Source organism: Halomonas sp. A40-4 (assembly GCF_015767635.1).
GTDB lineage: Bacteria > Pseudomonadota > Gammaproteobacteria > Pseudomonadales > Halomonadaceae > Vreelandella > Vreelandella janggokensis.
This window is the reverse complement of sequence record NZ_CP065230.1, coordinates 1093319-1150989: the sequence shown is the minus strand read 5'-3', so window position 1 is coordinate 1150989 and position 57671 is coordinate 1093319. Positions and strand designations below refer to the sequence as shown.

The window sequence follows — 57671 nt, the reverse complement described above, 5'->3', positions numbered from 1 at the left end:
ATACACGATGGGCGCTTTCTGACCGGTTGCAAGAACCACTATCAAATTCACAACAAGAAGCACAAACCATAAATGATTTCTACCTATAAAATATAATGACAACCAAACCAAAGGCATAAAATAATAGAAAACATTAGAGAATACCCCAAAGTTTTTCATGTCAGTAGTTACTGCTTGACGCGCGTAGGTCACTGAAGATGAGTCTGTTAACATCGCTTTCAATGGATTAGCTGGCATTAGATATATGTAGATGGCAGCCACCATGATCATAGCCAATGCAAGTACTGAATAGAACAACCTCGCTGGAACAGGGCTGTTCATATTTACCGCTCCTAAATACTGGTAATATAGCGTTGACCTTATGAAGCTTGTCGCTAAACTCGCCAAAAATATGGCTGCATACCCCAGTCTTATCAGTACACCAACGGCACCAAACTCAGCAATACTATTATAAGTTGGGTCGCCCAACATCAGTAAATAGCCAAGGTAGATATAGCTAAAATACGAGAATAAAAGAACAAATTGTGGAGAAGGGAAAATTCCGCACCCGGTTAAACGCCAAACAAGCGATAACGATATAATGATCAAGAATGTTTCTATGAATATCAACATTATTTACTAGCGACGCAAGCCGCCTCCTATAAGGGCTTGTACCCCATCAGGCATGATAGAGTTTGCGATAAGAATCGAGCAAAATTGATTCTTGATTTTGCCAGCAATAATTGAACTGAGCAGCATCAATCGCTTTTTTAAATTGCTGCTTGTCTACAGCCATCATTTTTTCAACAGCCAACTGAAAAGCTGAAGCTGAGTTTTGCTCAGCAACTATGCCAATATGCTCAGCCTCAACCAATCTTTTCATTTCTGGTAGATTAGAAGTCAATACTGGAAGGCCTGCCATAAGATACTCAAATATTTTATTAGGCAAACAATAACGATAGCTTAAGCATGAATCTTCTATAAATGATATTCCATAATCTGCCGATGCTGTATAGCCAAGTAAATTTTTAGACGGCACCGGTGGATGATAGTAAACTCTATCACATCGCTGGGCAGCTTCTTCTACCATATCTGCAAGAACACCGCTGCCCATAACCACCAAAACTGCTCCCTTGATTTTTAATTTCTCGAATGAATCAAGAATGATATCTATGCCGCGACCCCGGCTAAGGGCGCCCTGGTAAAGAAAAATTTTAACATCCGATTGCAGCCCAAAAAAATTGTGGAAGTATTCTGTGCGTTCAATTTTTACCCGAGCTGGACAATTCATCACTGTAGAGAGAATTCGCGGTTTATAAAGTTTACGGTATTTCTCTGCTATTCCGTCACTTACCACAATAATACAGTCAACATAGCGTGTAAGAATTTTCTCGAATAAAAACTTAATTGCTATTGATACCTTGCCTTCATTTGGGACATCATTAGGAGCATACTCATGAGAATCGTATACAAGCTTGACTTTCTTACCTCTAGCTATTTTTAACAGGACCCCTGCAAGCAAAGTATTTAAGTCATGACAGTGTACAATATCATGATTATCACAGGCAGCCATTGCTGCACGGATAAACGTAAAGTGAGATAAAAGCGAAGACACTCCCGGGAGAAACCTTCGTTTGGATTGATACTTCAAAACAACATGTGATTTAAGGGAGTGATCAACTTGGCTGTTTACACTGACCATTGACACTTTGTAACCCGCAGCAGTCAAGGAGCCGATTTCTTTTTTAACGCGTGAATCGTAATCAAGTGATGATTTAAGCAACATCAAAATTTTCATGTTTAACATTTCTCGATTTATAAAGTGCTAACAGGTTCATAAATAAAGTTGCCACAAGGTCCATTGCAGCAAATCCAATCATCATATTAATAAGATTTTCCTGCAGCATATAAGCAACGATAATTTTTCCTGTAAGTGTCATTATCGCTAAAATAAGTGACATATGCTGGAGCCGCAAGACCACGTGCGCACCACTGGTGAGCGCAAACACAAGGAGTAGATACACATAAAATGCAAGCGAAGACGCAATGTCACCAGACATTTGCCACTGCTCTCCGAATGCAAACATGAACAAGTATTCCCCAAACATATTAAGCATCAAGGCTGGGAGGAGCCCGATAAACCCTGCTATTGACCACACCCTAAGCATATCTGATGAGATTGACTGATTTCGTGCAACCATAGTGGCAAACCGCTGAGCATATACGACAGACACCGCTCCGCCAATCAAGGCCACAGGAAACATTAATACCCGGTGTGCTAACGCCACATAACCCGCCTCGTTACTCGTGAACAAATACGACGAGGCATAGAGCGGGAACATGGTTGAGACAGTCCCAAGGAGAGCTTCAGGCGTGGAGTACAATGGAAAGTCGCAATATTTCAACAGTACAACTTTGCTCAGCCGCACTCGAGAAAATAGGGAAAATGTTTTTCGGGCCCTTCTTATGGCAGGCCATACTAGCCAAACTAGGCTCACACACTGACCAATCATGGTTGCTACGACCAGAGTTCTGACACCAAGATCTGGAGCCCAGAGTATAACAAAGACAATATTTAGGATCGCAGTGCTTGATGACTGCATTATTTTGGCCCAAGCGATTAATTTATAACTTTTGCACCGATTCGACCATGTTGTTACAACTTGTATCATGCAAGTCAAAAGCATAGATGCAGGCACAAGCAAGTATATCGTTTTTTCAACGATCTCAAATAGATAAAGACCGACTATCACTATCAACGCAAGCGATGAGGTCAACAATCCTGTAACGACCGCAGATTTTACTAACTTTAGGGCATCTCGCACACTTGCAGGCAGTAGTACACTTTGGTCATATCGAAAGGACGAAACAATCGCCAAAGTAGTCGATACTGCAACAAATAAAGCCCAATCACCGAAAGAAGATTCAGGATAATACCTTGTCAAAAAAGGCATCATTAGCACTACGATGAGCTGAGAGCCTAATGAGCTAGTGAAGAGTGTTGCAATGCTCTTAAAAATTTGCATTCAATATTCTTTATTTTGAAATGGCTCAGAGACCCTATATGTTTGGGTAAGCTGGTGCTGCTTACGCTTTTAACGATTTCACTATTTTTTCTTGCTCTTCCTCAATCATATAGGGATGCATAGGTAAACTTATCACTTGCTCTGCTGCTTCATCACCGACTGGCAAATTTGCAGTTTGGTCCTCAACTGCTGGCTGTTTGTTTAGCGGTATAGGGTAATGAACGGTAGTAGGAATACCCACCTGTTTTAGTTTTGCTTGCACCTCTTCACGATTTTCCATGCGAATCGTGTACTGAGCCCAAGCTGACATATTGTGACTTTCCACATAAGGCGCAGTCTCTATATCAGCTTCATTTAGCATTTGCGTATAACATTTAGCCACGCGGTCTCGAAGTTGAATTTCTTCATCCAGCAGATCTAACTTCGGCAGCAATATTGCGGCTTGTAGCGTGTCAAGACGGCTATTAACTCCTACTCGGATATGGTGGTAGCGCCGGTCCTGTCCATGACGAGCGATTTGGCGGAGTATAATTCCCAATTCTTCATCATTGGTAAAGATCGCGCCTCCGTCGCCATAGCACCCCAACGGTTTAGAAGGGAAGAAACTCGTACACCCGATGGTACTCAAGTTGCACGATTTCTTGCCTTTGTAACTTGCACCGAAGCTTTGCGCTCCGTCCTCAATGACTGGGATGCCATGTTTTTCAGCAATGGCATTAATCGCATCAAAATCCGCACTCTGGCCATATAGCGATACCGGAATGATCGCTTTGGTACGAGTGGTAATGGCGGCTTCAAGCTTTACCGGGTCCATATTGTAAGTGCGGGGGTCTATATCAATGTACACTGGCTTTGCGCCCAGCAGGGCTGGTGTTTCAGCAGTCGCAATGTAGCTGAACCCAGGCACAATTACTTCATCACCGTGCCCTATTCCCAGTGCCATTTGGGCGATCTGAAGTGCATCAGTGCCATTGGCTACAGTTATGCAGTACTTTGCCCCCGTAAAATCAGCAAGTTTTTCCTCCAGCTCGGCCACTTCCGGCCCCAGAATGTACTTGCCATGCGCCAGCACTTTCTGGATGTTAGCGTCGATCTTGTCTTTGATTCGGGCTTGTTGGGCGGCCAGGTCGATAAACTGCATGCGTGATTAACCTTCAAATATAGTTTTTGCCAGGGCTATCTACTGCTCAAGCTTTGGAGAGCTGCCCGCTTTTTAGCTGATACGTGGTACCCGTGTGAACGCAAACCGTTTCGCCCTCCCCTTTAACAGGCAAATCCAGCTGCTCACCAAACTCACTCATCCAGCCAATCTGTTTGGCTGGTACGCCTACTACCAGTGCATAGTCGGGTACATCTTTATTCACGACTGCCCCTGCGCCAATGAAGGCATAGCGGCCGATGGTTACGCCACATACGATGGTGCAATTGGCACCAAGGCTGGCCCCTCTGCAGACGATGGTATCAAGGTACTCGTCCTTGCGCTCAATCAGCGAGCGGGGGTTGTAGACGTTGGTGAACACCATGCTGGGGCCACAGAATACGCCCTCTTCCAGGTGGACGTTGTCATACACCGAGACGTTGTTCTGGATTTTGCAATTATCACCAATGGTGACTTTGTTACCCACAAACACGCCTTGGCCCATGGAGACGTTTTGACCTATCTTGGCGCCGCCGCATACATGCACAAAGTGCCACACGCGGGATCCTTCACCAATTTGGGCGCCCTCGTCGACAATCGCACTGGGATGGATTTTTACAGACATTTTGAATCCTGCTCCATTTTTATTTTATGAGCTTATTTAAAAACGGGTGGCCTTCATTATGCTCTGGCTTCTCCGGCATGGCGTTACGGATAACATTGACGGTTTCTACACAATGGCGTGAGTCTTCTATTCCGTAGCCCCTTCCTGCCAGAATTTCCTGATAGCTGATGGTATGTAGATCCGTAAAGCCACCAGAGAACTCAATCTGATCACCTTCACAGGTAATAGAACGGTAGGTAGGCTGTTTGCCTTTTACACTTTCAGGCAAATCATCTGCATCAATTGAGAGGAACCAGGGCACGCGGGCTTTTTCGTATTCCAGGTAACCAGCGGCCTTATAGTCATTGGCGTAGTGAAGCACGTTCTTCTGCAGCTTGCCGAAGATGAAGTGCAGCATATCGAAGAAGTGAACACCGATATTGGTGGCGACACCAAATGACTTGCGCGGATCGCCCTTCCAGCTTTCCATGTACCATTTACCGCGAGAGGTGATGTAAGTTAATTCCACCTCATACTTTTCCTGGCGGTTTTCATTGGCGACTCTTTCTTTCAGGTCCAGAATGGCCTGGTGGTGGCGCAACTGCAGGATGTTATACACCCGCTTGCCCGTTTCCTGTTCGATCCGTGCCAGTTCGTCTAGCAGCTCCGGTGTCGGCACCAGTGGCTTTTCACAAATCACGTCACAACCCAGGCGCAGGCCTGCTGCGATGTGGGCGTGGTGGAGGTAATTGGGTGAACAAACAGCCACGTAATCCAGTGCAGTTTCAGGATTGCGTTTGAGCTGCCAGGCATGCTCTTGGAAGCGTTCGAATTCGGTAAAGAACTCACTGGCCGGAGAAATGCTATCGATGATGCCCACGGAGTCATTGGTGTCGTATGCAATGCTCAAGTGGTTGTCGGTTTCTTTAATAGCTTTCATGTGGCGCGGGGCGATATAGCCCGCTGCGCCGATGAGTGCAAAGTTCTTCATGTTTCGACTCCGGTTCAAATCAGGCTTTAATCACGTTGGCGGCGGACTCACGGTATTTGCCGCGACTGTCTACGATGAGTTTGGCGTTTTGTTTGATTAGCTCGTAGTCAAAGCGGTCGTGGTCGGTGGCTAGTACCACCGCGTCGAACGTAGCTAGATTCTCAGCCGTAAGCGGTTCGCTCGAAAGATTGAAGCTATGCTCCCGCATTCTGGGGAATTTGGGTACATGAGGGTCTGAGTAGGCAACTTCTGCCCCCTTGGCTTCGATCAGCTCCATGATTTCCACGGAGGGCGACTCACGCATATCGTCTACGTTTTTCTTATAGGCAATGCCCAGTACGAGCACGCGGCTATTTTTAAGTGCTTTACCGGCATCGTTCAAGCCATCCATAAGCTTGCCAATAACATATTCAGGCATGGCGCGATTGACCTCACCAGATAACTCGATAAAGCGGGTATGCAAACCGTATTCGCGGGCCTTCCAGGTAAGGTAGAAGGGATCAATAGGAATACAGTGCCCGCCGAGGCCAGGGCCAGGGTAGTAGGCGGTAAAGCCGAAAGGTTTGGTTTTGGCAGCATCCACTACTTCAAAAATATCAATGCCCATACGGTCGGCTACAACTTTCATTTCGTTGACCAGACCGATATTGACGGCGCGATGGATATTTTCCAACAGCTTGGTCATCTCCGCCGCGCGGGTAGAGCTTACCTTAACCACTTGATCAATGGCCGGTTCGTATAGCGCTTGGCCTACTTCTAGACACGCTGAGGTATGACCGCCAACGATCTTAGGGATGGTGCGCGTCTCAAAATTCGGATTACCGGGGTCTTCACGTTCAGGAGAATATATCAGGAAGATATCCTCACCGACTTTCAACCCGCCTTCTTCCACCCTGGGCAGCAGCTCTTCTTCAGTTGTGCCTGGGTAAGTGGTGCTTTCCAGTGATACCACCTGCCCTTTACGCAAATGCGGCTTGAGCGCGTCCATCGTGTTGATGACGTAGCTCATGTTCGGCTCACGGTATTTGTTCAACGGTGTGGGAACGCAGAGGATCAACGCGTCGCATTCACTGGCACGACTAAAGTCGGTAGTGGCCTCGAACCCTCTGCCATGCGCCTTGGCGATACTCTCTGATGGTATATGTTCTATGTAGCTTTTGCCTGCATTGAGCTGCCCAACTTTTTCGCTATCGATATCTATACCAATGACTTTGTAGCCAATATCGTTATAGCGCAGCATGAGAGGCAGGCCTACATAGCCGAGACCCGCAATGCCGATAATAGCGTCTTTGCTTTCTAACTTGCTGATCAATGACTCTTGTGGACTTAACATTAGACTCATACTCTTAACCCATTTATTTAACTTAGAAGCATCTATACTTTATAAAGAAAATTAACCACCTAAATCAACACTGGCATATTCCTTATTTCACTTCATTTCTTAAACTTTCTCGTACTTTTGCTGAAAACTCAGCAAAAAATGCTGCAATGATACCCCCAATACCACCCAGCACTATGCCTAACAAAACAATAAGCTTACCACCGAGTGCTCCAGATTGCCGGTCACCTTGAGCTGCGTACTCGATTACTTCGCCGTCATTTAAGCTTTCACGTTCATTTTCCAGCTCAAACAAGCGGTCAGAGTAGTTAGCTGCTATTTCAACTGAAGCATCAGAGTCTGTGTTTTCAACTCGTTCCAACATTTTTGAAATACGTTCAATACTGCGCTGCAGCTGAGATTCCTGCCTTTCCAGTGCTGTTTGCTGACGTTCTGCTGCACTTGTCAATAGCGCTTCATGCAGATTCACCACTTGATCACGGTTCTCTTCGGTTGCCGCACTGCTCAAGGTTATGAGAGTAGTGTTATCTGGGCTGTTAATTTCCAGACCAAAGGGCAGTACATCAACATTGTTTTGTTCTTTATAGCGACGTTGGTAATTGGGCCAATCTAGGCTTTCCAACTGTTGAATGACCGATGCTGAACTGGTGATTGCCTCACCTGGCTCTACTTCTGCCTGCTGGTAAATAGAGGTGTATTGGTAAGAAGGGTCTCCACGGGTTAGCAATGCAAAAGCTATTGCTAGTAACACGATCAGGCCACTTGTCCCGAAAAACCACCACCGGCGATGAATTAAAATTTTGGCTAAATCTACCAATGAAATCTCGTCATCTTGGTAGGTGCTGCGTGGGGGTTGCTCCATGCTCACTCTGTCTAACCTCTCATTTTTAATTGATTAGGCACGCTACCGCCCAGGGCTTTCAACGGACGCATTCCCATGCCCTACTATTATGACGTTTGCTTTGCAGTGCGGCGGTGAAACGATTCAAGCCGCCAAGCTGCATCGCTGTGAAAATTAATCAGCATCATACATTTTATTAATGGCCGGCTCTACGTGAACAAGCGCTGGGATGTGTGCTGCCAAAGGTGAACGTTTGTAGATGGTCTGATCCCTCGACAAAATCGTGCTCCTACGAAAACCTGTTAGGTGCTGCCATTGGTGGGTGCTTGTAGGTGAGCTGATCGCTAGATGAAGTCAGGTTTCTACAACTCTATTGCTTTCTTTAGCGCTTCTTCCCAACGGCTGTCGCGTTGGCCGCATACGATGAAATACGGGTTGAGCACGCTTTCCTGCTGGTTGCAGCGAAGTGGCTCTAGGGTTTCGGCGTTGAGCACCTCGCCACCGGCGGCGGTGACGATGGCCTGGGCGGCGGCGGTGTCCCACTCGGAGGTGGGGGCGAGGCGCGGGTAGAGATCCGCGTTGCCTTCCGCCACCAGGCACAGCTTGATAGAGCTGCCCATCGAGACGCACTCGTGGGTAGGCAGGCCGCTGCAGAAGGCTTCAAAGATTTCCGCTCCGTGGCGCCGGCTGCCTACCACCTTCCAGGGCGCCGTTTCGGGGTCTGGCAGTTCACGGACCTGAATATTGATGTAAATGCCCTGCGCGATCTTGAACACCTCTCCGCCTACCTGCCCTACCCAGGTGGTTTGCAGCACCGGTGCGTAGACGATGCCGAACACCGGCACGCCGTTTTCAATCAGCGCCACATTGAGGGTGAATTCACCGTTCTTGTTGATGAACTCTTTGGTGCCGTCCAGCGGGTCAACCAGCCAGTAGCGCTCCCAGATCTGGCGAGTGGCAAAAGGCACCTCGGCAGACTCTTCGGAGAGCACCGGTACGTCAGGGGTCAGGTTCTCCAGCAGCGCTACCAGCGAGTGATGCGCAGCCATATCGGCTTCAGTGAGCGGGCTTTGGTCGTCCTTGGTCTCGACGGAGAAATCACGCTGATAAACCGCCATGACCTCACGCCCGGCGGCATGTACGCCTTCGATCAGGCGGGCGCGTCGTTCATTCGAGATAAAAGCAGTCACAAAAGATCCTTGAATAGAGAAAGGAAATTGAAGAGGGAAGAAGAAAGGCCTCTTACCTCTTCAATTTAAAACGGCCATACCAGTGGCACCAGGGTAATCACCGTGACGGCAACAATCGCGCTGAGCGGTGCGCCGAGGCGCAGATAGTCGCTGAAACGGTAACCGCCGGGGCCGAGGACCATCAGGTTGGTCTGGTAGCCCAGCGGGGTCATGAAGCTGGCCGAGGCGGCAAACATGATGGCGATGGCAAAGGGTAGAAAGTTGACCCCTAGCTGATCCGCAACCGAGACCGCAATGGGAAACATCAGCACAGCGGCGGCGTTGTTGGTAATCAGCTCGGTGAACGCCACGGTCAATAAGTAAACCAGTGCCAGCGCGGCCCAGGGAGCCAGGTCATCGGCCAGCAGTAACCATTGGGCAACCTGGGCGGCGGCGCCGGTTTCGGTCATGCCGGCGCCCAGCGCGAAAGAAGCAGCGATCACGACGAGCACGGAAAGGTCGATATAGCGGCGTGCTTTACTGACCGGCACGCAGCGGGTGGCGACCATGCCGCCACCTGCCAGCAGCGCGGCTTCCAGTATCGACAGCAGCCCGGTAGCGCTGAGTATCACCATGCTCGCCAATATGCCAAGCGCCACGGGGGCTTTGCGAAAATCCGGCGGTGTGGAGTCGTTAAGGCTGCTGACGAGCAGAAAATCTTTGCGGTAGCGGTACTGGTCGACAAAGTCGTGGGTGGTTTCCAGTAGCAAGGTATCACCGACTTGTAGCGTTGCCGCCCCCAGCTTGCCGGGTACGCTTTTGCCGTGGCGTGAAATGGACAGTATTACGGCCTGGTAGCGGGAGCGAAAGCGCGACGCCTTCACGGTCTGCCCTAGCCCGCCAAAATCCGGGCCGATGACGGCTTCCACCAGGCAGCGCCGGTGGTGGGCAATATCCAGCTTGTGAATATCGCCGCTGGCGGGCTTCAGGCCCCGAATACGGCGTAGCTCGCGGGCGCACTCCGGCGCGCCGATAAACATGAGAATGTCGCCCGCTTGCAGCGTGGTTTCTTGCGGAATGTTGTTGAGCAATTCGCCGTTGCGCTCGATATCCGCGAGGTAACCGTTGGCCAGGCTGCCTAGGCCAGCATCCGCGATGGTTTTACCCACCAGGGGGCCTTTGGCTTCTACCTCGACATCCACCACGTATTCGCGGGCCTGTTCGAGTTGCTCAAGCACGCCCTGGCGTTCCGGCAGCAGGCGGTTGGTAAAAAAATACAGAAAGGTACCGCCTATCAACACCAGCGGTACACCGACCCACGCCAGCGAAAACATCGAGAGACTGACGCCGCGCTCGGTTTGCAGGAGGCCATCCACCACCAGGTTGGTGCTGGTGCCTATCAAGGTGCAGGTACCGCCGATAATCGCGGCGTAGCTGAGCGGTAGCAGTAGCTTGCCCGGCGGCAGTTTCAGCCGGGTGGCCCACTCTTGTATCGCGGGAATGAACATCGCGACCACGGTGGTGTTGTTCATGAACGCACTCAGCCCGGCGGCGGGTAACAACACACGCAGTTGGGCCTGTCGCAACCTTGAGGGCTGGCCCAGCAAAAGGTGGGCGAGCCATTGAATGGCACCGGTTTCTTTTAGCCCTGCGGCCACCACGTAGAGCGTGGCAATGGTAATTACCCCTGGGTTGGAGAACCCTTGTAGCGCTTGGACGGGGGATAACGTGCCGCTGATGACAAGGCATCCCAGGGCGGCCATCAGAATTGCGTCGGGGGCAATGCGGGTAAGCGCGAGGGCGGCTAAGGTGGCAACCACCACCATCAGGGTGAATATCGCCGCTACTTCCATGATGCTCCGTTTCTGAACCAGACTGTCTTATAAAGCGTCCGGGCACGCTACCGCCCGGGGATTGTTCCGGGCGCTTTCCCTTGCCCTGATCTTGATTTGCGCTGCGTTGGGTCGCTGCGTTTTTGTTACAATGCCCGTTGACCCTAGTGGTATCAAACCCTGTGCTTCAACTCACTCTAACGCCAGGAGCGACATGAGCCTTCATGCTAGCCAAGCCAACGCGGAATGCGCGCAATGGTACCTTATTCAGTGTAAGGGGGGCGAGTCTTTCCGTGCTGCCGAGCAGCTGGAAAACCAGGGCTATCATGTCTTCCACCCGGTGCTGGCGGTGCAACGAAAACGCCGCGGCAAGTTGGCATGGGTCACCGAGCCCCTCTTCCCGCACTACCTGTTTATCAGGTTAGACCAGGTGGCGAGTAACTGGCGCCCTATTCGTTCCACGCGAGGGGTGTTGAAGCTGGTGACCTTCGGCGACCAGCCCGCCGTGGTGCCTGAGCATATTGTGGACACGCTATACCAGCACCTTGTAGGTAAAGAGACCGAGCAGGAGGCGTATTTTCACGTGGGGGATGCGGTGGAAGTCACCGAGGGGGCTTTCAAAGGCCAACTGGCCCAGCTGACCGAGCTGAAAGGCCAGGACCGCGCCCTACTGCTGCTCACGCTGCTCAACCGCCCGCAGCAGGTGGAAGTGCCCATCGCGCATTTGCAGAAGCAGTGAACGATGCTGATAGGTGGCCTGATCGCCCGAAAAGTAGAGCTCTTACGTGGGTTGTGTGCAGGCGCCTGGTTTTTTGTAGATAGGTTGGATCGCTTAGACTTAGTGTTATCCCGACAGCAGATCCGACACCTGTTTTCCAAGCTTATCCGCAAAATGTTCAAGTACTGCTTTGTTGCTATGCGCTGTGGTAAGCGCATCAAACAGGGTCTGCGTATCTTCAATATATTCGTGGATCATCTGGTTGCGTAGTTGCCTGAGGGCGATCCATTGCTCAGAGGATGCCAACCAACCGTACTTTTCTGCCTTTTCAAGGTTAATAAGCAACGCCCGATCTGGTTCGCCCAGTGCTTTTAGCAGCGCTGGTAACAGCTTATCTCCGAGGGTATCTTGCAAACGACAAAATCGACTGACAAATGCTTCTACTTTCATCGCTAGTTCTGGGGTTTTATCCAGATTTTCAACAGCGTCGTAAGTTAACAGCCCACCAAAAACCTGATGGTCTGCATATTCTAGATGTTTGATTTCTTTATCGACTACACGGCTCAGAAACCTGAGTCTTTCTTGGCTCTCTGGATATAAATTCACAGCGCTATTCCTTGCGACTTCGCAACCTGATGAATAGCAACTCTTGGCATATTGGGTGCGTCCAGAAGCACGTCTATTTTCCTGTCACCCAATTGCTTGATGATTTTTGCCTGCAACTGCGCGGCGTCCCATGCGGGGTGTTCAACAACATCATTAACCGACACCAGCAGGTCGATATCACCGCCTTTAGCATTATCATCCGTTCTTGAACCGAACAGCGAGACCTCTGCCTGGGGCCCAAAAACTGCCTTGACCGATGCTTTGATGATCTGAATTTCGTGAGCACTCAATCTCATGGCATGGCTACCTAGTGATCATGTTGGAACTGGCTGTTGAAGATGCTTATGGCTGAGTTTGGCACACTGAGAAACCATATGAGCAATAAGCATACATTCTCTTAATGATAGGTACTACGCTACTGCGTATTGAGACACCAAGGTGATTGATGGTGGATGGCCTGATCCCCCTGTAGGAACGCAATTTATTGCGCGATCAGGAAGGATATGGGCGTCGAGGGTAAACGCTTGTAGATAGCCTGATCGCCCGACGAGTCGGGCTCGTGCCCATTGCGTCGGCGAACTCAGCTTGGGATACATGCAATTTTGCCCTGATTGCTCTGACATCCGCCACTTCGTGGCGAGTCACCCGGCTGGCTTTCGTCTTACCCTTTTGGATCTCTACAGCTTCTTGCAGCGATGTGTTGAGCTCATCAAAATACTCATCAAGAAACTTCCTCTCTTAACTGCTGGGTAAGAATACGAACAGCAGACGCGTTGCATTTGCCATGGTCTACTCAGAAACCAAAGCGGCGTGGAAATCTTGAGAGCGGTGGCTGACGCCCTATCCATTCCGCTTCCGCTAACGCCTCAGCCTCCTTCTTCTGATCGGCGGTTAATTCTTCTTGATTCCAATCCATAATATCTTCTGCGCCTTTTCCACCCAACTCATGAGACATGGCATAGAGAATTGCCCAACCTCTTACTTTATTCTGTTCATTAGGACACCACTCTTCATCGTGACCTGGATCCAAATAACACCATCCCACTCCTAGTCGGCTATCAACATTTCCGTTATCGGATGCTTGTTGCCTCCACCGCCAGCTCTCTTCAAAGTCTTGTTGCTCTCTATTTACATAGTCCAATTGCTCCATAGCGGGAACATAGCCCTGTTCAGCTGCGCGGCTAAACCAGCTCTCGGCAGCTTCCAAGCGACGACTTTTAGTAAAGTACCAGCCTCGTCCGCCCATGATTCGGCGACCCCAGGTGGTTTGGGCTTCTGGGAGTCCTGCTTCGGCAGCACGTTTCAGCCACTTGCTTGCGCGGGTCGGAATACCCAGAAAATTGTAAATAGATGTCACCCAGGAGGTATCGAGGTTGGCGTAGATGTAGTACATCGCCAACATGGCCTCCGGGTCGCCCGCTTCGGCTTTGGGCAGGGTGATTTCCAGCGCGGCTTCTCTCCAGCCTTTTTCTTGCCAATTATCGCTTCCTTCGGGACATCGATCTCCCGCAATACAGGCACCTCCGCTAAATAGACGTAGCATGGCATAGGGGTCGCCATGCTCAGCAGCTTGTAAATACCATTCCATGGCTTCTGTGGTTAAGCCCATCATATTCTGTCGCCGCTCGGACTCACCCATGTAATACATGGCTTCTACATCACCAGCGCCAGCCGCTTGACGTAAGTAAGGCATGGCAGCAGTTGAGTGCCCTATATTGTAAAGACGCATTCCTTCATCTTTGGCGGCCTGGATATCCGCGGGTAGCGCCCAACTATTTAGTGACCACATTAATAGCGCAGCAAGCACATTTTTTTTAAATAACATGATGTTAATTATCCGTTTAATTTTCACGATAGCGCACCCGAGTACCGCGCCTTGTTAAATAGGTTTCACGATATTCGTCAATATCAGTGCCCAAACGGCGAGATATTTGACGGTATTTTTCTTTTTCTCTTCTAGCAGCACCACTGCCTTGGCCGTTTTGCTGCATAAACTCATCTAACGCTGCGCGATTGTGGCAGTATGCCTCTACCCAAGAGGAGTAGCTGTCAAACTGGCCTGTTTGGGACATTCTTGCCACGGCCCGTTCAAACAATTGCTTAGCTGCTTCACTATCGTAGTGATTGGAAGAGGTATACCCTTTTTCCAGCCATTCTAAACAGTTGGCGATCGCGATTTGCTGTAGATCAATGGCCCGCCCTCTATCAATTTCATCCCCATTGGCGTCGACGGGAGGATTAAACCAACCGGGAGAGGCGGTCAGTGTATTCAGTAGTGGCCCCAATGCTTCAGGGGGTAAATGCTGTACCCAAGTAGATAGCTGAGGCCCTGCTTCGGCATTGTTTGAAGCATCTACAATCGCATAGGCAATCAAGGCCGCTCGGTCGCTCTGGGTCATTAGCTCGTAAAGACGCTTAATACCGTCGATGCCTCGGGCGGCCAGTAGGCTCACATCCAGCAGGGTGGTGGTGGCCAGATAGGAGAGGTGGCTAAAGCCTTCAAAGGCATCAGCATCTACCCAGTCGACAAACCCGTAGTCATTGTCGCGCAGAGCCTGGCTCAGCATCATCATCCACAGATTAAGCTGCCGCGGGTCTAATTCAATCGCGAGTTGTCCGCCAGCGCCTGCCCCGGCAACCAGTTTGGCGCGAACATAAGCAACAAACTTGCCTTGATGAAGGCCCAACCGCATACCCAATTCGGCACCAATACCGCCGTTGGCTTCCAGCCCCAATAAGGCTTTGCCCAGTGAGCGCCAGGCCTCCAGGTCGTTTCGCTGGGTGCTGAGGGATAGCCAATCCTGGTCGGCCAGCTGAGGTAGCTGGCGGGTAATATCCATTGGCGGCTTCCAGCGTAACGAGCAGGCGGTCTGTACCCCCAAAGTAGCACCGGCAAATGCCTTAAGTGCGCCGCCTTCAGCTTCCCGCTTGGCCCATTCCGTACCGGTTATTTTGACGCCTTTATGGTCAAAGCTCAGCCCCGTTTGAGCGGTAAGTGCGAGTGAGGCACCCGCAAACCCTTTAGCGACAGCGGTTACCTGTAAGGAATAACAACCTAAGTTGCGTCGTTCGCCGTCGTTTTCTTGCAAGACGGCATGATAGGGCTGGGCGTCGGCTTCTTCGGGTAAGTTAAACGTCCCCAAGCTGATTTCACCACGTGCCAGGTTGTACGTGCCTTTGATGGAGAGCTGCTGATTAACACCTCCACTGACTTTCGTTCCTCTAGCATTAGGATCACGGGTGCTTTGCCAACTCTGATCGTGAGGGCCCCCCATATTTCGCTGAGTGCACACTTCACTGTTTTGCTTCGCGCTGCTTGAGGCGTTCCCCTCTGAGGCTGTTTTTGTCTCTTCTAACTCAAACACTTCCAACGTGGCGTTGCGTTCGATGAGTGTGACGGGCTCTTCAAAGTGAACCCCTAATGCCTCATTTAACTCAGTATGTGGCATGCCCACCAAGCGGAGCATTTGCGCCTGGGCGCTGGCATCAAACAGGCGTAGTTTTTCTCGGCTGGGGCCTGTGAAAATGATTTTTTCGAGGGTCTCTTTCCAGCCAGCTTTGGCCCCCTCATCTTGCAATGATTCGACGGTATGGCCCCGAGCCGAAAGAGAGGCATACAGTTGGTCAGGTAGGAAAAAACCTAGCGGCTCTTCAAACCATTCGGGGTGTCGCAAAATGCGTTCGCAGCCTCGCCGGGCAAGCCAACTGGAAAGGGCCGTTTCGTTGGCTTGCCACAACGTGGCAGGCAGAACGCCATCTTGCTCAAGGTGCCTTTCTAAAGTGGCTCGTTCGGCATCGGGCATGTCGCGCATTAAGTGCCGCAAGCTGATATGGCTGAGAGAGCGCTGTCCCATTGGGGAGCTAAACTCCCTTAACGGAAAATCATTGCGCACCAATACATCAATGGATTGTCGTTCGTAGCCAAGCGCATGCCGCTGGTCTTCTATATCCGCCTGCCAGTAAAGCACCCGCTGAGGAACCATGCGTGCTACTTGGTACTCGGCGGCCTCATAGAGCGCATCTAGTTGGTTGGTTAGGCGTTGAAACTCTGTCCGCTCTTCCTCGAATAAGTGCATGGGGAGTTGAGATCTTCCAGCCGTGGCCGTGGCCCATTGGGAGAGTTCATCCTCAACATCTTTGAAAATATCAACCGCTTGTTTAAGCGTACGGTTGTAGTAATCGAAACCGTTGACACCCGGTTCGAGCCGCCCCTGCATACTGGTCGTCGTCACATCGGCCAATGCCCACTCAGGCGTTGCGATGCCTAGGGTTGCCAGGGTGAGTATGCTCATTTGGTACGCAGAGACATCTGCGTCTAATTGCTCGGCTGACGCCTGGAAGTACTCCCCAATCACCTCGCAACGGGATGAGTCTTTGGGCGTCATGGATTCGCAATCTTCTAAGAAGGCTTGATATTCCGTTAGCGCATCACTCACGGAGATGAACTCACCGGGGTTGTCGACGGAAACCATCTCGCGGATAAATTTCTCTCGGCATTGACGATAAGTTTCCAGCGCTTTCTCTATTTCTTCTTCCCAGGCGCCGTAATAGCGACCGCCCTCCAGTATGTAGCCTGCCTCTTTGGCCTTTTCGGTGCCTGTTTGATAAAGCGTATGCAGTTCCGAGATCAAGCGTGTTTCTTCAGGACGAGTCAGCCGATCCCAGGCATACGAGCCAGACACAAGAAGCGGCGAAATCCACATCCAGCCGTTTTCCATGAGCGGACGGTACTCACTCACCCGCTGGCCGGCATCAATTTCTTCTTCCTCTTCAGTTCTATCCGCATTCAGCAGCTCGGCCAAACGCTCCAGCTTTTCCTTGACGCTTTGGCGTTCACTATCGTCTAGAAAGTTTTCCGGGCGAGCTGGTAAAAAACACTCGATGAGGCCTGCATCTTCTGCCAAATGGCGCATGCGTTGCTCTGGATCTTCGGTAAGCACCCAGTCGGCCAATTCGTCAGAGGCTTCGTGTAGCGCATCAGCAACATCCTGGGTCAATAGCCAGAAATCTCCCGTGCCGGTGATATAGATAATATCAGCCCAACACTTATCCTCGCAGACCGTACCAGCGGTTTGCTCAACGCTGCCCTCAAACGGTTCAGGTTCATGGGAACGCAATAAAAGAGGTGGAGGTAGGCTCCCAGGTCTATCGGTTGTCATACATTTTCTCCACTTCTGTCATTCGCTGTTTGGCCGATAGGCGTGGGACACTCAAGGTGTCTTCAATGCGCTGCCAGCTGTCCTCGTCGGCTTGTTGAATAGCAGGAAGCAATCTTGCTAAATGTCTGCCTTTGGTTATGCCGTATTGGGCGCATTTGCTTATGCGTTTTACCCATTGGTCGGGCAAAGTAGAGAGCTTTTCTTCTGTATGTTCACTCAACCACCACGCCTGTTGGCTTTCGTTCAACGCGGCTTCCATATCAGCAGTAAGCGGCCAGCGTTCCGGTGCAGGGGACGCTGGCGCATCGGCCTGCCAAATAGACCACTGGCCCTGGGGCGTGGGGGTGGCTACTTGGCCTAGCGGGTTTAACCAGTGTGAGTAAACACTGGCTGGAGCGCTGGCGAGCAGTGCTGTCCATGCGGCAGGCTGTTGAAGGTTGATCAAAGACTTTCCGCCGTGCGGGTCATCCATCACAAACAGTGCCCGCAAGTGGTCAGCAATGCTTTGCAGGGTTTGATCTGCCGGTGGCTGGCATACCCATCCCAAGCGTTGCTGGCAGAGCTTTTCTGCGTAATGCCAAGCTTCACTGCCTACTTCAACATCAAGTAGCCAGGGGCTGGCCTCCAGCAGAGGGGAAAGCGACGTACCCGCAAATAGCGTGGCAAAATCGCGTTTGCCGGGAAGTGATAGCAGTGGCCTGCCCTGTTCAGGCGAGTGACGCTGGTCCAGTACCACAAAGCCACGCTGGCCTGTCACCATCCCCGCAAGGTTGTCCGCCGGGTAACAGCGTTCGGCAAGTTGGTTTAACCAGCTAGACATGGGCAATCTTCGCGCGAGCACTGGGTGTCATTGATCTTGCCGCAGAGCGGCATGATAGCCGCTTCGCTTAGCTGGTAATCCTTCAGCTTGGGCAGCGATGTTGGCGGTATGACCTCATGCGCCTCTGTCATCGCATGCCCTGGTAGAAGCGGGCCTTCCACCGCCTGCCCGCTGCCACTGCCGGGGCTGCCGCCTGCGTTGACGCGCACCTTGGGGCCCACCACGGTGACGCCGCTGCCATCCAGCTTGAGAAAGCTGCCTCCAGCGTTCAGGGTTAATTCGTCACCCGCCTCAAGCACGACTTTGTGGCCTGCCTTGATGTGCAGCTCCCGGCCGCTTTCACTCAGCCAGGCCTGGCCTGCGTTGATATGCAGCGTGCCTTGTACCGTCAGGTGCTGCTGGCCTTCGGTATGCTCGAAACGGTTGCCGTGCACCGTGTGGTGATCGTCGTTGTCGACCTCGCTGATGCGGTCGTTATTGACCTTCAAGAAGCTGTCGTTGCGGGTCTCTTCAATACAGTCGTTGAGCGTCAGCAGCTCCAGGTCTTTCTGGGCGTGGAGCCAGATTTGCTCTTCGCCCGCTTCGTCTTCAAAGCGCAGTTCGTTGAAGCCCTCGGCCTTGTGGCTTTGGGTGCGCAGTACTGTGCGGGTCTTGTGTTCGGGCAGCGTGTACGGCGCGGTATTCACCGCGTGGTAGGTACGCCCGGTGACCAAGGGCTGGTCGGGGTCGCCTTCCAGGAAGGAGACAATCACCTCATGGCCGATGCGGGGAATGGCGATGCTGCCGTAGCCGCCGCCTGCCCAGCCCTGGGCAACCCGCACCCAGCAGCTTGCCGTTTCATTGGGTTCGGCATAGCGGTCCCAGGGGAACTGGACCTTGACCCGGCCGTGTTCGTCGCAGTGAATCTCTTCGCCGTCGGGGCCGACCACAAAGGCGACCTGGGGGCCGTCGACACGGGGCTTGGGATTTGGCGTGGCGCGCCAGGGGGCATCGCCGGGAATCAGCGTGACCTGATTGTGGTAGCGGGTCATACCGGCACTGTCTGATTGGCTCTCTTTAAGGACTATGCCGTCCTCTTCCAGCGCCTGGGGCTGTTCGCCGTGGTGAAGAACACTGATGGCCTGCCAGTCGTGGTTGAGGCTGTCGGTGTCGTGGTCAGTCAGCGTGAAGCGCAGGCCGGGGGCCAGTTCGGGCAGGTCGCTTTCGGCACTGGCGGTGATCGCCTCACGGCGCAGCTGTTCCAGGCGGATACGGGTAAACGGCTCGCCGGGAGCGTCCTGCTTGTAGCGGCCGGGGTAGTCGTAGTGCTCGTAATCCACCTGCTGGCCGTGCTGCTCGACGTCGCGGCCCAGATGGTCGTGCAGCTGCGCGTAGGCCGGGTTCTTGAAGCTGTAATCCTTGAGCGTGGCGGACGAACTCGCCACCCGGGCGGTGTGGCTAAGCTTGCGTACATGGCGCGTGGGCGCAGTGCCCCCGGCACGGCTGTGGTACGTGCGCTCGCCGAGGCTTGCCAGCACCTGTGGGTCGTCGGCGAAGATCAGCCGATGACTATCCTCATCAAATTCATGGAAATAGAAAAGTCCCTCTTCCGAGGCCAGGCGCTCGATAAAGGCGAGATCCGTCTCGCGGTACTGCACGCAGTACTCGCGCTCGGGAAGCTCGCGGGTGACCGCAAAGGCTACGTCCCGGATGCCGCGCTCGTTGCATAGGGTATTGATAATGGTGAGCGGATCGACTTTCTGAAAGATGCGCGAGTTGTGGCGCAGCGAGAGGCGCCAAAGTGCGGGGCGCAGTAACAGGGAGTAGAAGGTACGCCGGTGGCCACGGTCACCCCGGCCAAATTCGCTGACGATACCGTGCACCCGGCGCAGCGGTTTGCCGTCCTGCCAGATGGTGAGTGTTGCTTCACGGTCCAGGAGGTCGGCGGCATCCAGGTTGACGTCGCGGCTGGTCAGGTTGAGGGCCAGTTCGAAAGGCTGGGAGAGCGCTTCGCGGTGGGTGAAGTCGATCACCGCGATATCGTTAATGCCGGGTAGCGTTAGGGTGAATTGCAGGCCTGTCTCCGCCCCCATACTTTCAGACATCATGCCACTCCCTGGATCGTTATCTGCTAATGAGAAACGATCAGGGTAGCGAGACTTGCGGGCGGAACAACCCCTTTACGGCACGAAGAGCTAATGTCTTACAAAGCTTTAAGAAATATCTTACAAAATTGCGGGCTAGTTGATGAATAGTCAAAACCGCAAGTGGAAGTCACCATCGCGCATTTGTTGAAGCAGTGAGGGGGGGTTGGCGCGTTATCCGTTGGGCGATCAGGAAGGATCAAGGCGCCTTGGGTGATCGCTGGTAGATGGGCTGATCGCTCGACAAAGTTGAGTTCCCACAGGGGCTGGAGATTACGCGGCGTGGCTGCGCAACAACGGCCAGGCGCCTTGTTTGGATGCTTCTAAAATCACAACTTCAACAACGGTGCCATCTTCTGCGTAACTAATATGCGTATTCCAATCTTGCGACACCTCTTTCGAGATTGGCTTGTCGGAGAGATGCACGACTAAAATGTCATCCGTTTCGTCATAGGTGGTTCGCATGTTTAACCCTCCCACTGAAAATGGTGCATAACGGTTTTAACTATGAGCTTATCTTCTAGCACAACGGCAGCGCATACCAAGTTGTCATTCCGTGACGAGAACATTTTAGCTATCCAGAAACGGCTATCATCTTTATATCGAATCTACCCTGTTTCGAGTAGCGCTCTCAATTGTTCTTCACTAATAGCGCGCTGCGTCATATGCTCTCGTGCATGTCGAGTTACATGAACATCCATGTCGAATCGATGACAATGCATCCAACAGCCCCCACAAGAATACTCCTTTAGGCTAGCACGAAAGTACCGCCGTTCATTATACCTACAGGCAACCTGATCGCCCGACAAGTCGGGGGATCAGGATCGGTCAAGCCACTTCGTTTAATTACTTATACACTGGGAACTTGTTGCATACCGCGGCGGCTTTATCCAGCACCTCGGCTTCGATGGCGGCGGTGTCGTCGCCGCTGGCGAGGACGTCGAGGATGTCGCAGATCCAGCCTGCCAGATCGCTGCACTCTTTTTCACCGAAGCCGCGGGTCGTGACGGCGGGGGTGCCGATGCGCAGGCCGGAGGTGACGAACGGGCTCTGCGGGTCATTGGGCACGGCGTTCTTGTTGACGGTGATGTGCGCGCGGCCGAGGGCGGCGTCGGCGTCTTTACCGGTCACGCCCTGCTTGATCAGCGACAGCAGGAAGAGGTGATCTTCGGTGCCGCCGGAAACGATGTCGTAGCCGCGTTCGATAAACACACCCGCCATCGCCTGGGCGTTCTTGACCACCTGTTGCTGGTAGGTCTTGAACTCGGGCGCCATGGCTTCCTTGAAGCAGATCGCCTTGGCGGCGATGACGTGCATCAGCGGGCCGCCCTGGCCGCCGGGGAAGACAGCGGATTGCAGCTTTTTCTCGATATCCGCGTTATTTTCGGCGGAGAGAATCACGCCGCTACGCGGGCCACGCAGGGTTTTGTGCGTGGTGGAAGTGACCACGTGGGCGTGGGGCAGCGGGCTTGGGTAAACGCCAGCGGCGACCAGGCCGGAGACGTGGGCCATGTCCACCAGTAGGTAAGCGCCTACTTCGTCGGCGATCTCGCGGAACTTGGCCCAGTCAACAATTTGCGAGTAGGCAGAGAAGCCCGCAATGATCATTTTGGGCTTGTGTTCCCGAGCAAGCTCGGCGACCTGGTCGTAGTCGATCAACCCTTGTTCGTTGAGGCCGTACTGAATGGCGTTGTAGTGCTTGCCGGAGAAGTTGGGCTTGGCGCCGTGGGTCAGGTGGCCACCGGCATCCAGGCTCATGCCCAGAATGGTGTCATTGGGCTTGGCCAGCGCCTGGAAGACGGCGCTGTTGGCCTGGGAGCCGGAGTGCGGCTGCACGTTGACGTAGGTCGCGCCGAACAGCTCCTTGGCGTAATCGATGGCGAGGTTTTCGGCGATGTCGACGAATTCGCAGCCGCCGTAGTAGCGCTTGCCGGGGTAGCCTTCGGCGTATTTGTTGGTCAGCTGGCTGCCCTGGGCTTCCAGTACGCGGGGGCTGGCGTAGTTTTCGGAAGCGATTAGCTCGATGTGGGCTTCCTGGCGGGCCACTTCTTTCTGCATGGCGTCAAAAAGCACATCATCGAATCCGGCAATTGTCATATCGCGGCTGAACATCGGCGGGAAACCTCGTACGAAGGGTCGTCATGAAAGAGTAGGCGCCCATGATACCTCAGCCGAGCGCGACTTTCATCGCATCCGCGTCAGGATGCAGATGAATCGCGCTCATGTGCGGGTACTGCTTAATGTTGCTTGTAGACGGCCTGATCGCCCGACGAGTCGGGCTCCTACGGGGCTAGGCCTCCCCTAATAACCCTAAACTTGCCGCGGGGGCTTGTTTACGCAGGCTGCGGGAGAGGCTGTGGCCGATAATGCCGATAAGCAGCGCGCCGCCGATGGGTAGCGCAAGCCATAACTCGGGGTGCGGCCGGGGTGGCAAGTCCAGCAGGTAGAGATACAGCACGGCGGTGGCCAGTTCGGCCAGGGCCGCGCCGAGCAGCCCGCTGGCAAACCCGAGCAGGGCGAACTCGGCGCCCTGCACCCGTGAGATCATCGTCTCCCCTGCCCCGAATACGCGCAGCAGGCCGCTTTCGTGGGCGCGCACCGGTCGGCTGGCGGTTAGCGCGGCGTAGAGCACACTCACCCCGGCGAGCAGCACGAGGATCAGCACCAGTTCCACCGCGCGGGTGACCTGGGTGAGCACATCGCGCACCTGCCCCAGAATGGCCTCGACGTTAAGCAGCGAGACGCCGGGGAAGTCCCTCACCAGTTGATTGATCAGGCTTTGCTCGTCTTCCGGCAAGTAAAACGCCGTGATATAGCTGTGGCCGAAGGATTCCAGCACATCCGGCGGAAAGATCACGAAGAAGTTGGGCCGGAAGGTGTCCCAGTTGAGGCTGCGCAGGCTGGTGATCTCGGTGGTGATTTCATCGCTGCCCACGGCGAAGGTGAGCCGATCGCCAAGCGTCAGCCCGAGGCGTTCGGCCAGGCCGTCTTCCACGGAAATGGGCACCGGCGCGGCTTGGGCGGTGGCGTCTACCTCACTCATCCAGCCTTGCTGCTCGTCAGCGCCCTCTTCACTTGCAAACCATTCCCCGGCGACGATCTCGTTGCCTTCCGGCACTTCGGCCTGCCAGGTGAGGTTGAGCTCCCGGCGCAGGGAGTTGTCGCCGCGGGCGTCAGGGCGCACGGCTTCACGCGGGTCCTGGTCGTTGATCGAGATTACCCGGCCACGCACCATGGGGTAGAGTTCGCTTTGCGCTTCGGCCCGCGGGCTGATCGCGTCCTCGAAGTCGTCACGCTCTGTGGGCTGAATATTGATCGCGAAGTAGTTGGGCGTGTCGTCGGGCAGTTGGTTCTGCCAGGTATTGAGCAGGTCGCCGCGTACCAGGACGATCATCGCCATGGCGAAGAAGGTCACCGAGAACGCCATCAACTGGCCGAGCCCGGCCTGCCGACGCCGCGCTAACTGACGGCCACCCAGGCGCAGCGCCTGGGTCCAGGGGCCTTTGCCAGAAAGCGCCTGTACGCCGCGCAATACGCCATTCAGCAGCAGCATGCTGATGCCCCACAGCACGCCGAGCAGGGCCGCGCCGCCGACCAGCAGGGCCATTGCCAGCGGCAGACTGCCGGAATATAGCCATAGCAGACCGCCAAACACCAGGCTGGCCACGCTGACCACCAGCCATGCGGCGGGTGGCAGCGGGTCCAGCTCGCGACGCAGCACCTTGAGGGCGCTGACGCGCTTGATGCGCAGTAGCGTGGGCCCGGCAAAGCCGATCAGTACCGCAAAAGCCGTTAGTACCCCCAGGCCGAGGGGCATGATACCGGGGGGCGGTAGCGTCATGGGCAGGAAGCTGGCCAGCAGCCATAGCAACAGCGCCTGTCCGGCCAGTCCCAACACGGCACCCAGCAGCGAGGCGACCAGGGCCAGGCCCAGCAGTTGAATCGAGAAAATGACGACCAACTGGTGCTGACTGGCCCCGAAACAACGCAGCAGCGCGGCGGTGTCCAGATGACGTTCCACATAACGGCGGGTGGACATGGCCACCGCCACGCCTGCCAACAGCACGGCGGCAAGCCCGGCCAGGCCCAGGTAGCTCTCGGCACGTTCCAGGGCATTGCCTAACTGTGGCTGGTCGACGCGCACGTCGCTTACTTCAACACCCTCCCGGCGCAGCTCGTCGAGCAGCCCTTGCACGGCATCCAGCGCCTGGGGTGGCCCGGCGGCGAGGATTTCAAACTCGACCCGGGAACCTTCCTGGACCAGCCCGGTGGCCTCCAGGTCGGCGGTGTTGAGCATCAGCCGGGGGTTGAAGCTGCCGAAGCCGCCGGACTGGTCGGCCTCACGCTCGATAATCCCGCTGATGGTCAGTTCTGTCTGCCCGACCTGAACGCTGTCGCCAATCTCGATGTCGATCAGTTGGGCGAGGCGTGGATCGGCCCAGGCTTCACCTGCTGACGGACCAGAGGCCACTTGCTCGGTGCCATTGCCCAGATCCACCCGCGAGCTGCCGTAATGTGGGTAGATATCGTCCACGGCTTTCAGGCTGGCGGGCTGGAAGCGGTCGTCGCGGCTGATCATCGAGACCAGGTCGACCTGGTCGCTCAGTGTAAAGCCGGCATCTTCCAGTTGGGCGCGCAGTTCTTCGCTGAACGGGTCGCGCTGTTCCAGCACCACATCGCCGCCCAGCATCTGGCTGGCCTGGCGCTCCAGGCCGCGGTCCAGGCGGTCGAGGAAAAACGCGATCATGGTGGAGGCGGCCACGGCGAGCATGAGTGCCACGAACAGCGCGCGCACATCGGCGGCACGCAGGTCGCGCTTCAGGCTACGCAGGGCCAGCCGAGCGTTGAGGTTGCTCATGTCTTGGCCTCATGGTTTTTGGAGGCATCGCTTTTAGAGACATGGCTTTCGAGCGTGTCGCTGGCAAGGGTGTGGGGATCGAAGGCGTCAAGGTGGCCGTCGATCAGCCGCAGGCAGCGGTCGCAACGGCGAGCCAGGGCGTGGTCGTGGGTGACCAGGATCAGGGTGGTGCCCGCCTGATGGTTGAGTTCGAAGAGCAGGTCGATGATTTGCGCGCCGGTGTCCGGGTCCAGGTTGCCGGTGGGTTCGTCGGCGAAGACCAGTTCCGGGTCGCTGACAAACGCCCGGGCGATGGCCACGCGCTGCTGCTCGCCGCCGGAAAGCTGTTTGGGCAGATGGCCCTGACGCTCACCCAGCCCGACGCGGGTCAGCCACTGGGCGGCGGTGTCGGTTTCTCCGGCACGGGGCGAGAGTTCCAGCGGCAGCAGCACGTTTTCCAACGCGCTTAGCGTGGGCAGCAGCTGAAAATTCTGGAACACAAAGCCGACGCGGCCTGCGCGCAGCGAGGCACGGCCGTCTTCATCCAGGCGGCTGAGCGGATGGCCGAACAGGTGGAGCTCGCCGTCTGTCGGGGTATCCAGCCCAGCCAGCAGGCCCAGCAAGGTAGATTTGCCCGCCCCGCTCTTGCCCAGAATGGCCACGCTTTCTCCAGCTGCCACGCTCAACGAAAGGTCGTGTAAGATGGTCAGCGTGCGTTCGCCACTGGTGACACTTTTGGTCAAACGTTCGGCATGAAGCACGCGTTGGCTATCCGCCTTGGCGGTCGGCTCAGGGGAATCAGCAGAGGAGTAAGACATGAAGCGTGGCATCCTTGTAGCTTGGCAAAAAGCAGCATGGCGAGAACATTACCGCATACTAACCCTGTGGCTGGGGGTTCTGATAGCCACCCTGGTCGCCGGGCCAGTCAACGCTGAGTCGGTCGACTCGGACGCAGGCTCCGCCCCCACCCTGTTGGTCATGGGCGATAGCCTGAGCGCGGCGTATAACATTGAGCGCGATGAAAGCTGGGTGGCCTTGCTTGAAGAGCGGCTGCCGGAAGCGGCAACCGTCGTCAACGCAAGTATCAGCGGTGAAACCACTTCAGGTGGTGTTCAGCGTTTCGATGACCTATTAGGACAGCACGAGCCGGATATTGTTCTGCTGGAGCTGGGCGGCAACGATGGGTTGCGCGGCCTTCCGCCGCAGCAGATGCAGGCCAACCTGGCGACGATGATCGAGGCCAGCCAGGCCGCAGATGCCGAGGTCCTGCTGCTGGGCATCGATATTCCGCCCAACTACGGCGCTGCCTACCGGGAGGCGTTTACCACCGTTTATCATGACCTCGCCGACACCTACGGCGTTACGCTGGTGCCGTTTTTGCTGGAAGGCATAGCCACCGACGATGCCTTGATGCAGGACGACGGCATTCACCCCACCGCCGAGGCCCAGCCAATTATTCTGGAAACCGTGTGGGATAAGCTGGAAGGTATCATGGCGCCGAGGGTGAGTGCTGGTAGATGACTTGATCGCCCGACGAAGTCGGGTTCCTACAATGGCTGGGTGCATGCCTTGTTTTTTTTTCGTGGCGCGATTAAGTTGCAACGTCTTTTGTCGATATAAATTGTGAAGCTTTAACACGGCACTATGAGGATACCCCCATTAGCTTGAACATCTTCAAAACAGGTTTCTATCTCGCGCCGCCATGGATGGTCAGGTAACGTGATGGTATCGCGGCGGCAAGTGCTCTCGGGGCTGGGCGCGGGGTTGCTGTGCCTGATGATTGGCGCGCCGTCCACGGCTTCGGCGTTCAACCCGGCGCGGATCCGCCAGAAGATGCAGCAGGCGCATGGGGCTGCGGGCGTGACGCTGATCGATGAGTGGCTGGCCATGATCCAGCGGCTGCGCGGCGCAAGGCTTGGCGACCAGATGCGCGAGGTGAATGACTTCTTCAACCGCAAGGTGCGCTGGCGGGATGACATTTCCATCTGGGGCCAGGAAGATTACTGGGCGACGCCGCTGGAAATGCTGGGCAAGCGCGAAGGTGACTGCGAGGATTACTCGATTGCCAAGTACATCACGCTCAAGGAACTGGGTGTGCCGGGCAACAAGCTGCGCATGATTTATGTTCGGGCACGGATTGGCCGTTCCCAGCAAAGCCAGGCGCACATGGTGCTTGGGTACTATCAAACACCGGCGTCCGAGCCGTTGGTACTGGATAACATCATCCCATCCATTCGACCGGCCTCGGAACGCGACGACCTGACCCCTGTCTTCAGTTTCAACAGCAGCGGCTTGTGGGCCGGGGGGTCGCAGGAGTCACGGGCTGACCCACTCGCGCGGCTTTCACGCTGGCAAAGCGTGGTTAACCGCATGCGCGATCAAGGATTTATATAAGAGGATAGGATATGTCTCTCATCAAGCAGCTTTGGCTGACGGTCATCCTGATACTGCTGTTGGCGTTCGTGGGCAGTCTGGCAGTGAGCGTGACCTCCACGCAGGATTACGTTGAGCAGGAAGTACAAATCAAGAATGCCGACAATGCCAACGCGCTGGCACTCTCCATGACCCAGATGGAAAAAGATGACGTCAGCATCGAGCTGCTGCTATCCGCGCAGTTTGATACCGGGCATTACCGTTTGATTGAACTGCGCTCGCCGCAGGGTGACATCATGCAGCGCCGCGAAGCCGAGCCGCTGGACGACGGTGTGCCCAGCTGGTTTGTTGATCTGGTGCGCCTGGATGTTTCCCCTGGTCAGGCAGTGGTGCAGGACGGCTGGAGCCAGTACGGCACCCTGACCCTCGCGAGCCAGCACGACTACGCCTACCGTTCGCTGTGGCAAAGCACCCTGAAAATGACTGCCTGGTTTGCTCTGGTCGGTGCTATCAGCCTGTTGCTGGCCTGGTGGATTGTGCGCACCATCCGTCGGCCGCTGCTGGAAGTGGTTAGCCAGGCACGCAGCATCAGTGCGCGCCGCTTTACCACTTCTTCAGAGCCGCGCACGCTAGAGCTGCGCGAAGTGGTACAGGCGATGAACACGCTCTCCGGGGCGGTGCATACCATGCTGAGCGAAGAAACCGGCAAGCTCGACCAGTTGCGCCGCCGCTTGCAGGAGGATGCCACCACGGGTGCCTCCAACCGCACGACGCTGCTGGAGCATTTGCAGCGCAACCTGGAAAGTGACTCACAGCGTGCCAGCGGCGTGTTGATTATGGTGCGCGTGGACGACCTGCCCGAGGTCAACGAGCGCCTGGGCCGTCAGGCCACCGATGCGGCATTGCGGGCGCTGGTGAGCCATCTGGCGCAGTTGGCCAATGAACTGGGCGGCGGTGAAGTCGGCCGCTTGAACGGCAGTGACTTCCTGGTGGTGGTCCATGGCTCCCAGGATATCGAGCACGTCAGTGAAAGCCTCAAGCATCAGCTGACGCTGCTACGCGATACCGTGGGCGCGCCGCTCCGGCTACCCGCCGCGCTGAGTGAGTACACTCACGGCGATACGCCTTCTCAACGGCTTGCAGCGCTTGACGGCGCCCTCGCCGATGCCGAGGGCCGTGGTGACATGGCGCTGGTGGTGGCTTCTGGCGAGGCGCGCTTGCCGCTGTATACGACCCATGAAGCATGGCGGTCAGCGTTGATCCAGTCGATGGACGCTGGCGTTGCGCTGGCTCGCTTCCCGGTGGTCAATGCCCGTCAGGAAGTGGTGCATTACGAGGCGCCCTCGCGCCTTGAGTTAGCAGGCGAGTGGCGGAGTGCGGGCTTGTTCATGCCCTGGGTGGCCCGTCTGCAGCTGGAAGACAAGCTGGACCTGGCCGTTGCCGAGCGCGCGCTGGCCATTATCGAGACCGACCAGCTACCGCTGGGTATCAACCTCTCCGGCCGCGCGGTGAGCGACATGGCGTTTATCAAGGCGCTGCGCCAACGGCTTGAGCACGCCCCCGAGGCGGCCCGCAAGCTGTGGATCGAGCTACCCGAAAGCACCGCGCTGCATGACCTGGCAAGCTTCCGGTTATTGTGCCGCGAGTTGCAGCACACCGGTGTGCGGATTGGTCTGGAACACGTGGGTAGCGAATTTACCCGCCTGGCCGACCTTCACGACCTGGGGCTTGCGTTCCTCAAGTTTGACGCCAGCCTGGTCAGCGGCGTCGACCAGGCGTTTGACCAGCAGACTATCCTGCGCGGCATGGCCACCCTGGCCCACTCGCTGGGTATTCTGGCCATCGCCGAAGGCGTTAAACGCCCCGAAGAAGCCGAGACACTGTTTGACCTGGGGCTTGATGCGGTTACCGGGCCTGGTGTGAAAGCGCCGTAAGCTCGAAGATGACAGCTTGAATTGAAATCAGCGGCATGGAAGCCGCTGATTAATGTCGTGAGCGACGGTTAGATCACGTCGCTGTCATCGTCGCTGATCAGCCCTACGTCGTTGACGCGTTTGCGCAGCGACTGCCTGTCCAGAAGTTTTTCCTGGGCTTTTTCCGGCAGGTCCGTAAAGCGGATGATCCCCCGATCCATCAACAGAGTGATCACGTCTTCCAGTACCCGCACAAACTCCATATCCGACTGCCTGAGCAGCGCAGCCTCATGGGTTTCGGCGTTGATAAAACGCTGTAGCTCCGCCGATTCCGGTGAGACGTATTCCTTGCAGTGCTCGCTTACCGTACGGCTTACCTGGCTGATCTCGCCCTGTTTATCGCGGTTGACGTACATGTGGTGGCGCTCCCAGTGGCAGCAAGCTGCCATGATAGTTAAGTATCAATTAGCCTAACAAAAGGCCCCGCTCGGCGGTACCGAGCGGGGCCACTTAGGGTAGTTCGGGCTTACTCGATATCGAGCTTGCCGTTATCGATCATGTTTTGAACAACATTCTGCTCATAAGCCACACCATCCAGCGTGATCATTTGATCCGCCCCTTGGCCATTTTGGCCAAGATTGCCACTGGTACTGACGTGGAGCACGGTATCACCTTCCTCGTTCTCGGTTGCTTGCAGGTAACCGTCAAGTTCATCATCACCTCGCTCTTGAAGAAGGTCGGAGAGGTTCAGCGTGTCTCCTTCACCGTCACCTGAGGCATTGAAGTCCCTGACAGTATCCTCGGCAGGTTGGTCTTCGGTACCTTCATCGCCGAAGTTCCATGCGAAGGTGTCAGCGCCTGCACCGCCGAAGAGAGTATCGTTGCCTTCGCCACCATCCAGCAGATCATTGCCGCCCTGGCCGTAGAGAATGTCGTCTCCACTGCCACCGTACAACTCATCATTTCCACCGCGGGTATCGCCTGCGACGTTCAGCTCGGCGTTACCAGCCTTGATGTAGTCATACAGCTGCTGCTCGGTAGGTTCTTCTCCCTCATTGCTGACCTTCAGGTATTCTTTCAGGGCTTTCATGCCTGAACCGTCAGGCAGTTCACGCCCTTCCCAGTCCAGGGCATCGGTGTTGATGGCATCCCCAAAGATGATGTCGTTGCCATCGCCACCATTGACAACGTCATCGCCCAACTCGGCCAGTTCGGTGTCAGTGGAGCCTCCTTCAAGAACGTTGTCCAGTTCTGCAGCAGTATCGATCACTGTTGGTTCACCCACCTGCCCGCTTACTAAGTTAGGCGATATCAACTTGATATTGTCAATATCGAGGTCGGAGTACCGGTTATGACTATCATCATCAACTTGGAAGACCAATCGATAGCTTCCTGTTGACAATTCATCACTTTGAACGCCTTTCCAATCTGACCTCTCTAATTGATTAAAACCACTAACATCCTCCCATCCTGAGCCACCTTGTTTTTGGAGTTTCCAACTAAATTCATCTTTGTTGTGCGAGTCGAAGGTACGATAATCAAACGCAACTTGACTTCCATCGATACTGACTTCAAAAGTATCGCTGGCGGCAAGGGTAGCCACTCCCCCAGGAGAGTCTTCAATTGTCAGGAAATTACCTATATCTGTTCTGACAGCACCTTCATTGTCGCTTCCTGCTAGTTTATTCCAGGCATTTCCCTGGTCTAGTGGATCATTTGTTCCTTCAAAATCCGCCAGAGTTAAGTCTGACTTACCGAACTGGACAGACCCTTGTCCTGCCACATCGGTATTATCGAAGAATCTAAGGTACTCTTCGTTGACGTTATTGCTCCCTAATCCAATAGCATGCACAGTGCTGATGTTGGAAAGCGGTGCGAAGGCGTCAATTGCGTTTTGCAAATTAGCTTGGCTGGTTTGCGAACCGCCACCATCACTGGTGGGATTACCCGATGCATCGAGATGATAGGTTGGATCACCATCCGTCAGGAAGAAAGACAGGTTCTCATAGCCGTTACTTTGACCATCAAACCACTGTTTGGCTTGTGCAAAAGCGGCCTCATAGTTCGTACCACCATCTGCATCCAGGCCTTGTATAGCCGACTGAATCGTGCTGAGAGTATCATCAGTATTCGTAATGTCATTCAGCGTCAATAACGTTTCAGCATTGCTGTCAAAGCTGACAAGCTGGAAGTTTATGGCTCCATCGTGATTGACAAGTTGGTCAGCCAGCTTATTAAGTGCATTCTTCAGCATTGTTAACTGATTGGCGATACTGCCTGAAGAATCCACAATCAGCGAGACATTATAGTCCTGCCCAGGAGTGGTAACGATTTTGTTGCCGCCCAAATCAGCCAATACAATGTCGTCACCTTGACCGGCCTGAACGGCGTTATCACCGTTATTCGCGGTTTCAAGATCACCCTTGTACAGCGTCAGGCTGACAGGCACGTCCACGTTCTCAAAGTTACCATTGACGCTGACAACCTCAGCAGTAAGGTCGCTTTGGCCATCTGTTTCAACCGCAACACTGCCCTTGCCGTTACGATCAAGATTGACCGTATACTCTTGGCCGCCAATATTGACAGTGGCCGTAGGGAAGGTATCAATGAAGTCGAACTGACTTTCATCGGGCGGATTGGACGTCTCGATTTCAAAGGTAACCTCAGAGGCACCGCCTATACTGGTTGCTTCGCCATTCATTACTTCTTTATAGGCGATCGAGTGGATCAGGTAGTCATCATCGTAACCAACGGCAGAGAACTCTGCAGTTGTAAAGGTTTCGCCACTTCCCGGCTCAAAGGTGTAAGCATTATCCACACGGTCAGAGCCACCCGGCGCTCGCTCTGTCCTGGTTTCGTCTCCATTGGCATCGTAGTAGGTAACAAAGGCTTCGGTTGAGGTACCGCCACCCGAAACGATCGCAGAGCCAACAGAGTTTCCATCTTTATCAAAGAACTCTACTTTTGCTCTTTCGTTGTTGTTACGCCAAGCGAACTGAACGTCGAAGTTTTTCACCTCATTATTGAAGTCAACAACGACCTTTTCGCTACCTTCATTACTATAACCAAGCTCGCTGTTAGCAGCCCCGCCAGTCGTGGCACCGACCACACCAAAGCCATCATGGTCAGTTCCTGTAACTTTTGAAATAGTCCCTTCATCACCGTTAGGCCTAGAGGCCGTTACGGTAAAGCTATCGGTGTTATCAACGTTTCCGACATTAATGACGGACGTTTTCGTCACAATCGCGTTGATGCTGACATCGGTGGTGTCGATGGTATCGTTGACTTCAACCGTAGCAGTGTCACTGGTATCAAGGTCCTCAAAGTTGTGATCGCCTTGATCGGTCACACTGACCTCGTAGCTTTCCTCATCCTCGTAAACGTCATCACCCTGGATATCAAACGGTGTCGAGGTACCTTCGGTGGCACCTTCAGCAAACGTGATGGTCTCTCCATTACTCAGCGTAACGGTGAACTCTTGGCTCGCCGCGTTGCTGAGTGTGGCGGAGATCGTGGCGGTGCCAGTTCCCTCGTCTACTGTCACATCGTTCAATGTGAGAGTTGTAGTGTCGATGGTGTCGACGATCTCGGCTTCGGCGGCCTCGCCCAGGGTGAGGTTTTCAAACGCGGTGCCGTCGCTGGCCGCGGCGCCTTCCAGCGCGACTTCAACGGTCTCGCCGTCAACGAACACGTCGTCGCCTTGGGGCTCGCGGGTGTAGGTGACTTCGGTCTCGCCCTGTTCGATGGTCACGGTGTTGCCGCCGTCCAGGGTGACTTCGACGTCACGGTCGACCGCTTCGCTCAGGCTGACCGTGAAGGTCTGCGCCTGGGCTTCGGTGAACTGCGCCGAGGTCGGTGCGATGCTGAGGGTGATCGGGTCGCCGTCGTTGGGCTCGCCCGGTTCGCCCGGCGTGCCGGGTTCGTCGGTCACGGTGACGCTGGTCTCACCGGCGGTGGCCAGGTCTTCGAACTCGCTGTCGCTGTCGCCCACGATCTCGGTGATGCTGTTGGTCAGGGTCTCCTGACCGCCCACGAAGGCGTCGTCGCCGGCGGTCACGGTGGTGCTGCCACTCACTTGACCGGCGGCAATGGTGACCGTGGAGCCGTCAGCCAGGCGGAACTCGAGGCCGTTGTGGGCACCGAGGTCGGCGCCTTCCGGACCGCTCAGGGTCACGCTGTAGGTGACTTCGCCGCCTTCGGCGACGCTGTCGGTGTCCGCACTCAGCGTGGCGGTGACGGTGTCGATGGTGTCGACGATCTCGGCTTCGGCGGCCTCGCCCAGGGTGAGGTTTTCAAACGCGGTGCCGTCAGTGGCCGCGGCGCCTTCCAGCGCGACTTCAACGGTCTCGCCGTCAACGAACACGTCGTCGCCTTGGGGCTCGCGGGTGTAGGTGACTTCGGTCTCGCCCTGTTCGATGGTGACGGTGTTGCCGCCGTCCAGGGTGACTTCGACGTCACGGTCGACCGCTTCGCTCAGGCTGACCGTGAAGGTCTGCGCCTGGGCTTCGGTGAACTGCGCCGAGGTCGGTGCGATGCTGAGGGTGATCGGGTCGCCGTCGTTGGGCTCGCCCGGTTCGCCCGGCGTGCCGGGTTCGTCGGTCACGGTGACGCTGGTCTCACCGGCGGTGGCCAGGTCTTCGAACTCGCTGTCGCTGTCGCCCACGATCTCGGTGATGCTGTTGGTCAGGGTCTCCTGACCGCCCACGAAGGCGTCGTCGCCGGCGGTCACGGTGGTGCTGCCACTCACTTGACCGGCGGCAATGGTGACCGTGGAGCCGTCAGCCAGGCGGAACTCGAGGCCGTTGTGGGCACCGAGGTCGGCGCCTTCCGGACCGCTCAGGGTCACGCTGTAGGTGACTTCGCCGCCTTCGGCGACGCTGTCGGTGTCCGCCGTCAGCGTGGCGGTGACGGTGTCGATGGTGTCGACGATCTCGGCTTCGGCGGCCTCACCCAGGGTGAGGTTTTCGAACGCGGTGCCGTCAGTGGCCGCGGCGCCTTCCAGCGCGACTTCAACGGTCTCGCCGTCAACGAACACGTCGTCGCCTTGGGGCTCGCGGGTGTAGGTGACTTCGGTCTCGCCCTGTTCGATGGTGACGGTGTTGCCGCCGTCCAGGGTGACTTCGACGTCACGGTCGACCGCTTCGCTCAGGCTGACCGTGAAGGTCTGCGCCTGGGCTTCGGTGAACTGCGCCGAGGTCGGTGCGATGCTGAGGGTGATCGGGTCGCCGTCGTTGGGCTCGCCCGGTTCGCCCGGCGTGCCGGGTTCGTCGGTCACGGTGACGCTGGTCTCACCGGCGGTGGCCAGGTCTTCGAACTCGCTGTCGCTGTCGCCCACGATCTCGGTGATGCTGTTGGTCAGGGTCTCCTGACCGCCCACGAAGGCGTCGTCGCCGGCGGTCACGGTGGTGCTGCCACTCACTTGACCGGCGGCAATGGTGACCGTGGAGCCGTCAGCCAGGCGGAACTCGAGGCCGTTGTGGGCACCGAGGTCGGCGCCTTCCGGACCGCTCAGGGTCACGCTGTAGGTGACTTCGCCGCCTTCGGCGACGCTGTCGGTGTCCGCACTCAGCGTGGCGGTGACGGTGTCGATGGTGTCGACGATCTCGGCTTCGGCGGCCTCGCCCAGGGTGAGGTTTTCAAACGCGGTGCCGTCAGTGGCCGCGGCGCCTTCCAGCGCGACTTCAACGGTCTCGCCGTCAACGAACACGTCGTCGCCTTGGGGCTCGCGGGTGTAGGTGACTTCGGTCTCGCCCTGTTCGATGGTGACGGTGTTGCCGCCGTCCAGGGTGACTTCGACGTCACGGTCGACCGCTTCGCTCAGGCTGACCGTGAAGGTCTGCGCCTGGGCTTCGGTGAACTGCGCCGAGGTCGGTGCGATGCTGAGGGTGATCGGGTCGCCGTCGTTGGGCTCGCCCGGTTCGCCCGGCGTGCCGGGTTCGTCGGTCACGGTGACGCTGGTCTCACCGGCGGTGGCCAGGTCTTCGAACTCGCTGTCGCTGTCGCCCACGATCTCGGTGATGCTGTTGGTCAGGGTCTCCTGACCGCCCACGAAGGCGTCGTCGCCGGCGGTCACGGTGGTGCTGCCACTCACTTGACCGGCGGCAATGGTGACCGTGGAGCCGTCAGCCAGGCGGAACTCGAGGCCGTTGTGGGCACCGAGGTCGGCGCCTTCCGGACCGCTCAGGGTCACGCTGTAGGTGACTTCGCCGCCTTCGGCGACGCTGTCGGTGTCCGCACTCAGCGTGGCGGTGACGGTGTCGATGGTGTCGACGATCTCGGCTTCGGCGGCTTCACCCAGGGTGAGGTTTTCAAACGCGGTGCCGTCAGTGGCCGCGGCGCCTTCCAGCGCGACTTCAACGGTCTCGCCGTCAACGAACACGTCGTCGCCTTGGGGCTCGCGGGTGTAGGTGACTTCGGTCTCGCCCTGTTCGATGGTGACGGTGTTGCCGCCGTCCAGGGTGACTTCGACGTCACGGTCGACCGCTTCGCTCAGGCTGACCGTGAAGGTCTGCGCCTGGGCTTCGGTGAACTGCGCCGAGGTCGGTGCGATGCTGAGGGTGATCGGGTCGCCGTCGTTGGGCTCGCCCGGTTCGCCCGGCGTGCCGGGTTCGTCGGTCACGGTGACGCTGGTCTCACCGGCGGTGGCCAGGTCTTCGAACTCGCTGTCGCTGTCGCCCACGATCTCGGTGATGCTGTTGGTCAGGGTCTCCTGACCGCCCACGAAGGCGTCGTCGCCGGCGGTCACGGTGGTGCTGCCACTCACTTGACCGGCGGCAATGGTGACCGTGGAGCCGTCAGCCAGGCGGAACTCGAGGCCGTTGTGGGCACCGAGGTCGGCGCCTTCCGGACCGCTCAGGGTCACGCTGTAGGTGACTTCGCCGCCTTCGGCGACGCTGTCGGTGTCCGCCGTCAGCGTGGCGGTGACGGTGTCGATGGTGTCGACGATCTCGGCTTCGGCGGCCTCACCCAGGGTGAGGTTTTCGAACGCGGTGCCGTCAGTGGCCGCGGCGCCTTCCAGCGCGACTTCAACGGTCTCGCCGTCAACGAACACGTCGTCGCCTTGGGGCTCGCGGGTGTAGGTGACTTCGGTCTCGCCCTGTTCGATGGTGACGGTGTTGCCGCCGTCCAGGGTGACTTCGACGTCACGGTCGACCGCTTCGCTCAGGCTGACCGTGAAGGTCTGCGCCTGGGCTTCGGTGAACTGCGCCGAGGTCGGTGCGATGCTGAGGGTGATCGGGTCGCCGTCGTTGGGCTCGCCCGGTTCGCCCGGCGTGCCGGGTTCGTCGGTCACGGTGACGCTGGTCTCACCGGCGGTGGCCAGGTCTTCGAACTCGCTGTCGCTGTCGCCCACGATCTCGGTGATGCTGTTGGTCAGGGTCTCCTGACCGCCCACGAAGGCGTCGTCGCCGGCGGTCACGGTGGTGCTGCCACTCACTTGACCGGCGGCAATGGTGACCGTGGAGCCGTCAGCCAGGCGGAACTCGAGGCCGTTGTGGGCACCGAGGTCGGCGCCTTCCGGACCGCTCAGGGTCACGCTGTAGGTGACTTCGCCGCCTTCGGCGACGCTGTCGGTGTCCGCACTCAGCGTGGCGGTGACGGTGTCGATGGTGTCGACGATCTCGGCTTCGGCGGCCTCGCCCAGGGTGAGGTTTTCAAACGCGGTGCCGTCAGTGGCCGCGGCGCCTTCCAGCGCGACTTCAACGGTCTCGCCGTCAACGAACACGTCGTCGCCTTGGGGCTCGCGGGTGTAGGTGGTTTCGGTCGCCCCGGCGGTGATGGTGACGGTGTTGCCGCCGTCCAGGGTGACTTCGACGTCACGGTCGACCGCTTCGCTCAGGCTGACCGTGAAGGTCTGTGCCTGGGCTTCGGTGAACTGCGCCGAGGTCGGTGCGATGCTGAGGGTGATCGGGTCGCCGTCGTTGGGCTCGCCCGGTTCGCCCGGCGTGCCGGGTTCGTCGGTCACGGTGACGCTGGTCTCACCGGCGGTGGCCAGGTCTTCGAACTCGCTGTCGCTGTCGCCCACGATCTCGGTGATGCTGTTGGTCAGGGTCTCCTGACCGCCCACGAAGGCGTCGTCGCCGGCGGTCACGGTGGTGCTGCCACTCACTTGACCGGCGGCAATGGTGACCGTGGAGCCGTCAGCCAGGCGGAACTCGAGGCCGTTGTGGGCACCGAGGTCGGCGCCTTCCGGACCGCTCAGGGTCACGCTGTAGGTGACTTCGCCGCCTTCGGCGACGCTGTCGGTGTCCGCACTCAGCGTGGCGGTGACGGTGTCGATGGTGTCGACGATCTCGGCTTCGGCGGCCTCGCCCAGGGTGAGGTTTTCAAACGCGGTGCCGTCAGTGGCCGCGGCGCCTTCCAGCGCGACTTCAACGGTCTCGCCGTCAACGAACACGTCGTCGCCTTGGGGCTCGCGGGTGTAGGTGACTTCGGTCTCGCCCTGTTCGATGGTGACGGTGTTGCCGCCGTCCAGGGTGACTTCGACGTCACGGTCGACCGCTTCGCTCAGGCTGACCGTGAAGGTCTGCGCCTGGGCTTCGGTGAACTGCGCCGAGGTCGGTGCGATGCTGAGGGTGATCGGGTCGCCGTCGTTGGGCTCGCCCGGTTCGCCCGGCGTGCCGGGTTCGTCGGTCACGGTGACGCTGGTCTCACCGGCGGTGGCCAGGTCTTCGAACTCGCTGTCGCTGTCGCCCACGATCTCGGTGATGCTGTTGGTCAGGGTCTCCTGACCGCCCACGAAGGCGTCGTCGCCGGCGGTCACGGTGGTGCTGCCACTCACTTGACCGGCGGCGATGTTAACGATGGAGCCGTCAGCCAGGCGGAACTCGAGGCCGTTGTGGGCACCGAGGTCGGCGCCTTCCGGACCGCTCAGGGTCACGCTGTAGGTGACTTCGCCGCCTTCGGCGACGCTGTCGGTGTCCGCACTCAGCGTGGCGGTGACGGTGTCGATGGTGTCGACGATCTCGGCTTCGGCGGCCTCGCCCAGGGTGAGGTTTTCAAACGCGGTGCCGTCAGTGGCCGCGGCGCCTTCCAGCGCGACTTCAACGGTCTCGCCGTCAACGAACACGTCGTCGCCTTGGGGCTCGCGGGTGTAGGTGACTTCGGTCTCGCCCTGTTCGATGGTGACGGTGTTGCCGCCGTCCAGGGTGACTTCGACGTCACGGTCGACCGCTTCGCTCAGGCTGACCGTGAAGGTCTGCGCCTGGGCTTCGGTGAACTGCGCCGAGGTCGGTGCGATGCTGAGGGTGATCGGGTCGCCGTCGTTGGGCTCGCCCGGTTCGCCCGGCGTGCCGGGTTCGTCGGTCACGGTGACGCTGGTCTCACCGGCGGTGGCCAGGTCTTCGAACTCGCTGTCGCTGTCGCCCACGATCTCGGTGATGCTGTTGGTCAGGGTCTCCTGACCGCCCACGAAGGCGTCGTCGCCGGCGGTCACGGTGGTGCTGCCACTCACTTGACCGGCGGCGATGTTAACGATGGAGCCGTCAGCCAGGCGGAACTCGAGGCCGTTGTGGGCACCGAGGTCGGCGCCTTCCGGACCGGTCAGGGTCACGCTGTAGGTGACTTCGCCGCCTTCGGCGACACTGTCGGTGTCCGCCGTCAGCGTGGCGGTGACGGTGTCGTTGTCGTCAACCGTCGTCACTGTGGCTTCGGCGCTGGTATCAAGCGCTTCGTAGTTACCACCCTCAGTGGAGGCGATGCTCAGGGTCTGGCTCTCTGCACCCTGAAGGAAGACATCGTCGTTACGACTGTCGAACGTCACGCTACCTTCTGTGGCACCGGCAACGATCGTGATCTGTTGCTCGTTGCTTAGCGTGATCACCAGATCGGTTTCTGGAGCATTGTCCACGCGGGCGGTGACCGTAATATCACCGGCCTCAGTGACTTGTTCCGGGACTTCCAGGGTGACGGTGGTGACATCATTGTCGTCCACCACATTGACACTACCCGTGCTGCTGGTGTCCAACGACTCATAGTTACCGCCGGAGGTACCGGCGATACTTAGATCGATAGGCTGACCGCCCTGCTGGAAAGCGTCGTCATCACGGGTAGAGAAGGTCACATCGCCACTGGTGGCTCCCGCCACAATAGTTATTTGCTGGCCATTACTGAGGGTAATGACCAAATCGGTTTCTGGTGCGTTGTCGACTGATGCAGTGACGGTGATTTCATCGGCTTCTGTAACCTGCTCTGGCATACTCAGCGTAATAATGCCCTGTAGTCCAGGCTCATCGTCTTCAGCAGCTGCATCGTCTTCGACAGGAGCTTCGGCAAACTCAACCGCAGGCGGGCCACCATCCACACCACCTGCATACTCAAACTGCAGCCCTTGAACAGACTCTTCGATGCGCGCGAGCTGGACGAAGTCGGCGCCACCGCCGCCGCCACCACCGGCAGCACCACCGCCTGCGGCGGTTGCTTCAAGGAGTTCAAGGATGTCGCCGTCTTCTTCTTCCAATACAGACAGCAACGTTTCTATCTCGCTGTCTTGGGCAACGGTTTCTTCTTCCGTCGGGGCGTTTTCGGCATCCACGTCATTGGTGATCGCGACTTCTTCGTTGCCGCCGATCAGCGTCGGAGGCAGACCGTCGTCAAAATCAAGTTGCACACTGCCATTGGTAGAGGTGACGAGCGTTTCACCTTCCTGAAGAACATCACCAACAGCCAGTTCGCGCAGGTTACCGTCAGGATCGCGTGCCCAGGCCTGACCGGTAATGGTAACAACGGTTGCAATGCTCATAGGAGTCATCCTCTAACAACAGAAATAAGGTTTTATATTGATAGTCACACTAGGCCAGACTGGGAAAGCTTAGTATTGGACCGTGGTACAGGATGGGGGACTATTTCGGTAGGTACTTCATACGTACTGGGGGGCTTTAAATCGCCCCAGCGGCATAGAAAAGGGCTAGATAGCTGGGCGTCAAGGCTGACAGATTGCTATCCGCCAAAGAGGTTATAGCCGCTTGCTACTGGCTGACTACTTTGAGGTGGAGTAACTGAGAGTCTCGTTTGCCTTTGCTGATGCGCCTTTCCCGGTCAGCTTGATGATCAGTTGTAACCGGTCATGGATATCGAGCTTGGCAAAGATAGCGGTCAAGTGAGCTTTGACGGTTCTTTCCGTTATATCGAGTTCTCGGGCCACGACTTTATTGCTGGCTCCCTTGGCCACTGCCAACGCTACTTCGCGCTCACGTTGAGTCAGTACTTCCAACACCGATGATTGAACCTGTTCGTCTCCCTTGAGTAGCCGCCAGGTGCTGCCCATGACTTGCGCCATCAGTTCGGCCGGTACCCAGATCCCCTGGTTCATTACCACCGTGGCGATTTGCTTTAGCGAATCGGCGGGGCTCAGCGCGTGGGCGTAGCCTCTTGCGCCTTGTTGAAGCGCCTCCATCGCCGCGCCGTTTTCCGGCATCATCGACAGCACCACAACGGTGGCACGCTGGGACAGGCGGCGCACGAGAGAAGACTCTTCATTGCCATGCTCTTCTTTTAATAACCACACCAGGGTGTCAGCATCCGCCCGCGCCTCGGCCTGCTCAACAGTAACGCACTCAGCCTCGGCAAAGGCGGCTTGCCAGCGGGGCATCAACGCCTGGTCTTGTGTGACAAAAAGGTGGTTCATCAGCGTTCCCCTAATGAATTATTCCACGCACGCAGGACAGGTTTCAGGAGAAACTCCATCACCGTACGCTTGCCGGTCATGATATCCACCTGGGCCGTCATGCCGGGAATGATGTCCATGTCTTCGTTATTGATCTCACCCTGTTCGGTACGTACCTTTACGCGATAAAAGGTGTTGTCATCGTCATCGGTAATCGTGTCAGCACTGATGTTTTCGAGCTCGGCCTTTAAACCGCCATACTGGGAATAGTCGTAGGCCGTCAGCTTGACGGTTGCCTCCTGCCCAGGGGTGAGGAAAGCGATATCCTGGGGTGCAATGCGCGCTTCAACCAATAGCCGGTCATCGGTAGGAATAATATCGACGACTTCCTGCCCGGCTTGAGCAACGCCACCGATGGTCGTGATGTGCAGGGTTTGCACGACCCCTTTCACTGGCGAGCGAATATCGGCAAGCTGCACGCGATTCTCCAGGCCCGAACTGCCTTCATCCAACGCGGCAATTTCACTCAGCGTATCGGACAGGTCGTTGCGCCACTGGCTACGCCGTTCAGCGCCCAGTTCACGCAACTGCGACTCACTTTCCTCAACGGCGGCTTCGAGCCGCTCAATGGCGGCATTGGCCTGATCGCGCTCGCCGCGGTTACGGGAAACTTCGCGCTCCAGACGCAGCACTTCGACTTCCGATACGGCGCCGGAGGATAGCAGAGGCCGCGTGAGCTGAAGCTCCTCACTGGCCATTTGCAACTCCCGGCTGGCGGTATCGCGCCGTAGTTTTGCCTCGCGCAGCTCGGCTTCACGTTGGCGGATGCGGTCGCGAATAACGGCTTCCTGCTGGCGTAATTCGTATAGGCTACTTTGATAGGCTTCACGCTCTTGCGAAACGGCGAGTGGCGCTTTTTCCAGCAGCTCCTCGCCTGGCGAGAAGTCAGTGTCCGTCACCAGGGCACGCAGCCGCTCGGCTCGGGCTTTTAGCGCCTGGGCCTGCACCCGGTTCTCACGAAAATCGGAGACAAAGCGAGTGGGGTCGATGCGCATGATGACCTCGCCCGCTTCGACCATCTCGCCTTCCTGGACAAGGATTTCCTCGACCACGCCGCCGTCAAATGACTGGACGCGCTGCAGCTGTTGGGCGGGAATGACGCGGCCCTGGCCACGGGTGACTTCGTCAATTTCCGCAAAAGAAGCCCAGACAAGCAGCGCGATGATGGCCAGCACGATGCCGTAGAGAAATCCGCGTGCGCGGAGGGGGTCCTGTTGCATGCGCGCCCAGTCGGCATCACTGGCCCAGTCCCGATTTATATGGGCTGACGTGACACGCTTGGAAAACAACCGGTCCATGAACGGGCGAAAGGGTTTGCCGCCCTTCTCACTGAACCGGCCCAGCGCTTCAAAGCCCTGCTGTTCGGCGGATTTACGTTTTTTCGCCATTAGCTCGCCCTCCCGACCTGGCCTTTACGCAAGGCTTCGACGACTTGCTCGCGCGGGCCATCGGCAACCACTTTGCCCGCGTCCATCACGATAATGCGGTCGACAAGCGAGAGCAGCGAGGTGCGGTGGGTAACGATCACCATGGTTTTTTCTTGACTGAAACGCGTCAGGTTTTTCTTCAGCACCTCTTCGCTGGCGTGGTCCATCGCGCTGGTGGGTTCGTCGAGCAGCAGCACGCTCGGACTGTTCACCAGCGCACGCGCAATGGCGACCGATTGACGCTGACCACCGGAGAGCATATTGCCGCCCTCGCCGACCGGCAGATCAAGCCCGTGAGGATGTGACTTGACCAGTGACTCAAGGCCGCTCAATCGGACAGCCTCGAGCAGTGCCTCGTCATCAACGCCCTCGCTGCCTGCTCCGGCGACGATGTTCTCGCGCAGGGTACCGAAAAACAGCGCGATATCCTGGGGCACGTAGCCGATGTGCCGCCGCAGCTGCATGGGGTCGAACTGGCGTATGTCGACATCATCCAGGAAGATGGCACCGCCAGTGGGCTGGTAAAGCGCCAGCAACAGCTTGCTGAGGGTTGATTTGCCCGAACCGATACGACCGATCAGGGCGACCTTCTCACCCGGCTTGAGCCGGAAACTCACGTCGTTGAGCGCGCTACGCTCTGCCTCCGGGTAGCTCAGGCTGACGCCGTCGAATTTGATATCGCCCTGCACCACGGGACGGTTGATATAGGCCTTTCCCTCAACGCGCTCGGTAGGCTTGTCCATCACCTCGTTGAGTGACTCGAGCGCCGTGGATGATTGGTGGTATTGGGCCATCAACCCCGCCGCCTGACTGATTGGCGCCATTGCCCGGGAAGATAGCAGGTAAGCGGCGATCAGCCCGCCCTGGGTCAAATCACCTTCGATGATCATGTAGACACCGATAATGATGATCGCCACCGCCACCGTATGCTGTGTCCATAGCGCCACACTGGTGACGGACGAGCTGACCAGGCGCAACTGGGCCGCCGTACGGGAAAGAAACGCCGACGCCCTTTCCCACATGCCCTGTAAACGGCTTTCGCTGCGCAGCGCCTTGACGGTTTCCAGGTTGCCGACGGACTCCACCAGGGTGGCATTGCGCTGGGCGCCGATGCGCCAGGTGGTTTCAGAGAGCTCGTGCAGCTTACTCTGCGCGGCCAGTGCATAAAGGAAAACGAACACCGCGCCGACCACAATGGGAATCACCAGCGGCACCCCAATCAGCGCGATAATCGAGGCAAACAGAATGACAAAAGGCAGATCCACGAGCGCCACGATGGTGGCAGAGCCGATAAACGCCCGCACGGATTCAAAGGATTGCAGCGTGGCGGTAAAGGAGCCTGTTGACGCTGGCTTGGATTCCATGCGCATGCCGAGCACCCGTGACATGATGCTTGAGGTCAGTTTCACATCGGCACGGCTGGCGGCCAGGTCGACAAAGGCATTGCGCATCAGGCGTAGCGCCAGGTCGAAACACAGCACGATAAAGATGCCGACGGCCAGCACCCAGAGCGTCTCGGTGGCCGCGTTGGGGACTACCCGGTCGTAAACGTTCATCACGAACAGGGGCATGGCCACAGCAAACAGGTTGATCACCGCCGAGCCGATCAATACATCGCGGTAAAGCTTGCGGTTTTCGCGGATAACGCCCCAGAACCAGTGCCGCGAGCGCTGCTTCTTGACCTCGGGGCCACGCGCATCAAAGCGGAACTTGGGCCTGACATAGGCCGACTGGCCGCTGTAGGCGTCCTGAAGGCCGACCAGGCTGACAATGGAGCTTGCCTCGCCCAGCTCGGGGAAAATGACTTCCGCCTGGCCATTTTTAATGTCCAGGTTGAGCAGCACACAGGCGCGCCCCGATTCCAGGAGCAGAATCGCTGGAAACAGGGCGGGGTTCAGCTGCGACAGGCGTGATTTGACCAGCCGAGCCGTCAGGTCAGCGCGCGCCGCTGCACGCCCCAACACGCCGGGCGTCAGCCTGCCTTCCTCTAGTGGGAGACCGGCAGTCAGCGCTTCTCGTGTGGCATCGTGGTGATGAATGGATGCCACAGCGATCAAGCATTCAAGAAGCTCATCTGTATCGGTTCGAGTAGATGGTTCGTCTGATGCTACGTCTTTTTCGTTAGACACACATACCCCAAATCATAAATGCGACCTGCTTAGATTAGTGCGCCCAGCGATGCTGTCTCGCGTTCTTGTGTAACGAAAACTGAAAGAACGCGAAACAACCTACAGCGCCATCCTCTTACTTAACTGCTGACAGGAAACGCTTCATCATACCCCATATCGCTCAACTGGCGGCGAAAGCCTGATACTGCATCAGGGGTGGTGCCTACCTGAACACGGTAAAGACCACCACCGTCAACCACGCGAGTTGGCATGTTCAACTGACCTTCAAGTTCTCTTTGCAGCTCAGCGGCCGATGACTGGCTGCTGAGGGCCGCTACCTGAAGAAATGAGTTTGCATTCGCAGGGGTGGTGTCAACGATCTCGTCCGAGAACGCTGAAGGACGCTCCGAGGGATTGCCCGAAACGTCAGCGACCGAAAGCGAATCAATGGCGCGATCCCCATCAAACATCAAACGAGCGCACTGTACTGACACCCGAAGACGGATCATTACCGGTACTACCTACCAGATCCTCCAGCGTATAGTTGGCAGGCGCTTGAGTCGGGCAGATAGCCTCGGCGTCAATCTGGACGCCATCGCTATCCAGGTCTGAAAGGCTCGGCATGTCGGCGCGTGATACATCCAGGGTGCGCATCAGGTGCCCCATTGAAGCCAGCGTCTCGGCGTCGGCAATGGCAACATCATACTGAGCGTTCACGTAGGCTCGGCTGGCTTCGAAGAACTCGTTTTCGCTGTCCAACACGTCGAGCAGGGTGCGCTCGCCGATATCGAACTGCTGCTGATAAGCGCCGCGAACCCGGTCAATGGACTGGCGATGCTGATTCAGGTACTGCATCTGCTCGCGCAACCGCTGGGTGTCCCCGTAGGCGATCTGGGTCGTTTGACGAACGTTGCGGCAAGCCAGCTCGCGATTTTCAACGGCTTCCTCGATGCGTTCACTCGCTGCCCGGAATGAGGCCAGATCCGAGCCACCCCGATAAAGGTTCATGCTGGCTACCAGCTCGATGCTGCTCTGGTCACGACGACCGATTGCCGCAGAATCATCGTTGTTGCTGCCGGTGCGTCCTACGATATCCAACCGCGGATGAAAGCCGGCTTCTGCAATGTCCTGCTCCGCCCGCGACGCCGCAATGTCTTCAATGGCGGCATGGAAGTCGGGGTTGCCTTCAAAGGCAAGGTTGACCGCCTCTTGCACCGAGCTGGGTAGCTCGTCTTCTAATGCCGGCGTGGGGGCCAGGTTTTCTACCGGCAGGTCGCCGACGATGCGGTTATAGCGCGCCGAGACATCATGCAGATTTGAGGCTTCAGTCAGCAGGTTGGATTCGGCCAGCGCGACACGACCGGTAATCTGCTCAAGATCAACACCGCGGCCTGCGCCGGACAGCGCACGCTCTTCGATCTGATCGTAGACCCGCATGTGCTGGCGGTAATTATCCTGAGCCAGGCGCACCAGCTCACGATAGCGCAGCACATCAGCGTAAGCCCTGGTCGCTTCCAGAGCGACGTTTTCACTGGCGCCCAATAGCTCGTAGTAACGTACCAGTTCTGCCCGGTCCAGTTGCTCTACCCGTCCGGCCGTCGCAAAACCGTCGTAGACCATTTGGGTCAACTCGAGCTGCACGTAATCAGTGTCATAACTACCGCGGCCATCACCTTCGACGGACTCGCGGCCTACGCCAGCAGTGGCATCCACGCTTGGCAGGTAACCGCCCCAGGCCTCATCCCGGTCGTAACCCGCCGCATTGAAGGCGCGGAACGCCGCGTTGACTTCGGGATTCTGGGTGATCGCCTGCTGGACAGTCTCTTGCAGATTGGATGAACCCGGAATGGCCATATCGGATGGAAGCGATTGTGCCATCGCCTGACCGAGCGGAAGGAGTGTCAGGCTGGTGCCGAAAGCGGCCGCCTGAATGATACGTGCCAAGCCAAACCGTTGGTAAAGCCCGTTGGTGTAGCTGAGTTTTTTCATCTGTGGTCCCCTCATGGAATATGAGACAGCGACTGCAGCAAAACCACCGCAATCACCGATAGCAATCGATACGTTATTTTTTTATCGCGGGACTCTCCTAACACTCGTTATGTTCAGGTGGCGCATCCATTCCCGGTTTCCATACCCTGGTGGTGCTAAGCTCTAGAGCCTTGCGTGTCCACGTTACTCGTCATAAGAGCTTAAGCACCCTGATGATGTATTTGCTCTTTATAGCTTATAACACATAGGTTACGTCAGAAATATTAATGTAAATTATCGTAAAACAAAATTACATTACTTACAAAACCTAATGCAATAAATTTCTTATTAAGTAGACAGGAATATGTAAACCAAAAGCCAAAGCATTGGTTTACAAGACTGATAAAAAAGGCTTAACCCTATGATCTACGCGTTTGTTGCCAGCCTAACCCTGCCAGAATAAGCACCAGGCCCACCAAGGTTGAAGGATAAATCGACTCACCAACGACTACAAACAGTAACAAAAGCGAGACAGGCGGGGAAAGAAATATCAGGTTTGAGACCTTGGCGGTGCGTGACACCTTGTGAACCGCAAGCTGCCACAAAATAAATGCGATACCCATCTCAAACAGACCGACATAAATACCGGCCACCAACGCCGAACCGCCATGCCACTGAAACCCTGGCCCCCATACCAGCAATAGCGTCAATACCGGCAACCCGACGGTGAAGTTTTGCCACTGCCCCACCAACGGCTGGCGTTTATCGCGGGCATTGAGCAGCCAGTAAAGCGCCCACAGCAGCGTGGATGCTAGCGCAAAGGCGACGCCAAGCGGGTCGGCAAAGTGGACATCGAACACATTGCCACGGGTGGCGATCACCCAGACGCCTGCGTAGGCGACCAGTCCGGCGGTGACATCCTTGACGGTCAGGCGGTGCCCCAACAGCGGTACCGCCAGAAACGCCATGGCCAACGCCCAGGTGTAATTGAGCGCCATGGCTTCCTGGCCGGGCAGTCGATCATAAGCGGCAAACAGCACCAGGTAATAAGCGACCGGGTTCATCAACCCGGCCCAGGCAGCGGTTTTCCAACCGGTGTTGAGCGCTATTCTGGCGTTACCCTGGTACACCACCAGTACGCCCATCAGCAGCCAGGAAACCAACGCCGCCAGCCACATCAGTTCCAGGGGCGACATCCAGGCCAAGGCAACCTTGAAGGCGGTGGCGACGGTGGACCAGAGGGCAACTGCCCCCAACCCATAGAGAATTGCTTGGCGGTCCTGATTCATCGGTCGGTATGGCCCAGGTCACGGGCGGGTTCGACGTGGTCTCGCACCCGCTGCTTGAGGGTTTTGATATCCGGGAAACCGTCATCACGTTTGCGCTCCCACAGCAGTACGCCGTCGCACCATATTTCGAAGGTGCCGCCGTGACTGGGGCAAAGCGCTACTTCTTGCAACGTTTCGCCAAAGGTGGAAAGCAGCTCCTGCGCATACCACCCGCTGCGTAGCAGCCATTGGCATTGCGTGCAATAGCGGATTTGAATACGCGACATCCTTGAGCTCCTTGGCGACACTCGCCATTATCCATGAGTACTATTAATAAACTGCGTAATAATCTGCGGGCATTAACTAATCTGCAGGCGTTAACCACCGCGTATAGTGAGCACCTGTACTAGACAGGGGTATTGCCCAGCAAGAGTGTACTGAATAACACGGCTCGTCAAAACGAGCCGCCCGGGACGACGACTGCCAAGGAGCCTAGATGGCTAGACATGACCTCTCAGAATCGCGCATTTACGAGTGGCTGACCGGCGACGAGGACAGCCGGATGTGCGATGACATTCCCGATAGCGCCTGCCATGAGCAACCGCGTAACTTCATGCTGCATTTATGGGCATCACTCGGCAATAAGCTGGCGGATGAGCTATCCAGTGCACGACTGGTATTGCCCTGGCTAATGGGCATCATCGGTGCGCCGGTATGGATGGTCGGGCTATTGGTGCCTATTCGTGAGTCCGGGGCACTGTTGCCGCAGATTTTTGTGGCCGGTTTCATTCGCCTCAAGCCGCAACGCAAATGGGTGTGGGTGGCCGGTGCTGCCTTGCAGGCGCTGGCGGCAGTCGTGCTGGCAGCGTTGGCGTTGTGGAGCAGTGGCAGCCTGGGAGGCAGCCTGGTCTTGATGGCACTGGTCATGCTGTCGCTGGCCCGGGGCCTTTCGTCCATCGCCACCAAGGATGTCATGGGCAAGACCATTGCCAAACGCCGCCGTGGCACCCTGATGGGCTGGAGTGGCAGTGTTGCCGGGGCAGCCACTCTGGCAGCCGGGGGCGTATTGATGCTTCTGGATGACTCCCTGGGCAAGGTGACACTTGCGGCGCTGCTAGGCATTGCGGCTTTTGGCTGGGCCGTCAACGGGATCTGCGCCGCCCGTATCGAGGAAACGCCGGGCGCTGTTGAAGGTGGCGAAAATGCCTGGGATAGCATCATACAGGGACTTACGTTACTCAAGCAAGACCGCACGTTTTTACACTTCAACCTGTGCCGGGCGTTGCTGCTTTCCAGCGCCCTGGCCCTTCCCTATCTGGCGCTGCTGGGTCAACAACAAAGCGGCAGCGAGCTAAGCAGCCTGGGGCTTCTGGTTGTGGTATCCGGCCTGGCCGCCATGGTGGCAAGCCCCGTGTGGGGCAAGCGGGCCGACCACTCCAGTCGAGGCGTCATGCGAGATGCCGCGATCGGGACAACCTTATGCTGTTTGCTGGGCGCAGGCATTGCGTGGCTGCCGACCGTCGTTTCCGAGCGTATATGGCCCTACGCACTGGTCTATGCGGCGCTGGTGATTGTTCATCATGGGGTGCGTCTGGGTCGCAAAACCTACCTGGTCGACATGGCAAGCCAGGATAACCGCGCCCTTTATGTGGCACTCTCGAACACCCTGACGGGGGTACTGATGCTGCTGGTGGGCGGGGTGGTCGGCCTGTTGGCCCAGTGGCTGGGCAGTAGCGCCTTGCTGCTCGTTTTGTCCGCCACCGCCCTGGCGGCGATGTTCAGTGCCCTGCGATTACCGCAGGTTGAGTGACGTTCAGGATTGCAAAGCAGGGCAACGCTCGCCATGATGGTAAGTCGGTGGCAGCCGTTATGCGGCCTTTTGCTATCATAAAAATTACGTGACAATACGCCACGATAGGTTTGGAGCTGCAACAGGACCCCTTGATGAAACGATCTCCCATGATCAGCCCCGCGTTGCTCGAACGCATGGTTGACGCCTCCGAAGACGGCATTGTGGTTGCTGAACAGGAAGGTGACGAAAACATCCTGATTTATGTCAACAAAGGCTTTGAGCGCCTCACTGGTTACAGCGCCGATGAAATTTTATATCGGGACTGCCGTTTTTTGCAGAATGAGGATCGCGATCAAGATCCTCTCAACGCGATTCGTGAGGCGCTGAATGCAGGCAAGCCTTCGCGGGAGGTGCTGCGCAACTATCGTAAAGACGGCACCATGTTCTGGAATGAGCTGTCGATCACGCCGGTTTTCGACGAAGCCGATAACCTGATGTACTACATCGGCGTACAGAAAGATGTGACCGAACGTGTGGAAGCGCAACAGGCACTCGCCGCACTCCATGCCAAGCAGGCAGATACAAAAACAGAAAAATAAAACGACAAGGCTTGATCTTCAACGTAACCGGCGTTATATAGCGGCAAGGCGCTTGCTGAAGCGCTTGGCGCTTTCTGTTGCTCTGCCAACCAGAAAGCCATAATGACGCCGGCACGCCGGCTTGGGTTGGAGGGCCAGTCATGAGCCGTAATCCCTTGAGTCGTGAAACTTTCTCTCCTGAAGACGGTGAAGCGGATGAGTTCGATTCCTCTGACGCCGTCAATGACGAACACTACAGCCGTTCTCGGCCGAGCAACAAAGCCGATAGCCTGCGCGCCAGACGCCAGGTTGAGGCCTGGCTTGAAGAACGCCGCCTCAAACGCGCGATCGATGACGGCTGGGACGAAGAAGAGTAATGATGCAGAGTCATCAGGAACATTCCTGATGCCTTCCCCGCTGCGACATCAGGTACCAACCTGACCGCACCTGGACGGTCAGCCTTCCTTGGCTGGCCTTTCGTCACGTGGGGCTCTATCATCTGCCTATCGCTCAGCGGTGACGCTGGCATTTTTTTCATCAACTATACGGATTTCCATGGCGCAATACGTTTTCACCATGAACCGGGTTGGCAAGATCGTGCCGCCCAAAAAGCAAATTCTTAAAGATATTTCGCTGTCGTTTTTCCCGGGCGCCAAGATTGGCGTACTGGGCTTGAATGGCGCGGGTAAATCCACACTGCTGCGCATCATGGCCGGTGTCGATAATGAGTTTGAAGGTGAAGCCCGTCCGATGCCGGGAATCAACGTCGGTTATCTGCCTCAGGAGCCGGAACTCGACGACAGCAAGAATGTCCGCGAGACCGTCGAAGAAGCCCTGGGCGCTATCAAGGAAGCCCAGGAAAAACTCGATGGCGTTTACGCTGCCTACGCTGAGCCTGACGCCGACTTTGATGCCCTGGCGAGCGAGCAGGCACGCCTGGAAAACATTATCGAAGCGGCCGACGCCCATAACATCGAGCGCAAGCTAGACGTCGCCGCTGAAGCACTGCGCCTCCCCCCCTGGGAAGCTCAGGTCGGCAACCTGTCCGGCGGTGAGCGCCGCCGTGTGGCACTGTGTCGTCTGCTGCTCTCAAGCCCCGACATGCTGCTGCTCGACGAACCGACCAACCACCTGGATGCCGAATCAGTCGCCTGGCTGGAACGTTTTCTGCACGACTACAACGGCACCGTGGTTGCCATTACCCACGACCGCTACTTCCTGGACAACGTGGCGGGCTGGATTCTTGAGCTGGACCGCGGCCAGGGTATTCCGTTCGAGGGCAACTACTCGCAGTGGCTTGAGCAGAAAGAACAGCGCCTGGGTCAGGAAGCCAAGCAGGAGGCTTCTCGCCAGAAAGCCATCAAGCAGGAGCTTGAGTGGGTACGCTCAAACTCGAAGGGCCGCCAGGCGAAAAGCAAGGCACGCCTTAACCGCTTCGAGGAAATGCAGTCCGGTGATTTCCAGAAGCGTAATGAAACCAATGAGATCTATATTCCACCCGGCCCGCGCCTGGGGGATAAGGTCATCGAGTTTCATGATGTGGCAAAACGCTTCGACGACAAGCTGCTTTATCAGGATCTTTCGTTCTCGGTTCCCCCCGGTGCCATCGTCGGCATTGTGGGCGGTAACGGCGCCGGTAAGTCGACCCTATTCAAGCTGATTACCGGCCAGGAACAGCCCGATGCCGGCGAGGTGGTGCTTGGCGAGACCGTGGATATCGCTTATGTCGAGCAGCTCCGCGATGCTCTGGACGACAAGCAGACCGTCTGGCAGGCCGTCTCCGATGGCCAGGATATCCTCAACATCAATGGTTACGAGGTCGCTTCACGGGCGTACGTGGGTCGCTTCAACTTCAAGGGCAACGACCAGCAGAAACGTCTGGATGAGTTATCCGGTGGTGAGCGGGGTCGTTTGCAGCTCGCGCAAACGCTCAAGCAGGGTGCCAACGTGCTGCTGCTCGACGAACCCTCCAACGATCTGGATATCGAGACGCTGCGTGCGCTGGAAGAGGCCCTGCTGGCCTTCCCGGGCTGTGCCATGGTGATCTCCCACGACCGTTGGTTCCTCGACCGGATTGCGACGCATATTCTGGCGTTTGAGGGCGATTCGGAAGTGGTCTTCTTTGACGGTAACTACACCGACTACGAAGAAGATCACAAGAAGCGTGTGGGCAACGACACGCCCAAGCGGATGAAGTACAAGCGCATCGATGCTTAATAGCCTGGTCCGAACAACCCTTGGCGGGGGCGCTGTAAACCCCTCCATGGGCGCTACATTCGCCATCCATGGCGAATAACCCCCGCTACGGGTTGATTCGGACCTTGCGCAAGATAAGTTGAGTCTTTTTTAGTAAATTGAGCCCCGCCTTGGCGGGGCTTTTTTATGCGTGGCTGTTTATGGATATCTGCCAGCGGTTAGCCGTGATACGTCGTTTTACTGACCGCCTTGAAGGCGCCGCGCATCAGCCACTGCACCGGCGCAGGCAGGTTGACACCGCCCGCTTCTAGCGCCAGTTGGGCATGGTGGTTTTTCTCCACGGCCACTTTGCGAAGCAGGGTACGTGACGTCTGATCAGCCTCCGGCAGGCGTGACGGCTGATCACTGAACCGCCTAGCGGCTTGCGTTTCGCTGGCGGCCAGCAGCCCCAGGCCAAGGCGCTCACTCAGTACACCCGTGGTCGCACCAATACTGAGCGAGGCTATATAGAAACACGGGGCAAGCAGGCTTGTACGGCTATCCAGTTGCCGCAGCCGCTGGCTAAACAGGGCCAGATGGCCAAGATCATTGGTCGCTGATTGCTGCATTTGCGCACTGGCATCCGGCCGTTGCGTAAACAACCGCTGTCCCTGGTAAAGCCCTTGCAGGCATACCTCCCCACTGTGATTGACGCGCATCATGCCTGCCACGTGGTGTGCCTCGAAGGCTGTCAGGGTTTTATCGCCAGATGATACCGGCACAAGTGATTTTGTGCGCGCCGTGGGCGGCGCCAGCGTGCGCAGCGCACGATCAAACTGATAGATCCATTGGTCAGAAAGGGGGCATCGACGCCTCATGGCTCGCTCCTTGGCCGTGGGTCGTAAAAGTACAGCAACTTACCCGGCGGGCCAGGTAAACTGACGCCCGCCGAGCAGGTGCATGTGGATATGATAGACCGTTTGGCCACCCATTTCGTTACAGTTCATGACGACGCGGTAGCCATCGTCGGCAAAGCCCTGCTCCTGGGCGAGCTTCGCCGCGGTATATTGCAACCGACCGACAGTCGCCAGGTCATCGGCATGAATATCATTGAGCGTGGCAATGTGCTTCTTGGGAATAATCAACTGGTGCGTGGGTGCCTGGGGATTGATGTCGTTGAACGCCAGCACGTGCTCGTCTTCATAGACAATATCCGCAGGGATTTCACGGTTGATGATCTTGCAAAACAGACAGTCCATAAAAGCTCCTCAATGAGCGTAAGCTGGCGACGCAGGCAGAATGACTACCTGCGAGCCTAACGAAAACGCCGCTGTGACAACAAGTGGCGCACCAACGGTGCCAGGATAAGCTCCATGGCTAGCGACATTCTGGCGCCGGGCACCACCAGGGTGTGGGGCCGGGTCATGAAGGAATCCTTGATCATCGCCAGCAGCCAGGGAAAGTCCACCGTGGAAGGGTCGCGGAAACGGATGACCACAAAGGATTCCGCATCCGTCGGTATATCCTGCACCTCAAAGGGGTTTGAGGTATCCACCGTGGGCACGCGCTGGAAATTGATATGGGTGCGCGAAAGCTGGGGCTGGATATAGCGCACGTAGTCATCCATACGGCCCAGAATGGTGTCGATAACCGCTTCCTGGGAATAGCCACGCATCTTGGTGTCACGATCGATTTTCTGGATCCATTCCAGGTTCATCGTGGGGGCCACGCCCACCAGCAGGTCAACGTGGCGTGCGATATCGTATTCTTCCGTGACCAGGCCGCCGTGCAGACCTTCGTAAAACAGCAGATCGGTTCCGCAGGGTAGCGACTGCCACTCTGTGAAGGTGCCTACCTTGTGGCCCGCCTCGATCTTTTGTTTATCCTCGGCGTGGATATAGTGCCTGAAGGTCCCAGTGCCATGCTCGCCGTATTCGATAAACATGCCTTCGAGGCGATCCAGCAGGTTGGCTTCGACGGCAAAATGCGAAAGCTCATTCTTGCGCTCGGGCTCTTCGCGGAACATGCGATGCAGTTCATCGCGGGTGTAGCGATGGAAGGCGTCACCGTCCACCATGGCAGCGTGCACGTCTTCACGCAGGAACATGCGCTCAAAGCTACGCCGCACGGTGGTGGTGCCAGCACCGGACGAGCCGGTGATGGCAATAATGGGGTATTCACGGGACATCGATCAGGTGCCTCTTGCTTGCGCTAATGCTTGCACAACCGCGTCAGGGATCGTCACCGGGCGACCCGACGCCATGTCAATCAGCAGTTGATTGATACGCGCAGTCGCCACTGTCTTGCCACTCTCGGCGTGGGCGATACGCTGATAGACCGTTAATGCCTTGCCCTCGGGGGATGGTACAGCGGTTTCAACCACCAGGGCGTCCGGCCAGCGCGCTTCGCTTTGGTATTGCACCGCCAGATCGGCAACCACACTGGGGTAGCCTTGCATGTCCCATTCTGGCAGATCGAGGGTGGCAAACGCCTGGATGCGCGCCTCATGGAGCAGCGATACAAGCGCATCGTGACCAAGGTGACGACCGTAGTTCATATCCGTGACACGGACGCTGAGTGAATGGCGATGAATGATCGCTGCGTCGGGAAAATCGAGCTGAACCCGTTCCATCCAGTTATCCTTGTTGTGATCGGCAAGCGAGGCAGAATGCCCCTGCGACTATAAAAGCGTCAACCTTCGGGCGAAGCGTCAACTTTCCCGGGCTATCGCACGATGCGCGATATCACGGCGGCAGATGACACCTTCCCAATGAATCTCGTCCACGCCTTGATACGCCTTCTGTTGCGCCTGGGAGACGCTATCCCCAAGGGCGGTAACGCACAGTACGCGGCCACCTGCCGTCAGAACATCCCCCTGGTCGTTGTGTTGAGTCCCCGCATGAAACACCTTGCAGCCATGGCGCTCGGCATTGGCAATACCGTGAATCACATCGCCCTTGCGATAGCTGCCCGGGTAACCGCCGGCGGCCAGTACGACCCCCACCGCCGCACGTGCGTCCCACTCGCAGCGCTGACCGGCCAGCTTGCCTTGTGCACCGGCAAGGCACAGTGCGGCAAAGTCCGAGGTCAAGCGCAGCATGATGGGCTGGGTTTCCGGGTCGCCAAAGCGGCAATTGTATTCGATCACCTTGGGGTTACCCTGGGCGTCGATCATCAGGCCGGCGTAGAGAAAGCCGTTGTAGGCATGACCTTCGGCGGCCATTCCCTTGACGGTCGGCAGAATCACCTGCTGCATGATGCGTTCATCGACATCCGGGGTGACCACGGGCGCCGGTGAGTAGGCACCCATGCCGCCGGTATTGGGTCCGCTATCACCGTCGCAGGCGCGTTTGTGGTCCTGGCTGGTCGCCATGGGCACCACGTTTTCTCCATCGACCATGACGATGAAGCTGGCTTCTTCACCGTCCAGAAACTCTTCGATCACTACCCGCGCACCCGCATCGCCAAAGGCATTGGCTTCCAGCATGTCACGAATCGCGGCTTCGGCTTCCGCATGGGTCATGGCGACGATAACGCCTTTACCAGCTGCCAGGCCGTCGGCCTTGATGACGATGGGCGCGCCCACTTCGGTCAGGTATTCAAGCGCTGGCTCAACGGCCGTGAAGGTTTGATAGTCGGCCGTGGGAATCGCATGACGCGCCAGGAAGTCTTTGGTGAACGACTTCGAGCCTTCCAACTGGGCGGCTGCCTGGGTGGGGCCAAAGATGGTCAGATCCGCCGCCTGAAAGCGATCCACCACGCCTTCGACTAGCGGTGCTTCCGGCCCCACCACCGTCAACGCCACGTCTTCCTGGCGTGCAAACGCCACCAGTGCGGAAATATCGCTTGCTTCGATGGCGACGTTGGTCAGTTTTTCCTCACCGGCGGTGCCTGCATTACCCGGCGCAACAAACACCTGCGAGACGCGCGGCGACTGGGCCAGTTTCCATGCCAACGCGTGTTCGCGACCACCGCCGCCTATCATCAAAACCTTCATGGATATCCTTCTTTGCGGAAGAGCAGATTAATAGCGGTATTATGCCACAGCTTGCCCGCGCGTCGCTGGCGCTTACGATGACTTGTCGTCGTTGCTCTTTTTATCATGAGCTTTATCGTCATGCGCGTTGTCGTTCCGGCCCATATCGTCGCTGTCATTTTTGCCGGTGGGCGGCGCCTGGTTCATGGTCTTCTGCCAGAAGCGCATGTTTTCCTCGGCCAGCTCACGCATGAATTCCATGGGCGTATGGCGAATGGCCTGCTGCCACTGGCTTTGCATGCGTTTTTGCTGCTCCATCATGATCTGGGTGCCCTGCTCCAGGTAACGCGCCAGCGGTAGCGGTGAGGACATGTCATAGACACGGATCAACTGCGCCAGCAGGTCGTTGGAGAACACCTCGGCATCACTGTCGGCACTTTCCTGTTCGATGATAATCGACAGCAGGATCGTCCGCGTAAGGTCTTCACCGCTTTTGGCATCCTCGACCCGAAACGGCTCTTCCTCGAGAATCAGACGGCGCAGATCCTCCAGCGTCACGTAACGGCTTTGTTGGGTATCATACAATCTGCGATTGGCATATTTACGAATGACGCGCACGGCGATTCTCCTTAAACGCGATAGGGCTTTGCTTCCCGTTGCTGTTATTGTGCCTGCACTTGGCGGCCATGCAAGCCATGTAGCGATATTCAATAGGCGTAGCGTCGGCCAGGATGTCACAGATGGGCCTTTCTCTACCTTTCCAAGCACTCAACAATCGACCACTGCCATGAACCTGATTTTACTCGAACCTCACGATGTGGCCCAGAACGGCGAAGCCCTGCTGCGCGACCAACGCCGTTTGACACACCTGCGCGAGGTACACCGCGCCCAGCCAGGGGATACGCTCACCGTTGGCTGCTCGAACGGGCTGATCGGCAAGGCCGAGTTGACCGCGATGGGGCCCGATCAGGCGACATTGCGCTGGGAGCACCTTGACGAGGCGCCACCGCCCGCCCTGCCCGTGCACCTGGTGCTGGCGTTACCGCGTCCGCGCATGCTGGCACGCACCCTGGAGCACGTGACAGCGCTTGGCGTAAAGCGCTTGACGCTGCTGCACACCAAACGGGTCGAAAAAAGCTATTGGCAATCCCCCGAACTGCGCCCCGAGAAGATACACCAGCATCTGGTACTCGGCCTTGAGCAGGCGCGCGATACCGTGATGCCCAGCGTGACGCTGGTCAAAGGCTTT

At 56.9% G+C, this 57671-nt stretch carries 44 protein-coding genes and 1 pseudogene (2 of these 45 running past the window's edge); 9 read left to right on the top strand and 36 right to left on the bottom strand.

Going from position 1 to position 57671, the window contains the following annotated elements; all coding sequences use genetic code 11:
• The 10 genes from IT895_RS05425 to IT895_RS05380 all read right to left on the bottom strand — a co-directional run.
• Positions 1-588: the 5' portion of a hypothetical protein gene (locus IT895_RS05425; RefSeq protein WP_199284936.1), read on the bottom strand. The gene continues 717 nt to the left of window position 1, outside the view; 588 of the gene's 1305 nt are visible here — the first part of the coding sequence; it begins with the start codon at positions 586-588; its stop codon lies beyond the left edge, outside the window.
• A gap of 70 nt (positions 589-658) precedes the next feature.
• Positions 659-1777: a glycosyltransferase gene (locus IT895_RS05420; RefSeq protein ID WP_199284935.1), complete on the bottom strand. Its 1119-nt coding sequence runs from the start codon at positions 1775-1777 to the stop codon at positions 659-661.
• Positions 1755-3005: a lipopolysaccharide biosynthesis protein gene (locus IT895_RS05415; protein ID WP_199284934.1), complete on the bottom strand. Its 1251-nt coding sequence runs from the start codon at positions 3003-3005 to the stop codon at positions 1755-1757. The genes IT895_RS05420 and IT895_RS05415 overlap by 23 nt, the downstream gene beginning before the upstream one ends.
• Positions 3006-3066: 61 nt before the next feature.
• Positions 3067-4146: a DegT/DnrJ/EryC1/StrS family aminotransferase gene (locus IT895_RS05410; RefSeq protein ID WP_199284933.1), complete on the bottom strand. Its 1080-nt coding sequence runs from the start codon at positions 4144-4146 to the stop codon at positions 3067-3069.
• A gap of 46 nt (positions 4147-4192) precedes the next feature.
• Positions 4193-4768 carry an acyltransferase gene (locus IT895_RS05405; protein WP_199284932.1) on the bottom strand — a complete coding sequence of 192 codons (576 nt, stop codon included), beginning with the start codon at positions 4766-4768 and terminating at the stop codon, positions 4193-4195.
• Positions 4769-4787: 19 nt separating this feature from the next.
• A complete protein-coding gene (locus IT895_RS05400; protein ID WP_199284931.1) occupies positions 4788-5738 on the bottom strand; it encodes a Gfo/Idh/MocA family oxidoreductase in 951 nt (316 codons plus the stop codon).
• 19 nt (positions 5739-5757) lie between these two features.
• Entirely contained in the window at positions 5758-7071 is a 1314-nt protein-coding gene (gene wbpA / locus IT895_RS05395) for a UDP-N-acetyl-D-glucosamine 6-dehydrogenase (protein WP_199285418.1), read from the bottom strand.
• A gap of 91 nt (positions 7072-7162) precedes the next feature.
• Entirely contained in the window at positions 7163-7939 is a 777-nt protein-coding gene (locus IT895_RS05390; RefSeq protein WP_199284930.1) for a hypothetical protein, read from the bottom strand.
• 341 nt (positions 7940-8280) lie between these two features.
• Complete coding sequence (cysQ, locus tag IT895_RS05385) at positions 8281-9108, bottom strand: 3'(2'),5'-bisphosphate nucleotidase CysQ (RefSeq protein WP_199284929.1); 828 nt, start codon at positions 9106-9108, stop codon at positions 8281-8283.
• A 65-nt stretch (positions 9109-9173) separates the two neighbouring features.
• The gene (locus IT895_RS05380; protein ID WP_199284928.1) at positions 9174-10940 is read right to left on the bottom strand and encodes an SLC13 family permease; all 1767 of its coding nucleotides are present in this window, start codon (positions 10938-10940) and stop codon (positions 9174-9176) included.
• Between the two features lie 193 nt (positions 10941-11133).
• Between IT895_RS05380 and rfaH the strand changes: the two genes are divergently transcribed.
• Complete coding sequence (rfaH, locus tag IT895_RS05375; RefSeq protein WP_085920287.1) at positions 11134-11658, top strand: transcription/translation regulatory transformer protein RfaH; 525 nt, start codon at positions 11134-11136, stop codon at positions 11656-11658.
• Positions 11659-11763: 105 nt separating this feature from the next.
• Here the strand turns inward: rfaH and IT895_RS05370 are convergent, their stop codons facing one another.
• From IT895_RS05370 to IT895_RS05325, 11 genes and pseudogenes are all read right to left on the bottom strand, one after another.
• Positions 11764-12243 (bottom strand): hypothetical protein, encoded by a 480-nt coding sequence (locus IT895_RS05370; RefSeq protein WP_199284927.1) that lies wholly within the window; start codon positions 12241-12243, stop codon positions 11764-11766.
• Complete coding sequence (locus tag IT895_RS05365) at positions 12240-12539, bottom strand: nucleotidyltransferase domain-containing protein (RefSeq protein WP_085920286.1); 300 nt, start codon at positions 12537-12539, stop codon at positions 12240-12242. Before IT895_RS05365 ends, IT895_RS05370 begins: the two co-directional genes overlap by 4 nt.
• 196 nt (positions 12540-12735) lie before the next feature.
• Positions 12736-12948: pseudogene (gene nadS / locus IT895_RS19510) on the bottom strand (NadS family protein); the annotation flags it as partial.
• 88 nt (positions 12949-13036) lie between these two features.
• Positions 13037-14095: a tetratricopeptide repeat protein gene (locus IT895_RS05360; RefSeq protein ID WP_233337378.1), complete on the bottom strand. Its 1059-nt coding sequence runs from the start codon at positions 14093-14095 to the stop codon at positions 13037-13039.
• Positions 14085-17402, bottom strand: coding sequence for a hypothetical protein (locus tag IT895_RS05355; RefSeq protein WP_199284926.1), 3318 nt, complete (start codon positions 17400-17402; stop codon positions 14085-14087). Before IT895_RS05355 ends, IT895_RS05360 begins: the two co-directional genes overlap by 11 nt.
• On the bottom strand, positions 17389-18222 hold the full coding sequence (locus IT895_RS05350; protein WP_199284925.1) for a DUF4123 domain-containing protein: 834 nt from the start codon (positions 18220-18222) through the stop codon (positions 17389-17391). Before IT895_RS05350 ends, IT895_RS05355 begins: the two co-directional genes overlap by 14 nt.
• Positions 18207-20294 (bottom strand): type VI secretion system Vgr family protein, encoded by a 2088-nt coding sequence (locus IT895_RS05345; RefSeq protein ID WP_199285416.1) that lies wholly within the window; start codon positions 20292-20294, stop codon positions 18207-18209. The genes IT895_RS05350 and IT895_RS05345 overlap by 16 nt, the downstream gene beginning before the upstream one ends.
• Before the next feature lie 324 nt (positions 20295-20618).
• Positions 20619-20810, bottom strand: a complete 192-nt coding sequence (locus tag IT895_RS05340) for a DUF2283 domain-containing protein (RefSeq protein WP_199284924.1) — start codon at positions 20808-20810, stop codon at positions 20619-20621.
• 381 nt (positions 20811-21191) lie between these two features.
• Positions 21192-22457, bottom strand: coding sequence for a serine hydroxymethyltransferase (glyA, locus tag IT895_RS05335; RefSeq protein WP_199284923.1), 1266 nt, complete (start codon positions 22455-22457; stop codon positions 21192-21194).
• Between the two features lie 178 nt (positions 22458-22635).
• The gene (locus IT895_RS05330; RefSeq protein WP_199284922.1) at positions 22636-25203 is read right to left on the bottom strand and encodes an ABC transporter permease; all 2568 of its coding nucleotides are present in this window, start codon (positions 25201-25203) and stop codon (positions 22636-22638) included.
• A complete protein-coding gene (locus IT895_RS05325) occupies positions 25200-26000 on the bottom strand; it encodes an ABC transporter ATP-binding protein (protein WP_085918472.1) in 801 nt (266 codons plus the stop codon). The genes IT895_RS05330 and IT895_RS05325 overlap by 4 nt, the downstream gene beginning before the upstream one ends.
• Between IT895_RS05325 and IT895_RS05320 the strand changes: the two genes are divergently transcribed.
• The 3 genes from IT895_RS05320 (at position 25999) to IT895_RS05310 (ending at position 29489) form a co-directional block, all read left to right on the top strand.
• Entirely contained in the window at positions 25999-26703 is a 705-nt protein-coding gene (locus IT895_RS05320) for an arylesterase (protein ID WP_199284921.1), read from the top strand. The genes IT895_RS05325 and IT895_RS05320 overlap by 2 nt on opposite strands.
• Before the next feature lie 201 nt (positions 26704-26904).
• Positions 26905-27576, top strand: coding sequence for a transglutaminase-like cysteine peptidase (locus tag IT895_RS05315; RefSeq protein WP_199285415.1), 672 nt, complete (start codon positions 26905-26907; stop codon positions 27574-27576).
• 11 nt (positions 27577-27587) lie between these two features.
• Positions 27588-29489: an EAL domain-containing protein gene (locus IT895_RS05310; RefSeq protein WP_199284920.1), complete on the top strand. Its 1902-nt coding sequence runs from the start codon at positions 27588-27590 to the stop codon at positions 29487-29489.
• Positions 29490-29557: 68 nt separating this feature from the next.
• On the opposite strand, the gene IT895_RS05305 is transcribed toward IT895_RS05310, so the two are convergent.
• From IT895_RS05305 to IT895_RS05265, 9 genes are all read right to left on the bottom strand, one after another.
• Positions 29558-29884: a tryptophan synthase subunit beta like protein gene (locus IT895_RS05305; protein WP_199284919.1), complete on the bottom strand. Its 327-nt coding sequence runs from the start codon at positions 29882-29884 to the stop codon at positions 29558-29560.
• A 110-nt stretch (positions 29885-29994) separates the two neighbouring features.
• Entirely contained in the window at positions 29995-40206 is a 10212-nt protein-coding gene (locus tag IT895_RS05300; protein WP_199285535.1) for an immunoglobulin-like domain-containing protein, read from the bottom strand.
• 237 nt (positions 40207-40443) lie between these two features.
• Positions 40444-41091, bottom strand: a complete 648-nt coding sequence (locus IT895_RS05295; protein ID WP_199284918.1) for a response regulator transcription factor — start codon at positions 41089-41091, stop codon at positions 40444-40446.
• Complete coding sequence (locus IT895_RS05290) at positions 41091-42518, bottom strand: HlyD family type I secretion periplasmic adaptor subunit (RefSeq protein WP_199284917.1); 1428 nt, start codon at positions 42516-42518, stop codon at positions 41091-41093. Before IT895_RS05290 ends, IT895_RS05295 begins: the two co-directional genes overlap by 1 nt.
• Positions 42518-44686, bottom strand: coding sequence for a type I secretion system permease/ATPase (locus tag IT895_RS05285; RefSeq protein WP_199284916.1), 2169 nt, complete (start codon positions 44684-44686; stop codon positions 42518-42520). The genes IT895_RS05290 and IT895_RS05285 overlap by 1 nt, the downstream gene beginning before the upstream one ends.
• 119 nt (positions 44687-44805) lie before the next feature.
• The gene (locus tag IT895_RS05280) at positions 44806-45135 is read right to left on the bottom strand and encodes an SPOR domain-containing protein (RefSeq protein WP_199284915.1); all 330 of its coding nucleotides are present in this window, start codon (positions 45133-45135) and stop codon (positions 44806-44808) included.
• Positions 45128-46654: a TolC family outer membrane protein gene (locus IT895_RS05275; RefSeq protein ID WP_199284914.1), complete on the bottom strand. Its 1527-nt coding sequence runs from the start codon at positions 46652-46654 to the stop codon at positions 45128-45130. Before IT895_RS05275 ends, IT895_RS05280 begins: the two co-directional genes overlap by 8 nt.
• A 398-nt stretch (positions 46655-47052) precedes the next feature.
• The gene (locus IT895_RS05270) at positions 47053-47922 is read right to left on the bottom strand and encodes a DMT family transporter (RefSeq protein WP_085919784.1); all 870 of its coding nucleotides are present in this window, start codon (positions 47920-47922) and stop codon (positions 47053-47055) included.
• Entirely contained in the window at positions 47919-48188 is a 270-nt protein-coding gene (locus IT895_RS05265) for a SelT/SelW/SelH family protein (RefSeq protein ID WP_085919785.1), read from the bottom strand. The genes IT895_RS05270 and IT895_RS05265 overlap by 4 nt, the downstream gene beginning before the upstream one ends.
• Before the next feature lie 209 nt (positions 48189-48397).
• Between IT895_RS05265 and IT895_RS05260 the strand changes: the two genes are divergently transcribed.
• From IT895_RS05260 to ettA, 4 genes are all read left to right on the top strand, one after another.
• A complete protein-coding gene (locus IT895_RS05260; protein ID WP_199284913.1) occupies positions 48398-49711 on the top strand; it encodes an MFS transporter in 1314 nt (437 codons plus the stop codon).
• A gap of 134 nt (positions 49712-49845) precedes the next feature.
• A complete protein-coding gene (locus IT895_RS05255) occupies positions 49846-50292 on the top strand; it encodes a PAS domain S-box protein (protein ID WP_199284912.1) in 447 nt (148 codons plus the stop codon).
• Positions 50293-50432: 140 nt separating this feature from the next.
• Positions 50433-50648: a PA3496 family putative envelope integrity protein gene (locus IT895_RS05250; RefSeq protein ID WP_085919788.1), complete on the top strand. Its 216-nt coding sequence runs from the start codon at positions 50433-50435 to the stop codon at positions 50646-50648.
• Between the two features lie 178 nt (positions 50649-50826).
• Entirely contained in the window at positions 50827-52488 is a 1662-nt protein-coding gene (gene ettA / locus IT895_RS05245; RefSeq protein WP_199284911.1) for an energy-dependent translational throttle protein EttA, read from the top strand.
• 197 nt (positions 52489-52685) lie between these two features.
• Here the strand turns inward: ettA and coq7 are convergent, their stop codons facing one another.
• From coq7 to phaR, 6 genes are all read right to left on the bottom strand, one after another.
• Entirely contained in the window at positions 52686-53324 is a 639-nt protein-coding gene (gene coq7 / locus IT895_RS05240; RefSeq protein WP_199284910.1) for a 2-polyprenyl-3-methyl-6-methoxy-1,4-benzoquinone monooxygenase, read from the bottom strand.
• A 39-nt stretch (positions 53325-53363) separates the two neighbouring features.
• The gene (locus IT895_RS05235; RefSeq protein WP_085919791.1) at positions 53364-53705 is read right to left on the bottom strand and encodes a histidine triad nucleotide-binding protein; all 342 of its coding nucleotides are present in this window, start codon (positions 53703-53705) and stop codon (positions 53364-53366) included.
• A gap of 56 nt (positions 53706-53761) precedes the next feature.
• A complete protein-coding gene (locus IT895_RS05230; RefSeq protein ID WP_085919792.1) occupies positions 53762-54634 on the bottom strand; it encodes a phosphoribulokinase in 873 nt (290 codons plus the stop codon).
• Positions 54635-54637: 3 nt separating this feature from the next.
• On the bottom strand, positions 54638-55078 hold the full coding sequence (locus tag IT895_RS05225) for an acyl-CoA thioesterase (RefSeq protein ID WP_199284909.1): 441 nt from the start codon (positions 55076-55078) through the stop codon (positions 54638-54640).
• A gap of 78 nt (positions 55079-55156) precedes the next feature.
• Positions 55157-56443 carry a phosphoribosylamine--glycine ligase gene (gene purD, locus IT895_RS05220; protein WP_199284908.1) on the bottom strand — a complete coding sequence of 429 codons (1287 nt, stop codon included), beginning with the start codon at positions 56441-56443 and terminating at the stop codon, positions 55157-55159.
• A 72-nt stretch (positions 56444-56515) separates the two neighbouring features.
• A complete protein-coding gene (gene phaR / locus IT895_RS05215; RefSeq protein ID WP_085919795.1) occupies positions 56516-57040 on the bottom strand; it encodes a polyhydroxyalkanoate synthesis repressor PhaR in 525 nt (174 codons plus the stop codon).
• A 169-nt stretch (positions 57041-57209) separates the two neighbouring features.
• Here phaR and IT895_RS05210 point away from each other — a divergent pair, with 169 nt between their 5' ends.
• Positions 57210-57671 carry the 5' portion of a 16S rRNA (uracil(1498)-N(3))-methyltransferase gene (locus IT895_RS05210; RefSeq protein ID WP_199284907.1) on the top strand. 252 nt of this gene lie beyond the right edge of the window, so 462 of the gene's 714 nt are visible here — the first part of the coding sequence; its start codon is at positions 57210-57212; its stop codon lies off the right edge, out of view.

Bases quoted from the DNA above. Each gene is read 5' to 3' on its own strand.
- IT895_RS05340 (WP_199284924.1), bottom strand. From the start codon at position 20,810: ATGCGAACCACCTATGACGAAACGGATGACATTTTAGTCGTGCATCTC.
- ettA (WP_199284911.1), top strand. From the start codon at position 50,827: ATGGCGCAATACGTTTTCACCATGAACCGGGTTGGCAAGATCGTGCCG.
- IT895_RS05410 (WP_199284933.1), bottom strand. From the start codon at position 4,146: ATGCAGTTTATCGACCTGGCCGCCCAACAAGCCCGAATCAAAGACAAG.
- glyA (WP_199284923.1), bottom strand. From the start codon at position 22,457: ATGTTCAGCCGCGATATGACAATTGCCGGATTCGATGATGTGCTTTTT.
- IT895_RS05230 (WP_085919792.1), bottom strand. From the start codon at position 54,634: ATGTCCCGTGAATACCCCATTATTGCCATCACCGGCTCGTCCGGTGCT.
- IT895_RS05255 (WP_199284912.1), top strand. From the start codon at position 49,846: ATGAAACGATCTCCCATGATCAGCCCCGCGTTGCTCGAACGCATGGTT.
- IT895_RS05365 (WP_085920286.1), bottom strand. From the start codon at position 12,539: ATGAGATTGAGTGCTCACGAAATTCAGATCATCAAAGCATCGGTCAAG.
- IT895_RS05225 (WP_199284909.1), bottom strand. From the start codon at position 55,078: ATGGAACGGGTTCAGCTCGATTTTCCCGACGCAGCGATCATTCATCGC.
- IT895_RS05345 (WP_199285416.1), bottom strand. From the start codon at position 20,294: ATGGGGGCGGAGACAGGCCTGCAATTCACCCTAACGCTACCCGGCATT.
- IT895_RS05350 (WP_199284925.1), bottom strand. From the start codon at position 18,222: ATGTCTAGCTGGTTAAACCAACTTGCCGAACGCTGTTACCCGGCGGAC.
- IT895_RS05320 (WP_199284921.1), top strand. From the start codon at position 25,999: ATGAAGCGTGGCATCCTTGTAGCTTGGCAAAAAGCAGCATGGCGAGAA.
- IT895_RS05280 (WP_199284915.1), bottom strand. From the start codon at position 45,135: ATGTTTGATGGGGATCGCGCCATTGATTCGCTTTCGGTCGCTGACGTT.
- IT895_RS05235 (WP_085919791.1), bottom strand. From the start codon at position 53,705: ATGGACTGTCTGTTTTGCAAGATCATCAACCGTGAAATCCCTGCGGAT.
- rfaH (WP_085920287.1), top strand. From the start codon at position 11,134: ATGAGCCTTCATGCTAGCCAAGCCAACGCGGAATGCGCGCAATGGTAC.
- IT895_RS05400 (WP_199284931.1), bottom strand. From the start codon at position 5,738: ATGAAGAACTTTGCACTCATCGGCGCAGCGGGCTATATCGCCCCGCGC.
- IT895_RS05270 (WP_085919784.1), bottom strand. From the start codon at position 47,922: ATGAATCAGGACCGCCAAGCAATTCTCTATGGGTTGGGGGCAGTTGCC.
- IT895_RS05305 (WP_199284919.1), bottom strand. From the start codon at position 29,884: ATGTACGTCAACCGCGATAAACAGGGCGAGATCAGCCAGGTAAGCCGT.
- IT895_RS05355 (WP_199284926.1), bottom strand. From the start codon at position 17,402: ATGACAACCGATAGACCTGGGAGCCTACCTCCACCTCTTTTATTGCGT.
- IT895_RS05330 (WP_199284922.1), bottom strand. From the start codon at position 25,203: ATGAGCAACCTCAACGCTCGGCTGGCCCTGCGTAGCCTGAAGCGCGAC.
- IT895_RS05260 (WP_199284913.1), top strand. From the start codon at position 48,398: ATGGCTAGACATGACCTCTCAGAATCGCGCATTTACGAGTGGCTGACC.
- IT895_RS05290 (WP_199284917.1), bottom strand. From the start codon at position 42,518: ATGGCGAAAAAACGTAAATCCGCCGAACAGCAGGGCTTTGAAGCGCTG.
- IT895_RS05405 (WP_199284932.1), bottom strand. From the start codon at position 4,768: ATGTCTGTAAAAATCCATCCCAGTGCGATTGTCGACGAGGGCGCCCAA.
- IT895_RS05390 (WP_199284930.1), bottom strand. From the start codon at position 7,939: ATGGAGCAACCCCCACGCAGCACCTACCAAGATGACGAGATTTCATTG.
- IT895_RS05310 (WP_199284920.1), top strand. From the start codon at position 27,588: ATGTCTCTCATCAAGCAGCTTTGGCTGACGGTCATCCTGATACTGCTG.
- IT895_RS05265 (WP_085919785.1), bottom strand. From the start codon at position 48,188: ATGTCGCGTATTCAAATCCGCTATTGCACGCAATGCCAATGGCTGCTA.
- IT895_RS05325 (WP_085918472.1), bottom strand. From the start codon at position 26,000: ATGTCTTACTCCTCTGCTGATTCCCCTGAGCCGACCGCCAAGGCGGAT.
- IT895_RS05420 (WP_199284935.1), bottom strand. From the start codon at position 1,777: ATGAAAATTTTGATGTTGCTTAAATCATCACTTGATTACGATTCACGC.
- IT895_RS05295 (WP_199284918.1), bottom strand. From the start codon at position 41,091: ATGAACCACCTTTTTGTCACACAAGACCAGGCGTTGATGCCCCGCTGG.
- IT895_RS05415 (WP_199284934.1), bottom strand. From the start codon at position 3,005: ATGCAAATTTTTAAGAGCATTGCAACACTCTTCACTAGCTCATTAGGC.
- IT895_RS05380 (WP_199284928.1), bottom strand. From the start codon at position 10,940: ATGGAAGTAGCGGCGATATTCACCCTGATGGTGGTGGTTGCCACCTTA.
- wbpA (WP_199285418.1), bottom strand. From the start codon at position 7,071: ATGTTAAGTCCACAAGAGTCATTGATCAGCAAGTTAGAAAGCAAAGAC.
- IT895_RS05315 (WP_199285415.1), top strand. From the start codon at position 26,905: ATGGTATCGCGGCGGCAAGTGCTCTCGGGGCTGGGCGCGGGGTTGCTG.
- IT895_RS05275 (WP_199284914.1), bottom strand. From the start codon at position 46,654: ATGAAAAAACTCAGCTACACCAACGGGCTTTACCAACGGTTTGGCTTG.
- purD (WP_199284908.1), bottom strand. From the start codon at position 56,443: ATGAAGGTTTTGATGATAGGCGGCGGTGGTCGCGAACACGCGTTGGCA.
- IT895_RS05300 (WP_199285535.1), bottom strand. From the start codon at position 40,206: ATGAGCATTGCAACCGTTGTTACCATTACCGGTCAGGCCTGGGCACGC.
- IT895_RS05250 (WP_085919788.1), top strand. From the start codon at position 50,433: ATGAGCCGTAATCCCTTGAGTCGTGAAACTTTCTCTCCTGAAGACGGT.
- coq7 (WP_199284910.1), bottom strand. From the start codon at position 53,324: ATGAGGCGTCGATGCCCCCTTTCTGACCAATGGATCTATCAGTTTGAT.